Genomic DNA, 54,267 nt, shown 5'->3' on the forward strand with positions numbered 1-54,267 from the left:
AGCGTCGTCTTGCCGTGGTCAACGTGACCAATCGTGCCGATGTTGCAGTGCGGCTTCGTGCGTTCGAACTTTTCCTTGGCCATGGCCAAAACTCCTGACCGCCGAAGGCGGGTTGTTCGTCAAAAGATGAATGGAGCGGGTAGACGGGATCGAACCGACATCCTCAGCTTGGAAGGCTGCTGCACTACCATTGTGCTATACCCGCGCGGACGGCGCGGAACCGCGAAACGGGGCCGCGTCGGCCCGATCCTGGACGCCTGATCCTGACCGTCGTCGAAACCGGTGGTGGGGGAAGCAGGACTCGAACCTGCGAAGCTTACGCAGCGGATTTACAGTCCGCCCCCTTTGCCGCTCGGGACATTCCCCCGCACGGGTTTCGAACCGGTCAGGAGCCGCCGCGCCCGCCTGTAAAGGCGAACCCGAACAAAGGCCTTCGTGTTCCGGCTACGCCTGGGATAGAGGGAGCGCCAGACCCGAAAGCCCCAGGGGCCCCAAATCGGAGCGCGTCTTATAGTGTCGTCGAACCGCGAACGCAACGACCGGAAAACCGGGAAAAAGCCGCCTCGAAAAGGGGGCTTCGAGGGGCCGCGTGAGGGCGGCTGGAGCCCGTCCGGCGGACGTTCCAGAGCGCCCGAGCCTCGCCCGGCCGGACCGCGCGCCAAGGCCGATCCGGACAACTTCGTCTGGGGGCGCCACCCGGTGCTGGCGGCGCTGGCGAATCCCGCGCGGGCCGGGAAGGGGCGGCTGTTCGCGACGCCGGACCGGGCCGCCGAGCTGGAGCGCGACGGCGCGGCCGCCGGGCGTGACGTGGAGATCGTCGAAGGCCGCGAGCTGGAGCGGATGCTGCCGCCGGGCGCCGCGCACCAGGGGCTGGCGTTCAAGGTGGCGCCGCTGGAGGGGGTGTCGCTCGAGGAGCTGGCGGAGCCGGCGGAGGGGCTGCTGGTCATGCTGGACCAGCTGACGGACCCGCAGAACGTCGGCGCGATCTTCCGCTCGGCCCTGGCGTTCGGAGCCCGGGGGATCATTGTGCAGGACCGGCATTCGCCGGCTCTGGCGGGCGCCCTGGCCAAGGCGTCGGCCGGCGCCATCGAGCGGCTGCCGTGCGCGCGGGTGGTGAACCTGAGCCGGGCGCTGGAGCGGCTGGCCGACGCGGGCTGGCGCGCCGTCGGGTTGGACGGAAGTTCCGATGCGACGCTGGAACAGGCGCTGGACGGCGCGCCCACCGTGCTGGTCATGGGGTCCGAAGGCGAGGGCATCCGCCGGCTGGTGGCCGAGCATTGCGACGCGCTCGCCCGCATTCCCATGCCGGGCGGGTTCGAGAGCCTGAACGTGTCCAACGCGGCGGCGATCGCGCTCTACGAGGCGGCGCGCAAGCGGGGGTGAAGCCATCGCCTCGCCCCTGACCCGGGGGTCGGACTGGATCAGGCCGCGTCGATCGCCAGCTTCACGTCGAGGGTTTCGGCCAGGGCCTTGGCCCGGCGGCGCGTCTGCTCGCCGAGCAGCATGTCGACATAGTCCTGGGTGGCCGAGAGCCTGAGCGTGACGTCGTCCAGCGCCACCACGGCGTTGGCCAGCAGCTGGGACGAGCGACCGGACAGGTCGCAGGCCAGCCGCATGGCCTGGCCGAGCGCGCGGGCGCGACGACGGGCCTGGTCGTCGAGCAGCCGGTTCACGAGCTCCGGCTCCGGCGTCGTTTCGGAGCCCCCGTAGCGGGCGTTCAGCGCGGTGGCGAGGAAGGCGCGCTCGACGTGCGTCTGGCCCGGCACGGGGCAGCGCAGCACCTGGTCGAAGACGAGCTCCACCCGATGGTCCGGGTGCAGCCGCGCGCCGAGGTCGGCCAGCTGGCAGGCGGCGGTCGTCAGCACCGCGTCGCGTTCGGGGCCGAAGACCTCCGGCAGATGCGCCGTGACCGGCCTCAGCCAGGCGTCGAGCGCGGCGGGCAGGAACGGGGAGACGCCCTGGCGCGCCCCCAGGGCGGCGCAGCCGGCGATGAGGGGGTCCTCTTCGCTCTCGCCCAGATGTTCGAACAGCAGGCCCTCGCGCAGCCCCCAGGCGGAGAAGCTGACGCCTTGCAGCTCCAGGCGGTCGATCAGGCCCTCGAGCACGAGGGCGGCGTAGGGGAGGGTCTCGGCGCGCTTGCGCGACACGCCCGGCAGCTTGTCCAGCGAGGCGCGCGACTGGCGGGCGACCAGCCGGGCGACGTCCAGCGCGTCGGACGCCGTCATGGCGTACTGGTGCACGACCTTCAGCGGGTAGGAGGTCAGCGCCATGTGCACCTGGGCCAGACTGCGCCAGGCGCCGCCGACGGCGTGCAGCGTCGGGGTGCGATAGGCCTTGGCCACCGGCTTGATGCGCTCATGCACCAGGGCCCGGATGCGATCGATGTCGAAGCCGCCGGGATCGATCAGCGAGAACGGGCCGAGCGGCAGGGTCACGCCCTCGCCGATCCGGTCCGCGCCGGCCCCGGCCGCGCCGACGCGAACGAGCTCCAGGGAGGCGCCGCCCATGTCGGCCACGACGCCCTGGGCCGACGGCGCCCCGGCGACCGTGCCGAGCGCGGCGTAGCGGGCCTCCTCCTGGCCGGACAGCACCCGGACCCGCAAGGCGGTTTCAGCGGCGACGCGATCGCAGAAGGCCTGGCCGTCCTCGGCCTCGCGCACGGCGGCGGTGGCGGCGACCAGGGCGGCCTCCGGGCGCACGCCCTCCAGCACGGCGGAGAAGCGGCGCAGCGCCGTCAGCGCCAGCTCCACCCCCTCGGGCGACAGCCGGCCGGTCTCGCGCACGCCCCGGCCGAGGCCGGCGAGCACCTTCTCGTTGAACACGGTCCAGACCGCGCGGCCCTCCACGCGGTAGAGCACCAGGCGGACCGAGTTGGAGCCGATGTCGACGACGGCGATCTCGCGCGGCGGCTCTGCGGGGGCGCCCCCGATCACGCGCCGCGCCGTTCGTAACGCAGGCGGCCGGGCAGGGTCTTCACCTTGCGGCCGCGCCCCGAGAGGCTGGGATTGGTCATGAAATAGCGATGAGCGGAGAAGGGCTTCTCCGGATCCGGCGGGGTGCGCACATAGGCCCCGTCGGGCGTCAGCTCCCAGCTCTGCATGTCGTCCTTGAGGTTGGCGACCATGATCTGGTCCAGCACCTGGTCGTGCACGGTCGCGTTCGTGATCGGCGTCATGACCTCGACGCGGCGCTGGAGGTTCCGCGTCATCCAGTCGGCCGAGGAGATGAACACCTTGGCCTGGTCGTGGGGCAGGTCCTTGCCGTTGGCGAAACAGACGATGCGGCTGTGCTCCAGGAAGCGGCCGATGATCGACTTGACCCGGATGTTCTCCGACAGGCCCTTCACGCCGGGACGCAGGCAGCAGATGCCGCGTACGATCAGCTCGATCCGCACCCCGGCCTGACTGGCGCGATAAAGAGCGTCGATGATCTCCGGATCGACCAGGGCGTTGACCTTGGTCCAGATGGCGGCGGGCTGGCCGCGGCCGGCGGCCTTCATCTCGGCGTCGATCAGCTCGAGCAGGGACCGCTTCATGGTGAGCGGGCTGACGAGCAGCGCCTCCATGTCGTCGGGGGTGGCGTAGCCGGTGATGTAGTTGAACACCCGCGTGGCGTCGCGGCCGAGCGCCGGGTCCGACGAGAACAGGCTGAGGTCGGTGTAGATCTTGGCCGTGATCGGATGATAGTTGCCCGTGCCGAAGTGGCAGTAGGTCCGCAACGCTTCGCCCTCGCGCCGGACCACGACGCTGATCTTGGCGTGGGTCTTGTACTCCACGAAGCCGAAGACGACGTGGACGCCCGCCCGCTCCATGGCGCGGGCCCAGCGCAGGTTGGCCTCCTCGTCGAACCGGGCCTTGAGCTCGACCAGCGCGGTGACGTTCTTCCCGTTCTCCGCCGCCTCGATCAGGGCGGCGACGATGGGGCTGTCCTTGGACGTCCTATACAGTGTCTGCTTGATGGCGATGACGTTGGGATCGCGGGCGGCCTGGCGCAGGAACTGGACCACCACGTCGAAGCTCTCGAACGGATGGTGGATCAGGATGTCCTTCTCGCGCACCGCGGCGAAGACGTCGCCGCCCTGGTCGCGCACGCGTTCAGGATAGCGGGGCTCGTAGCCCGGAAACTTCAGCTCGGGCCGGCCGTAGGCGATGAGCTCGCCGAGCTGCGCCAGCCCCAGCATGCCGTCGACCAGAACCACGTCCTCGGGCGCGGCCTTCAGCTCCCCCACGATGAACTGGCGCAGGTCCTCGGGCATCGAGGCCTCGATCTTGACGCGCACGACGGAGCCCAGGCGGCGCTGCTTCAGCGCCTCCTCGAACTCCATGACCAGGTCCTCGGCCTCCTCCTCGATCTCGATGTCGGAGTCGCGGATGAGGCGCAGCACGCCCGTCTCCAGCACCTCGCAGCCGGGGAACAGGTGGTCGATGAACAGACGGAGCAGTTGCTCCAGCGGGATGAAGCGGCGGCGGGGCTTGGACGCGCGCGGGCCGGCGGGCAGCTCCCAGAAGCGGCGGACCTGCGTCGGCACCGGCACCAGGGCGTAGAAGGTGCGGCCGTCCCGCCCCCGCTTCATCTTGAGCGCCAGGGTGAAGCCCAGGTTCGGCAGGAAGGGAAAGGGGTGGGCCGGGTCGATCGCCAGCGGCGTCAGGACGGCGAACAGCTGGCTGAGGAACTCGGGCTCCAGCCGGTCGCGTTCGGCCTTGGTGAGCCTGGCGGCGTCGACCACCTCGATCCCGGCCCGGGTCATCTCGCGCCGCAGGGCGCGCCAGCGCTTCTGCTGCTCGGCCATCAGCTCGCCGGCGGCGCGGTTGACCCGGACCAGAGTCTCCTCGGGGGTTAGGCCGTCGGCGGACACGACCCGGACCCGCTCGCGCACCTGGCCCTTCAGGCCGGCCACGCGGGTCATGTAGAACTCATCCAGGTTGTTGGCCGAGATCGACAGGAACCGCACCCGCTCCATCAGCGGGTGAGACGGGTTGGCGGCTTCCTCGAGCACCCGGGCGTTGAACAGCAGCCAGCTCAGCTCCCGGTTGAAGAACCGGTCGGGCGAGGTCATCAGCGCCTCGTCCAGGTGCAGCTTGGGCGCCCGTGAGGCGGGCACGGCGGCTCCTGATCGGGCGTCGGCGATGGCGGCGTCGGTCATGGGCCGGTTTTGGGGCCCGTTCGCGACAGTCGCAAGCTCTAGAGTTGGTCCGCGAGCACCTGCCGGGCCAGGGCGCGGGTGATGGGGCGGTGCGCGGCGTCCAGCCGCTCGACCGCCCGCTCGATCTCGGCGGCGGACCGGTCCAGGCGCCGGACCAGATAGGCGATGACGTCCTCGGGCGGCGCGATCAGCCGCTCGGCGAAGCGGGCCCGCAGCAGGGCGGCCATGACCTCGTCATCCGGAGCCTCCAGCCGCACGACGCGAACGGCGTCCAGCCGGGAGCGAAGGTCGGGCAGGGCGGCGTCCCAGGCGCGCGGTTCCTCGCGGCAGGTCAGGAGCAGGGCGCCCGAGCCGGACTGGGCCAGATTGATCAGGTGAAACAGGGTCTCGTCGTCGGCGTCGCAGGCCCGGTCGATCAGGACGGGACGGCCCTCCAGCTCCAGCGGGTCGATCAGGGCGGCCTCGGCGCCGTGGGCCGACACGGCCCCGACTCGCTCGGCCCAGATCGCCGCCAACCGGCTTTTCCCTGAACCGGCCGGCCCGACGAGCGCCAGCACGCGTTCATCCCCCGACGGCCAGGCGGCGAGGGTTTCCACGGCCGTCCGATTCGAGGCCCCGACCACGAAAGGCCCGTCGACCGCCGCTTCGAGGGGCAGGGGGAGCTTGAGCTGGGACATGTCGCCGTCCGCGGGCATGGCGGGGTTGTATCAGGCCCGGAGGCGGGGGCGAATCGCAGTTCCCGACGACCGGTGGACAAGCCGCGCGCGCCTGTGGATGAGCCCGCCTTGACTTTCCGGGGCGTTGATGCGCCCTACGCCGCTTCCCGGCCACCCCTCAAGTCCCGCGACCATGACCCTGCACGCCTATCGCTCCCACACCTGCGGCGCCCTTCGACTGTCGGACGCGGGGTCGAACGTGCGGCTGTCGGGCTGGGTGCACAGGAAGCGCGACCACGGCGGGCTGCTGTTCGTCGATCTGCGCGACCACTACGGCCTGACGCAACTGGTGCTACACCCGGGCACGCCGGGCTTCGAGACGGTCGAGCGTCTGCGGGCCGAGAGCGTCATCCGCATCGACGGCGAGGTCGTCCAGCGTGAGCCCGGGACCGTCAACGCCAACCTGCCGACGGGCGAGGTCGAGGTGCGGGTCAGCGCGGTGGAGGTGCTGTCGGAAGCCGCCGAACTGCCGCTGCCGGTCTTCGGCGAGCCCGAGTATCCGGAGGAGATCCGGCTGAAGAACCGGTTCCTGGATCTGCGCCGCGAGACGCTGCACCGGAACATCGTGCTGCGCTCCAAGGTGATCAGCTCGATCCGCCGCCGGATGGTCGATCAGGGCTTCCTGGAGTACCAGACGCCGATCCTGACGGCGTCGTCGCCGGAGGGCGCGCGCGACTTCCTGGTGCCGTCGCGCCTGCATCCGGGCAAGTTCTACGCGCTGCCGCAGGCGCCGCAGCAGTTCAAGCAGCTGCTGATGGTGTCCGGCTTCGACCGCTATTTCCAGATCGCGCCCTGCTTCCGCGACGAGGACCTGCGCGCCGACCGGTCGCTGGAGTTCTATCAGCTCGACGTCGAGATGAGCTTCGTCACGCAAGAGGATGTTTTCGCGGCGATCGAGCCGGTGATGCACGGGGTGTTCGAAGAGTTCGCGGACGGCAAGCCCGTGTCGCCGATCGACGGGACGCACACCTTCACCAACGACGCCGGCCAGACCTTCGAGCACCGCGGCTTCGAGCGCCTGACCTATCAGCAGGCGATGGCCTGGTACGGCACCGACAAGCCGGACACGCGCAACCCCATCAAGATGCAGGATGTGTCGGAGCACTTCCGCGACGGCGGGTTCGGGCTGTTCAACAAGATCCTGGCGGCGGACCCCAAGAACGCCGTCTGGGCCATCCCGGCGCCGACGGGCGGATCGCGGGCCTTCTGCGACCGCATGAACAGCTGGGCCCAGGGCGAGGGCCAGCCGGGGCTGGGCTACATCTTCTGGTCGGACGACCAGGGCGCCTGGGGCGGACCGATCGCCAAGAACCTGGGCCAGGAGCCGACCGAGGCCCTGATGTCGTCGCTGGGTCTGGGCCAGGGCGACGCCGCCTTCTTCGCCGCCGGCCTGCCGGCGACCTTCGCCAAGTTCGCGGGCCTGGCCCGCACCCGCGTGGGGACCGAGCTGAAGCTGATCGACGAGGACCAGTTCAAGTTCTGCTGGATCGTCGACTTCCCGATGTTCGAATGGTCCGAGGAGGAGAAGAAGGTCGACTTCTCGCACAACCCCTTCTCGATGCCGCAGGGCGGGCTGGAGGCGCTGGAGACGCAGGATCCGCTGACCATCCGCGCCTATCAGTACGACATCGTGTGCAACGGCTATGAGCTGTGCTCGGGCGCGATCCGGAACCACAAGGCCGAGATCATGCTGAAGGCCTTCGAGATCGCGGGATATGACGCCTCGGTGGTCGAGGCGCAGTTCGGCGGCATGCTGAACGCCTTCCGCTACGGCGCGCCGCCGCACGGGGGCCTGGCGCCCGGCATCGACCGCATCGTCATGCTGCTGGCGGGCGAGACGGCGATCCGCGAGGTCATCGCCTTCCCGCTGAACCAGCAGGGCGAGGACCTGCTGATGAACGCGCCGACCGACGTCAGCGAGCGCCAGCTGAAGGACGTGCACATCCGCCTGGCGCCCCCGATCAAGGTCTGATCGGCGCCGGCCGAAGGGGCGTCAGTCCAGGGACGTGAAGTAGCGCGGGCTGATCGGCGGCGTCGGCGGACGCGGGGCGATCACGCGAACCCGCGCACCCCGGCACTCGTGAACCTGAAGGCGGCCCGGAAGGCGGGTGCGGCTGTCGCCGCAGGCCTCGGCGACCTGATCCTGGGACAGGCCGCGCGCGCGGCTGAGATCGGCGCCGCGGATGTCGGCGCGCGTCAGGCTGGCCTCGGTGAAGTCAGCGCCGGCGAAGCGCCCCGAGCCGAACCGCGCGCCGTTCAGCTCCGCCTCGCGGAAGGAGGCGCGGCTGAAGTCGCCGCCGCTGAGGTTGGCGTTGGTCAGGCTGGCTTCGACGAAGCTGGCGCCGGACGCATTGACCCGATCCAGATCGACGCCGAACAGGGCCGCATCCGACAGGCGGGCGTTGCGCAGGTCCGCGCCGGTGAAGTCCGCCCCCACCAGGCCGGCGTCGGACAGATTGACGTTGGTCAGGCGCGCCCCGGCGAAGCGCACGCCCTGGGCGTCCGCGTCCGACAGGTTGGCGTCGGAGAAGTTGGCGTTCGAGAAGTCGGCGCCGACGACGGACACGCCCCGCAGGTCCGCCCGGCTGAAATCACTGCCGGAGAAGTTGGAGCCCACGAGCTCGGCCCCCCGCAGATTGGCCCCGACCAGGCTGGCGTTGGTGAAGCTGGCCCCGAGGAACGAGGCGCCGGACAGGTTCCGGCCTGACAACTCGCAGCCGTCGCAGCTGCCGCCGAAGGAGACCATGCGCACGACGTCGCGGTCCTGGGTCAGCGGCCACTGGCCCGCCTCGGCCTGCCCGGCGAACGCCGTGAGGGCGGCGGCCGAGGCGAGGAGGGCGACGAGATGGAAACGATGGGTCTTCACGACGGGACTGATGCGCCCAACGGCTTGGGAAGCCTACTTAAATCGCCGTAAGCTTCGCGACCTTCAGCAGGTGGGAATGTGCAGGCCGGCGGGCAGGCGAGTGGCGGCGTCGCCGCAGGCCTGGTTCAGGCGGGATTGGCTGAGCCCCCGCGCCGTGGCCATTTCCGCACCGGAGAAGTTGGCCCCCGCCAGCGACGCGCCCGAGAAATTCGCGCCCTCAAGGTAGGCCCCGACGAAGCTGGCGTTCGTCAGGTTCGCGCCGGCGAAACTGGCCCCGCCGAATACGCCGCCGTAGGCGTTCACGTCCCGGAGGTCGGCGCGGGACAGATTGGCCCGGTTCAGGACCACGAGCGCCAGTTCCGACTGGCGCAGGCGGGCGCCGGACAGGTTCAGACCGGCGCGCTCCAGGCCGGTGAAGTCGCCCTGGAACAGGTTGCAGCCCGGGCAGGAGGCGCCGCCCCGCACCCGCGCGATCTGGGACGCGTTCTGGGCGCCGGCGGGGAGGGCGACGGCGAGCAGGGCGACGGCGAGGACGAGGCGCTTCATGACGAACTCCGGAGTTTCACGCCGGCAAGCAAGATTCACGCCGGACCGAGGCTTCGCCTCAGCCCTGCATCGACGGGGCCGCGCCGCACGCGTCGCAGACCCAGCCGCCGCCCTTGTTCTGGAGCGCGAAGTCGCCGCAGGCGGGGCAGGCCTCGGGCTCGATGTTCGCCGGGCGCGGCGCCGATTCGTCCCGGCGCCCGAACGGCAGCACGACCAGATTGTCCGGCGCGGCGCCCCGGGCGAACCCCTTGGAGATGTAGCGGGCGGCCGGCACCGCCTCAGGCTCGCCGTCCTCGCCGACGCGCGGGGTCAGGCCGTCGGGATTGAGCGCGTCCGGATCGGCGTTGGCCAGCTCGGTGCGGCCCAGATAGGACACCCCCAGCTCGCGGAAGATGTAGTCGAGGATCGAGGTGGCCGATCGGATCGAGTCGTTGCCGGTGACGCGGCCGGACGGCTCGAAGCGGGTGAACACGAAGGCGTCCACGAACTCGTCCAGCGGCACGCCGTATTGCAGCCCGATCGAGATGGCGATGGCGAAGTTGTTCATCAGGCTGCGGAAGGCGGCGCCCTCCTTGTGCATGTCGATGAAGATCTCGCCGAGTTCGCCGTCCTCGTACTCGCCGGTGTGGATATAGACCTTGTGGCCGCCGACGGCCGCCTTCTGGATGTAGCCCTTGCGGCGGTCGGGCAGCTTGCGCCGGGCCCGCTCGCGCTCGACGACCCGTTCCACAACCCGCTCGGCGACGCGCTCGGCGACGCGCTCTGGCGGCGGGGCGGGGGCTGCGGCCTCCCGCGCCGGGGCGGGGGCGGCCTCGGGCAGATCGAGTTCGGTCGAGGCGTCCGGCGGGCCCACCCTCAGGCTGACCGCGCGGCGACCGTCGGCGGCCGCGCGCGCCACGGCGCGGGCCGCGGCGTGCGGGTCGGCCGACCAGTCGAGCCGGATCGGGGTCAGGTCCGGAATGTCGCTGAAGGGCTCGCAGGCCGAGGCCAGGAAGGCCAGGGCCTCGGCGGTCGGCGGGGCGAGAAGCGGCCGCGCGCCGGCCGGGGCCTCGGGCCAGTCGGCCAGATCTCGCGCGCCCAGCGCATAGAGGGCGGCGCTTTTGAGCGCCTCGTCGGCCAGGCCGAGCCGTGCGGTCAGCGGTTCCGGCGACCCCGGGTCCAGACCCAGGACATCGCGCACGAACCCGGCGTCCAGACCCCGGAAGGCGTCCTCCAGCGTCTCGGCGTGGGTCAGGCCGGCCTCGACCTCGAACAACTCCAGGTCCGTGAAGCCGAGCGCCCTCAGCGCCTCGTGGTCCAGTCCCGGAGCCTCGGCCAGGGTCCGGCGGCCGAACAGGCGGCGTTCGGCGGCGCCGAGGTCCGCCCCATGCGCCGCCAGACCGGACGCCATCGCCGGGGCGAGCACGTCGACGACCTCGCCGTCGCCGGTCTCGGCCACGGAGCGGGCCCAGCCCCCGTCCAGGCCCAGCCGCAGCACGGTCTCGGCGGAGGTGGCGGACAGGCCGAGCGCCAGATGGCGACGTCCGGCCTGACGGATCGTCTCGGTCGCGCCGGCCAGAAGCTCAGCGGCGCGGGCTCCCAGCGGATGATCCAGGGCCAGCGCTTCGGCGCGGCGGACCGACAGCTCCTCCAGCGCCTCCGCCGCGTCGGCCTCCCAGCCGGGGCAGGGGCCGAGCCGCTGGGCCAGGGCGGCGGACGTCTGGGTGGAGACGGCCGATACGAGGGCGGAGCGGCCGGCGATCTCGATCACGGCGGTCGGGCTCTCGACCGAAAGCCCGCGCGCCAGCAGCGCCTCGGGCGCTCCGGTGAGGGCGAGCAGCATCGGGCGCGCCGCGCGTCGCGCCGATTCGCCCTGCGCCGTGGCGGAGAACCCGGCGGACAGCTCGATCTCCAGGGCGAGGGTCCACAGCCGGGCGAGGTCCTCCAGCGCCGTCGCATCGTCTCCGAACAGCTGGTCCAGCGCGGGCAGGCTGAGCGCAGCCGAGGCGGCGTCGCCGGCCATGGCCAGGCGCTCGGCGTCGCGGAGGGAGAAGGCCAGGGCCACGCCCCCGTCACGCCCCGCCTCGGCGACCGCCTGGGCCTCGGGACCGCCGGCGGCGACCCGGTCGCGCTCCGCGAAGGCGGCGAGGGGCGGCGGCGCAGGCAGCTCGAGCGGCGCGACGGGGCCTTGCGCGCCCGCGATCGCCGACAGGATCACGGCGTCGGAGGCGCCGGCCTGACGCGCGGCCCAGGCGGCTCGGGCCAGCGCGGGATTGCGCCGGGGGTCCGAACAGGCGGCGGGCGGCCCCTCGCAGCGGCGGACCGCGTCGGTGACCCGCGTCAGGGCCTCGTCCAGCGCCTTCAGCGCGTCGTTCGCCAGGGCGCGGCTACGCAAGGCGGCGGCGCGGGCGGCGAGCGCCTGCAGACCCGCCGGGTCGCGCAGATCCAGCGGCGGGGTCAGACCCGCGGGCGGCAGCCGGTCGTCGGTCAGGGGATGGGCGCGCACCCCGTGAGGCCGCGACGGACCGGGGGCGGCGAGACCCAGCCAGACCGAGGCGGCCAGCTCCTCGGCGAAGGCCACCGTGTCCTTGGCGCCCCCGAACAGTCCGATGGCGCGGCCCCAGGCGGCCAGACGCGCCGCCCACGCGTCGATGGCGCCCAGCGGGTCGCCCTCGGGTTCGTTCGCCGCGCCGCCGATGCGGGGCAGATCCAGCGGCCGGCTTTCGGCCCAGTCGAGCCAGGCCTCGACGCGGGCGGTGCTCCAGCCGGCGGGCGCGAGCACCTGAATGACCTCGGCCCCGCGCTCGATCTCGCGCGGCGAGCGGCGCAGGGTGCGGGCCAGGGTGGCGAAACGGGACGGGACGCGCATCAGTCGATCTCCCCGGGAGCGGCGATCCACCCCGACCTTACGGCCGCAGGTCCGTCGCGGGCAATAAATCTAGCGGTTCACGTCTGACTTACCCCCAAGATATGGATGTTCGATGGAGAGCCTGCGCGCTGGACGGGACGTGCGGCGGTTTCTATGATCGCGCGACGCGCCGACCTCCCCGTCGCCGCCCGTAATCGAGACGAGCTTCGAACCGTGCTGGACAAGATTTTCACCTGGTGGAGCGGCGCGACCATCGGGACGCTTTTCACCGTCGGCCGCCGCGGGCGGCTGGTCGGGACGGACGAGTTCGGCAACCGCTACTACGAGAGCCGGGACAACGTCAGCTATGACGGGCGCAAGCGGCGCTGGGTGATCTACAACGGCTACGCCGAGGCGTCGAAGGTGTCGCCGGACTGGTTCGGCTGGCTGCATTACACCTTCGACCTGCCGCCGACCGAGCAGGCCCTGCCCGCCAAGTCCTGGGAGAAGCCCTATCTGCCGAACCTGTCGGGCACGCCGATGGCCTGGCGTCCGCCGGGGTCGCTGGCCGCCGGCGGCCGTCGTCCAGCGGCGACGGGCGACTACGAGGCCTGGAGACCCGAATGACGTCGCGCGGTCGCTGGCTGCTCGGCGTGACGGCGGCGGCGCTGACGGCCGCAGGCGCCGTGGTGGCGCAGGCCGTGCAGGAGCCCGCGCCGGAGCCGCAGGCCGCCCCCGCCGATCCCGTGGGCGAGGCGTTGCAGAATCTGCCCGTCCCGCCGCCCGAGCCCGCGCCGGCGCCGAGCCAGCCGATCGTCGTCGCCGCCGCCCCGCAGGATGAGGCGGAGGCCGTCGAGGAGGAAGAGGCGGACGAAGAGGTCGAGGCCGAGGCGCCTCAGCCCGAGGAGCCCGAGGAGCCCCAGCCGAGACAGCGCCGTCCCATCGCCATCGTGCAGGCCGTGGACAAGGTCACGGCCGAGACCATGCGGTTCGAGGTCGAAGTCGGCGGACGGCCTGTGCGCTTCAACGGGGCCCTGATCTTCACCGCCCGCGCCTGCGAGGTGGCGGCGCCGGACGAAAGGGACGAGGAGGCGGCGGCCTATCTGGAGGTCAGCCTGCAGCCGCGCGGGGCGCTGCAGCCCCAGACGCGCCAGCTGTTCCGGGGCTGGATGTTCGCCTCGAGCCCCGGCCTGACCACCATCGATCACCCCGTCTATGACGCCTGGGTGGTGGGGTGCCGGGCGTGAGCGGGCGACCGGCCAAGAAGTCGGAGACCCTGGAGGTCCGGCTGCCGCACGAGCTCAAGGTCCGCTTCATGGCGCGTTGCCGCGACCGGGGCCTGACGGCCAGCGAGGTGGTGCGGGACTTCATCGAGAGGGCCGGCGCAGGAGGCCGTCGCGTCGCCTTCGGCTGGCGCACCCTTCTGGCGGCCCTGGCCGGCGCGCTGGCGTTGGGGGCGATCGCGGCGCCCTCGATCGCGGAGGTGGCGGCCCCGGGGCGCGGCGCCTTCGACCGCCTGGATCGCGACCGCGACGGCGTCCTGACCTTCGAGGAGTTTCGCGCGCGCTGAGACGCCGCGGGCGCCCGTCACACGATCGGCGTCAGGAAACGTCCCCATCTGAGATCGAGCCAGGTCCACGGCCTGAACAGTCCCGCGCCGGGCCGCCAGGACGCGAGGACGAATTCGGCGCGACCGATCAGGGTCTCGCTGGGCAGCAGGCCGATTCCGGTGTCCGAGGGCCAGCGGCCGTCCAGCGAGTTGTCGCGGTTGTCGCCCAGCACCAGATACCGGCCGGCCGGCACGCGAAACACCGGCGTGTCGTCGCCGGAGCGGCCGGGGCCTCGATCCAAGGTCGGATAGGCGCGCCCGCCCGGCAGGACCTCGTTGAACTGTCGCGCCCCGTCCTCCCTGCCGGAGGGGGCCGCCGCCGGCCGCCGCTCCAGCGGCCGGCCGTTCAGATAGACGAGGCCGTCGCGGAGGCGCACCTCGTCGCCGGGCAGGCCGACGACGCGCTTGATCAGGACCTGGCTCTGGTCGCGCGGCAGGCGGAAGACGACCACGTCGCCGCGTCGGGGCGCGCGCTCGCCCAGCCGTCCTGGCCCGTCCGCCCGGCCCAGCGGCAGGGAGGCGCCGCTCCAGCCATAGGCGGACTTGGAGACGACGATGTAGTCGCCGACCAGAAGGCCGGGCTCCATCGACGACGAGGGGATGGTGAAGGGCTGGAACAGCAGGATGCGGACTGCGAGCGCGACGAGCAGGCCCGGGACGACGGTGAGGACGAAGCCGGGCGCCTCGCGGGCGGCGGCGTGCGGGGGCGGCGTGGAGGATGTCTGGGTCATTCCCGCAGCCTGGCCGGGGGCGGCGAACCCGGCGAGCGCAAGCCTGTCCGGACAGGCGGAAATCGTGTCCGGACAGATCCTCAGATGGACAGGCGGGCCAGGGCCTCGGCGCCTGAGGTCGGCGCGGTGAGGGATGTCCGGTCCGGCGTCAGGCGGCGCGCCTGGTGCAGTCGATCCAGATAGTCTGCCTGGCTGATCTCGATCGCGCCGAGGCGGGCGAGGTGGTCCGTCATGAACTGGGCGTCGAGCAGGGCCCAGCCGCCGCGCCGCAGACGCGCGACCAGATGGACCAGCGCCACCTTCGACGCGTCGGTGGCGCGGCTGAACATGCTCTCGCCGAAGAAGGCGCCGCCCAGAGTGACCCCATACAGGCCGCCGACCAGCGCGCCGTCGCGCCAACACTCGATGGAATGAGCATGGCCCAGGCGGTGAAGCTCCAGATACAGGGCGCGGATCGGGGCGTTGATCCAGGTGTCCTCCCGGTCGGGCCCGCGCCCGGGCGCGGCGCAGGCGTGCAGCACCTCGACGAAGGCGGTGTCGGCGCGCACCTCGAAGGCGTCGCGCCTCACCGTCCGCCGAAGCCGGGAGGACACGCGCAGGCCGTCGAGCGGAAAGATCGCCCGCCGCTCCGGCTCGACCAGGAACACGCGCGGATCATCGCGCGCCTCCCCCATCGGGAAGACGCCGGACGCATAGGCGGCGAGGAGGTCGGCGGCGGAGAAGGCGGTCAAGGGCGGGGCGGCGGATGCTGAAACGGCGCGAAGACGGCCGCTGACGAACCTATGGCTTGAAGCTCATGAAAGGCTTAGGGCTCTGGCATGGCCCACACAATCTTCATCGACGGCGAGGCGGGGACGACGGGTCTGGAGATCCGCGAGCGCCTGGAGGCCCGCGACGACCTGGAGCTGATCCTGCTGGGCGAGCGCCGCCGCGATCTCGAGGCGCGGCGCGAGGCGCTGAACGAGGCCGATCTGGTGGTGCTGTGCCTGCCGGACGACGCGGCGAGGGAGGCGGTGTCGCTGGTCCAGCGGCCCGAGGTGAAGGTGGTCGACGCCTCGACCGCGCACCGGACGGCCTCGGGCTGGACCTATGGATTCCCCGAACTGGCGCCGCACCAGCGCGGCGAGATCATCAGTTCGCGCCGGGTGTCGAACCCGGGATGTTATCCGACGGGCTTCCTGGCTCTGGTCGCGCCGCTGGTGCGAGCGGGGATCTTGCCCAGGTCGCATCCGGTCTCGGTCAACGCCGTCAGCGGCTATTCCGGCGGCGGCAAGGCGATGATCGCCGAGTTCGAGCAGGGGGAGGGCGCGCCCCCCTACCGCGCCTACGGCCTGTCGCTGAAGCACAAGCATGTGCCGGAGATGACGCGGCACGCGGGGCTGGAGCATGACGTCCTGTTCGCGCCGGCGGTCGGCGCCTATCGCCAGGGGATGCTGGTGGAGGTTCCGCTGCATCTGTCGGCCCTGCCGGGGTCGCCCTCGATCGAGGTCATCCACGGGGCGCTGAGCGAAGCCTATGACGGCGCGCGCTTCGTCGAGGTCGTGGACCTGGAGGTCGGCGAGGCCATGACGGGGCTGGACCCTGAGGGGCTGAACGGCACGAACAGGCTGCGGCTGCACGTGTTCGGCGATCGCGGCGGCGGGCAGGCGCGGCTGGTGGCGCTGCTCGACAATCTGGGCAAGGGCGCCTCGGGCGCGGCGGTGCAGAACCTCAACCTGATGCTGGGTTTATCGGAAGACGCCGGCCTGGTCTGAGGCTCAAAGGAAGCGCGCGCGCAGATCCACGCTGGAGCGCACGCCCACGGCGGGCAGGCAGTCGGATAGCCAGGCGTCCGCCGCCTCGCGCCCGCGCGCCTTCAGCTCCAGCAGGAAGTTCCATTCGGTGTCGAACTTGGAGCTCAGGGTCAGCTTGCCGAGATAGGGGTCGGATTCGATCACGTGCATCAGAACGCGCCGGTAGCGCCCCCGCGCGGACTCGTTCAGCAGGCCCTCGTCCAGCAGCTTCTGCACGAAGGCGATGGCGCGCAGCTCGGCCGTCAGCGGGGCGTTGAAGGCGATCTCGTTCAGGCGATCGACGATCTCGCCGGCCTTCCTGGGCGTATGGTCGCGTTGAAAGGGATTGAGCGGCAGGAGCAGCACGTCGTTCGGAAGCTCGGGCGTGAACAGCGGCCACAGGGGCGGATTGGCGAGGTAGCCGCCGTCCCAGTAGTCCTCGCCGTCGACCTCGACCGCCTGGAACAGGTGGGGCAGGCAGGCGGAGGCCAGCAGCACCCGGTCGGTGATCTCGGCGTTGGTGAAGATGCGCGACTTCGCCCGCCGCACCGCCGTCGCGGCGACGAACAGCCGGATGGGGGAGCCGCGCACGGCCTCGAAGTCGATCGCGGCGTTCAGAACGCGGTCAAGCGGATTGAGGTTGAACGGGTTGAACTCGTACGGGCTGAGCGACAGGGCCAGGGTCTCTCCGGCGCGCCACAGCGGGTTGTCCTTGAGCCAGCCCCCGCCGAAGGCCGCCGTCCAGATGTTGGAATCGCCGAAGACGTTGCGGCCCCCGGACTGGTTGACCTCGCGCCACAGCTTGTCCAGCGCCGCGCGGCCGCCCTCGGCGCCGCCCGTCTCCAGGCCGGAGAGCAGCGCCGCCCCGTTCATGGCCCCGGCCGAGCTGGCGGTGACGGCGCGGATGTCCAGCGCGTCCGCCTCGAGCAGGCGGTCCAGCACGCCCCACTGGAAGGCGCCGTGCGCCCCGCCGCCCTGCAGCGCCAGGCAGACGGGCGGGCGGTCGGGCGGAGAGGGGCGCTTGAACGGGTTCTTCATGGCCAACTCCCCTCGATCCTTCTCCCCTTGGGGGAGAAGGTGGCATGCGGAGCATGACGGATGAGGGGGACGCCAGCCCCACGCTCATCGTCGGACGTCGAGCGAGCTGAACGAGCCCCCTCATCCGAGCCGCGCTGCGGCCCACCTTCTCCCCCGAGGGGAGAAGGTCTCAACAATGTCCGCCCGCTACTGCGCGGTCCAGCCGCCGTCGATGGAGAAGCTGGCGCCGTTGGCCGAGGCGCCCAGGTCGGACGCGAGGTAAAGGAACAGACCCGCCAACTGTTCCGTGGTGACGAACTGCTTGGTCGGCTGGGCGGCCAGGATCACGTCCTCGACCACCCGCTCCTTGCTGATGCCGCGGGCCTTGGCCTGGTCGGCGATCTGCTGCTTGACCAGGGGGGTCTCGACATAGCCGGGGCAGATGGCGTTGCAGGTGACGCCGTCGCGCGCGACCTCCAGCGCCACGGTCTTGGTGAAGCCGATCACCCCGTGCTTGGCGGCGACGTAGGCCGACTTGAAGGGGCTGGCGACTAGGCCGTGAGCCGAGGCGACGTTGATGATCCGGCCCCTGCCTTGCGCCTTCATGATCGGGATCGCCGCGCGGGTGGCGTAGAAGGTCGAGGACAGGTTGATGGCCAGGATCTGCTCCCACTTGTCGGTGGGGAAGGTCTCGACCGCCTCGACATGCTGGACGCCGGCGTTGTTGACCAGGATGTCCAGGCGACCCAGCTGGTGCTTGGCGAAGGCGACCATGTCGGCCACCTCGTCGCCCTTCATCATGTTGGCCGCATGATAGCGGACGCGGACGCCGCAGGAGGCTTCGAGCCCGGCGCGGGTGCGCTCGATCTCGGCTGGATCGCCCAGGCCGTTCAGCACCACGTCCGCGCCATGGCTGGCGGCGGCCCTGGCCAGCGCCAGGCCGATGCCCGAGGTGGAGCCGGAGATGACGCAGACCTGGCCGCGCAGGTCGCCGGGCTGGCGGGAGGCCTCGACGGGGGAAGACGCGGCGTCGCCGCGCTTGGACCAGGGGAACATGCAGGTATCCGAAGTTCGATCGTGGGCGGACAGGCTAGCGCCGGATCATGACGGTGGCCACCGGCGGCCTCAAGGATTTCCCGACCTGATGAATATCCAGTCGCTCTCGGTGGAGGCGTCGGGGTCGAAGCGATAGCCGTCGCGGTCGAACCGCTTCAGGTCCTCGGCCCTTTCGACACGCGCGTCGATGGCGAAGCGGGCCATGGTTCCCCGCGCCTTCTTGGCGAAGAAGGAGATGATGCGGCTCTCGCCGTCCTTCGCCTCCCGGAACTGGGGCGTCACCACCGGGAGCTTGAGCGCCTTGGCGTCGACGGCGCCGAAATACTCCTGGCTGGCCAGGTTCACCAGCGTCGGGTCGGCGTGGCCCTCGGCGTCGGCGTTCAGCAGCTTCGAGATCCGGTCGCCCCAGAAGTCATAGAGCGACGCGCCGCGCCGGGTCTTCAGCCGCGTGCCCATCTCCAGTCGATAGGGCTGGATGAGGTCGAGGGGCCGCAGCACGCCGTAGAGGCCCGACAGGATGCGGACGCGGTCTTGCGCGAAGGCCAGCGCCTCGGCGTCCAGCGTGCGCGCCTCCAGACCCTGATAGACGTCGCCGGCGAAGGCGAGGGCGGCGGGCAGCCCCTCGTCGGACGCGGGATCGAAGGCCTGGAACCGCTCGCGGTTCAGCCTGGCCAGATCATCGGAGATGCCCATCAGGCGGCGCAGGTCGGCCTTGGTCTGGCGTTTCGCGGTCTTGGCCAGGCTGGCGATGTCGTCGGCCATGCGCGGGCGCGTCGGCGCGACGGACAGGGCGGGCTCGGAGAAATCGAGGCGCTTGGCCGGGGACAGGACGATCAGCATGGCGCGGGAGATAGCCGCTAAGCCGGCCGATGCAAACGCGGCGTCCTGACCTTCTCCAGTTTTCGGTGAGAGCGTGATTCACGCCCCAAGCGGAATCGCGGAGCGATTCCACTTGAGCCGACCAGGCTCTAGAAAAGCACCGCCGGGTTCATGATGCGCCTGGGGTCGATGGCGTCGCGGACGGCGCGCATCGTGGCGATCTCCAGCGGGGTCTTGTAGCGCCGCGCCTCGTCGGTCTTGAGGCGGCCAAGTCCGTGCTCGGCCGAGATCGAGCCGTCGTAGCGGGCGACCACGTCGTGGACGACGCGAGAGCCCTCCATCCAGCGCCCGAGGAAGGCCTGGAGGTCGCCGCCGGGGGGGCACAGAATGTCATAGTGCATGTTGCCGTCGCCGACGTGGCCGAAGGCGGAGACGCGCGCGCCGGGCTCGAACCGCTGCACGGCCGCCGTCGCCTCATCCAGGAAGTCGGCGATGCGGCTGACGGGGACGGAGACGTCGTGCTTCCAGCCGCCGCCCTCGGGCTTTTGCGCGGCGGACTGCTCCTCGCGCACCTTCCAGAAATCCGCCCGCTGGGCCTGGTTCTGGGCGATAGCGGCGTCGGTGATCAGGCCCGCCTCGAAGGCGTGCTCGAGCAAGCGCTCAAGGGCCGCCTCGGCCCCGCCGGGCTCCCCAGAGACCAGCTCGATCAACACGTACCAGGGCGGGGTCGAGTCCAGCGGCTCGCGGGTGTCGGGGATGTTGTTCAGCACGAACGTCATGCCCAGCCGCTTCATCAGCTCGAACGCCTCGACCCCCCCGCCGGTCTCGGCCTTGGCGCGGGCCAGGAGCTGGATCGCGGCGTGGGGCGTCTCCAGCCCCACCATGGCCGTGGCGCGCGAGCGCATGACGGGAAACAGCTTCAGGCTGGCGGCGGTGACGATTCCCAGCGTGCCCTCGGCCCCGATGAGCAGCTGCTTCAGGTCGTAGCCGGTGTTGTCCTTCCTGAGCCGCTTCAGCCCGTGGAAGATCTCGCCGTTCGGCATCACCGCCTCGAGCCCCAGCACGAGGTCGCGCATCATGCCGTATCGCAGGACCGCGGTGCCGCCCGCGTTGGTGGAGATGACGCCGCCGATGGTGGCGGTGCCCTCGGCGGCGAGGCTGAGGGGGAACAGCCGGTCGGCGCCCGCCGCCGCCTGCTGCGCCTCCAGCAGGGTGACCCCGGCCTCCACCGTCATGGCGTCGTCCAGCGGCGTGACGTCCCGGACCGCCCGCAGCCGGCGGGTGGTGATCAGCACCTCGCCCTGGGGTATCTGTCCGCCGACCAGGCCAGTGTTGCCGCCCTGGGGCGTGAGCGGAATGCCCGCCTCGGCGCACAGCCCGACCATGCGCGCCGTTTCCTCCGTCGAGCGTGGCGTCAGCAGCAGGGGCGTCTCGCCGGTCCAGCGATTGCGCCATTCCTTCAGCCAGGGCGCGATCTCGAACGGATCACGCGTCCAGCTCTCCGGCGGGAGGGCGGCGGTCAGGGCGTCGACGGCGGCGGGGGAGGGCGCGGTCACCACAGGATCGGAACTCCATAGCCTTTCAGGGCTCGGTCTGCGGTCACCAGGGTTAGGTCGTCAATCAGAGCCTGCGCGACAATCATCCGGTCCCAAGGATCCCGATGCCGTAGAGGCAGGCGCGCGGCTCGGTCGGCGTGATGTTCGTCGACCGCAAGCCAGGACAGAACCAGCGGGTCGGCTAGCTGGATCACATCATCGGGCAGAACGCCTAGGCCCTGGCTGACGCCACGCTTGTATATGATCTCATAAATTGAAACGGCGCTGACCAGCCGCTCGTTCTCTACGTCGCGGATCGCTGCGCGCGCTCGCTCGGACAGCCGATCCGGCCGCGTCGCAGCCCAGACCACAACGTGCGTGTCGAGAAGCAGCCTCAACGGGCGTCGGGATCAATGGGGGTGTCCATCAGAGCCTCGAGCTCAGGGTCGGGATCGAAAAAGACGCCATCGGGCACGTCGATGTTCAGGTGTTCCCAGACGCCCAGTCTGACCTGTCGCTTGTGACGCGGCTCCGCCGCCACCAGCTTCACCGCCGGCTTGCCCTTGCGTGCGATCACGACCTCCTCCCCGGCTTCTGCGCGGGCGACGAGTTCGGAAAGGTGAGCTTTGGCTTCCGCGATGTTCATGGTGGTCGTCATGACGGCAGGATAGCATCGGCGGGCACTTGGACCAACTGACCTGACCATGCTCGAAAGCCAGCCCATTCCCGCCGTCGGCGTCGTCTGTCTGCGGGGCGACGACGTTCTGCTGATCCGTCGGGGGCGGCCGCCGCGCCAGGGGGAGTGGAGCCTGCCAGGCGGACGGATCGAGCCGGGCGAGGGGGTGCGCGAGGCGGCGCTGCGCGAACTGCGTGAGGAGACCGGCGTCGAGGCCGAACTGATCGGCCTGATCGATGTTGTGGACGGCGTCTTTCCCGATGCCGGGCGGCACTACGTCCTGATCGACTACGCCGCGCGCTGGATCAACGGCGAGCCCGTGGCGGGCGACGACGCCGTCGAGGCGGCCTTCCATCCGGTATCAACGGTTGACGATCTGGTCGCCTGGTCCGAAACCGTCCGCGTCATCCGGCTGGCTGCGAAGATGACGGCGAGTTCATGATTGCGCGTCCGGTTTCGCTGGCGAGCGCAGCCGTGGGGTCGTAGGTTTCCCGTATAGGGAGACACGCATGGACTTCTTCAACATCTTCGCGATCGCGCTGGTCGTCCTGGCCTTCATCCTGCTGTTCAGCGTGGTGAAGATCGTGCCGCAGGGCCGCGAGTTCACGGTCGAGCGCTTCGGCAAGTACACCAAGACCCTGACCCCGGGCATCCACCTCCTGACCCCCTTCGTGGAGCGCGTCGGGCGGCGCATGAACATGATGGAGCAGGTGCTGGACGTGCCGACCCAGGAGGTCATCACCAAGGACAACGCCATGGTGAAGGTCGACGGCATCGTCTTCATCCAGGTGATGGACGCCGCGCGGGCCGCCTATCGGGTCGACGACCTGCCTTACGCCATTTCGCAGCTCTGCATGACGAACCTCAGGACCGTGGTCGGCTCGATGGAGCTGGACGAGGTGCTGAGCCAGCGGGACTCGATCAACACGCGGCTGCTGCACGTGATCGACGCGGCGACCGAGCCGTGGGGGGTGAAGGTCAACCGCATCGAGATCAAGGACCTGACGCCGCCCGCCGACATCACGAACGCGATGGCCCGCCAGATGAAGGCCGAGCGCGAGCGCCGCGCGGTCATCACCGAGGCGGACGGCGAGAAGCAGGCCGCCATCGCCCGCGCCGAGGGCGCCAAACAGGCCGCCATCCTGGAGGCCGAGGGCCGCAGGGAAGCCGCCTTCCGCGACGCCGAGGCCCGCGAGCGCGAGGCCGAGGCCGAGGCCAAGGCGACGGCCATGGTGTCTGAGGCGATCGCGCGCGGCGACGTCAACGCGATCAACTACTTCGTCGCTCAGAAGTATGTGGAGGCCTTCGCCGAGCTGGCGCGCAGCCCGCAGCAGAAGACCGTCATCGTGCCCGCTGAAATGGGGGCCTTGGTCGGGACCATCGCCGGAGTCGGCGAGCTGGTCGGCCTGGCGCGCGACCAGCAGGGCGCGGCCCGGCCCGCCCCCAGCCAGCCCCAGGCGCCGCGCGCCACGACCTCGGCCCCGCCGCCGCCGGTCGCCCCGCGCCGTCCGCGCGGCTCGGTCCCGCCCACGGAGTGATGCGCCATGCAGACCATCGCTGACATCTACGCCGCCCAGCCCTACTGGATCTGGCTGGCGGTGGGCGTGATCCTGCTGGCCATCGAGGCGGCGTTCACGACCGAATGGCTGCTGTGGCCGGCGGTCGCGGCGGGGGTCGTCGCGGTGCTGACGGCCGTGGGGCTGGACTTCGGGCCGGGGTTCGAACTGGCGGTCTTTTCGCTGATCACGGTGGTGCTGACGCTCGTCGCGCGCCGCTTCGTGCAGCGGGTGAACCCGGCGGCGGCCCCTGACGTCAACGACCGCGAGTCGCGGCTGGTGGGCCAGCAGGCCCGCGTGGTCCAGCCCTTCGAGAACGGCCGGGGCCGTGTCTTCGTCTCAGGCGCCGAATGGCAGGCCGAGATGGCGGCGGGCGACGCGCCCGTCGGAGACTATGTGACCGTCACCGCGGCCGAGGGCTCGGTGCTGAAGGTGGCGACCGGAGCAGGGGCCTGATCCGGCGACGCCGCGTGAAGGGATCAAGCGCGCAGGCGCGTCGAAACGGATCGGTCGACTCCGGCCGTATCGTGGCTCGGTCCGCCGGGGCCTCCGAGCTTGGTCGCGATCAGCCAGAGCGCGTGGGGGTTGGTCGTGGCGTAGCGCCATAACAGGTGGCGAGGATTGGTCGCCAGGCGGTGCAACCATTCCAGGCCGGAGCGCTGCATCCAGCGCGGGGCTCGCGGATAATCCCCGGTGACATAGTTGAAGAGTCCGCCGCAGGTCACGAGCCAACCGCATTTCAGGCGGTCCCGGTGACGAAGACAGAAGGCCTGCTCCTTCGGCTTGCCGAGGCCCACCCAGACCACGTCCGGCGCGGCCGCGTTGATCTCCTCGACCACGGCGGCTTCCTCGTCCTCGCTGAAGTAGCCGTGCCGGTCGCCGACGATGTCCAGGCCCGGCGCCATGAGAGCCGAGCGCTCGGCGCACGCTCGCGCCACCCCGGGCCGGCCGCCGAGGAGATACATCCTCACCCTTCCGACCGCCGCCGGAAGCAGGCAGTCCAGATACACATCCGTCGTGGCCGAACGATCCGGAATGCCGCCCCCGCCCGTCAGGCGCGATGCGGCGACGATGACGCCGCCGTCGGCGTGGACGATGTCGGCCGCGTCCAGCGCCGCGCGGAACGCCCCGTCCTGGGCCGCCATGGAGATGGCGTGGCCGTTGACGTCGAACACCAGCCTGGGCGGCGCGTCCGCCCTCCTCAGGGCCGGCGCCTCGTTCAGCATGAGCTCGATCAGCTCGGCCCGAGAGATCAGAGCCGCCCGAACGCCGCCGACACGGACGTGGGGGACCGACGCGCCGCGTGCGGTTGCCCTGTCTTGGTGCGGTGACGGTTGGCCCCCCGCCGCGGAGCTCATCTCCGCCGCGGCGCTCCCGGACGCTGCGCTCATGTCATCCCCCGACGCGGAGCCCTCCGCCCGCGACGCGTTCAGCGTAACACCGGTAAATGACGGGGGCGAGACCTATGTTGCAGTGCACTCGCGCGCCGTCGGGCGCGTGGCGGCGGGTCCGCACAGAGCCTGATCGGCTTAGGGGGGTCGCTTCGCGATTCCGCTTGAGGCGCCGCTGGGCAGGTCACGCCACGGCGAGCCGGTCCGCAGCATATAGAAGATGCCGTTGATCACCCGCCGGCCGTCCACCCGAGCCCCCCGGGGGGCTGGTCGGGCAGCAGGGGCTTGATCAGGCGCCGCTCCACCTCGCTCAGATCGCATCGCGCCATGCCAAGGCTCCTTCCGGAATCCTTGAATCAGCGAGAGCCGGTCGCCGCAAGCTTTACGGGTTCAAAGCCTAGGCGCGCCGTGGCCGCATCACGATTGCCATGTTGCAACGCAGCACGTATGTCTGGCGCGGGAAGGGGGGCTTTCCATGCGCGTCGCCACGATCGGGACCGTCTGTGTGGGGCGGGCGCCCGGAGCCGGTTTCGCGGACGTCGGCCATGTCGTGACGTGCACGGACAAGGACGCGATCCACCTCGACCTGATTACCGGGCATGACATCGCCGACGCCGTAACCGTGTCGATGATCGCCGGCCTGCGCGCCGTCCGCCATCGGCGGCGGCTTCGTCCGAGGCCGTATCGGCGATCCATCCGTCGGGGGGAGCACTGTGGCTAACGCCAAACAAACACAGCCACGTGTCGTGGTCGTGACCGGATTCTACAACCGCGAGCGCTTGGTGGACCGCACTATCGAGTCTCTGGTCAACCAGTCCTACGAAAACTTTTCCATCATCGCGTTCAACGACGCATCGACGGACGGCACAGGCGATCGCCTCGAATATTATGCAGCATTGCACCCCGAACTTCTGAAGGTCGTGCATCACCCCGAACGGCTCGGCTTCACGCGGGGGATGATAGACGCAATCGCCTCTTCGGATAGCGATTTCATAGCCGTACACGGCTCTGGCGACGTCGCGTTACCGGATAGGATCTCTGCACAGGCGCGCGCCCTCTCGGATCGCCCGCAAATCTCTGTGGTCGGATCACACTATATAAATGTAGTCGAGGAGACGGGTCTAGAAAGAATCAGAATGCCGGACGCCGGAACTGTAACTTTCGAGAGCCTTCTCAAGAGTAATATATTCACCCATGGCGAGGTGATGATGCGGCGTTCGTCTTACGTCGCGGCCGGCGGATACAGACCTCATTTTGTGAACTGTCAAGACTTAGATCTGTGGCTCCGAATGATAAAGGTTGGACCTTTCTTCACCGTGCCAGCACCATTGTACAAGCGATACATAATTTTCGACGGGGTGAGTTACGATCCCAAGAAGGCCAAAATCCAGTGGAGGTACGCGATAGCCGCCGCCCGAATAGCGACAGCGGATAAGCTGGCTGCCGAGAACATGCTCTCGGTGTTGGCGCGTGATGGGGGAATATTTGAGTTGGTTCCTGACGACGACCCCGAGTTCCAGGCCTATGCGTTCAAGGCGTCATTGAGGCTGATTGCATGGGGGCGGACAGATCTCGTCAACGAGACGGCGGCTGTCTTGAACAGCGATCCACGCCGCTATCTGATCGCTGCCGCGTGCGGCCTGGCCGAGGCGAGGGCGACGCGCCTTTTGCTGGCGGCGGTACAAAGGGCCGTCGGCGTTGCGCGGACCGAGGCCCCGGCTCGTGGCGGCTAACCGGCCCTTTGTCTAAGCGCGCCAGGACTCGCCTGCGCGGCAGCGAGAATGAATATGGTGGTGATCAAGAGTTCCACCGTGTTCGGCTGCATGATGACGCGGCCGGAAAATCCGATCACGCAGATGGCGATCATTGCGACGAGCGTCCAAGCCACCTCCGGGCGCGTTCTCTCACGGAAAGACTTGATCGCTCTGACTGCGGCGGTGATCACGCCCATGGCGAAAGTGAGGAGGCCCAAAAGCCCGACGCCGAGCATAACATCGATATAGGAATTATGAGAATGCGAGGGAAGCCATCGCCAGCCAATTCCATACATATACCGGGGCATTCCTTCCGGTGACAGGTAGGCGGCCTGATAGCCGTGCCCCAGTATCGGTGATGTCGCCCAGAACTTTATCGCCGCCGGCCAAATGAGACCCCTGCCGGTAAGTGTCGTGTCTCGACCAAGCGCGTTCAATATACTGTCTGCGCTCGTCCAAACATAATACGTCGATATCGCGATCAACATCGCGTACAGAACCGAAGTCTGCCTCACGAAGACAGATCTAGAGGTGCACATTAATATAAGTATTGTGATAGATATTGTAATAGATATCGCAATCAGCGAGGTCCTGGAGGAGCTGCCCAGCAACATTATCACACAAAGTGCGGAGCCAATAAGCCAAGGCCACGGCCGTCGCGATGTAGCCGCAAGGTAAGCGGTTGTAATGAGTCCTAAAATTGTCGAGTATGCGGCCGGATTTTTGTGTGAGTATATACCGCGCCAGTTGCCCATGTTGTCGCCAATATTTTGCTTTCCGTAGAGTGGGAGAAAGTTGGCGAGAGCGATAGAGGCGATCGTCATCGCTACGAAGGCGATCCCAAATATAGAAATAAGATTACGCGACGGAAAGCGCGCCCACAGATACACGCCTGTTAATATGGTGCCAGCTAATGACACTGATCGGACAAATGAATCGCTAGGAGATATCGACCAGAACGTCGACAAAAATGCGATGAATACAAACAGTATCATCGGCCAAGCGGCGACCAGAACTTCTTTTGATATGATATTCATCCTAATCAGTCTGTATAGAGCGTAGGAATATATGATCCCGCTCGTTAGGCTATACGAAAACCCGCTCTCCGAGATGCCGCCCCGGTCTGTCGGGTCAACGCCGCCAAATATCCAGACCAGTCCACGGGCCATGAACACGATGATGATGACCGCGATTGCGGATTCGATCGGTGAGATCGAATGTGCGCGTCGGGTCGCGTGGGACGGTGTCACTTCGTCAACCTCTTAAGGGAGGGGTTCCTGCGCCTGTATCAGAGGCGGATGTCTTGATGTCGCCAGCATCCGCGGCGACGCGGGTGGTCCGAAAGCGCAACGTCGCGAACAGATAGACACCGGCGGCCATGCTGAATGAACATACCGAGGCCCAAGCCGCCCCGAGCGCTCCCGAACTCGGAACAAGGATATAGGCCAAGCTCGTGTTCATCAGAAGCGCGCCTCCTATCACCGCTGCGCTAAGCGTCGGCTTGCCCGACCCCGCCACCACGCTGTTCATGATCTTGACGAAGGCGGCCGGGGCCAGGCCGAGCGCGAGGACGCGGACGACCGGCACCGCCTCGGTATAGGCTTCCCCCAGCACCAGCGGCACCACGAGCGGTGCGGCCAAGGCGGCCGTAGCGCCAATGACAAGGAACATGCCCGACAACAGCAGGGCGGTCTTCAGCGTCGCTGCCATGTTGTTTTTGAGTGAGCCGGAGCGCGTGGCTTCGGAAAACAGCACAAGGCCGACGGCGGTGGCCAGTTCGAGCACGATCTCGACCCCGCGTTGGGCGGCGAAGAGGTGGCCGGCCGCTTCAGGCCCATCAACAGCGCTGAGCCAGAACACTCCGACCCTGCCTTGCAGCGTGATCAGGAACATGGAGGCGGCGAAGATCAAGCCATGACGAACCATTTCCAGGCCCTCGGCCAGAGGCAGCCGTAGCGGAGATGCGCCACGCAGAGCCAGCCAGGCTGTGAAGGGGATCAAGAGCAAAAAGCCGAGCGCGAAGCTCCACATGGCCGTCGCGACCGTCAGAAGCCCGGCTAGCCACAGGACAGCGATGAACGCCGACTGCAGCATACGCGGTCCCGCTTCGGCCACGGAGAAGTTGCGGATCTCGCCACGTCCCAGAAACACCCCCTGGACCAAGACGGTGAACAGGACGCCCGCCGCGGCCAAGGCCAGTGCAGTCTGCGGTCCGAAGGCGCCGGCGCCAGCCGTCAGATCGCCGAGAGCCTTCCCGTTGAACCAGAGGACAGCGCCTGCGCAAACCACCGCCGCCGGCGGCCAGAAGGCCAGCATCACACCCATGGCGTCGCCGTCGCTCATCCGCTTCTGACCGATCCGATGGGCGGCAGACTGACGCAAGCCGAGGTTGCCGACCTGACCGCTGAGGAAGACGGCTGACGTCAGCACCCCGTACGCGCCGAAGCCCGCCGGCGACAGCACCCGCGCCAGCAGCACGAAGGCGACCACCTGCGAGGCGTGTGTCAGCACTCGCGAGCCGAGGATGGTGAACGCTTTGAGCGCGAGAGTTTTCATGTCACGCCGTTTGCGGCGCGGCGTGGGCGGCCGCCGCCTCGTGCGCCGGGCGGACCCGGCCGTCGGGGGCGATGTGGCGCACCTCGGCATCCATCCAGAAGCCAGTCTGGTCATGAACCGTGGTGCGGATCAGGTGGATAAGCGACAGAATGTCGTCCGATCGGGCGTCGCCGAGATTGACGATGAAGTTGGCGTGAAGGGGGGAGCTCTGGGCCCCGCCGATCCGGCGGCCCTTCAGCCCGGCACGCTCAATCGCGGCCCCCGGCGGACCGATCACCTCATACATTCGCGGGTCGCTGAGGAAGACCGACCCGCAGTTGGGCTGGGCCTTGGGGAACTTCCGCCGACGCTCGCCCATGATGCTGATCATCTCGCGGCGCAGCGCGCCGCGCTCGGCCGCCTCGAAACGGAAGTCGGTCTCCAGCACGATCAGCCCGTCGTCCTGGAGGGTCGAGCCGCGATAGCGGAAGGCGCACTCCGCCCGGCTACGCGTGAACGGGGCCCCCCTCATGTCACAGCCGCGCACGTTGACCGTGCTGGAGCCCACGCCTTGACGGCGACTGCCGCCGTTCATCATCACCAGCCCCCCTAGCGTCCCAGGAATGCCGATGGCGTGCTCCAGGCCCTTCAGGCCGCGCTGGCCCAACAGGCGGACGAAGCGCGGGACCCAGATGCCGGCCTCGGCGGTGACCTCGAGGCCGTTGAAGCGGAGCGCCGACAGGGACGGGCCGATCCGAACCAGCACCCCATCGAAACCCTGATCGTCAAACAGGACGTTGGAGCCGTCCCCGATCACCAACCGGGGCAGGTCGGTGTCGGCGAGATACGAGAGGGTTGCGCGAACGCCTTCGGCGCTGCTCGGTTCGACCACCAGCCAGGCGCGCCCGCCCGTTCGCCAGCGGCCGTACTGGCGCAGATCGGCGTCCGCTGTGACGGCGCCGCCGGACAGGCGCATCAGGTCGCGGGCAAGGGCCGGGCGCCCCTCGGTCATTGCCTGACCGACGCCCCTAGGGTGGCGAGTTTGGCGTGGAGGGCGTCGTAGCCGCGTTCGATCTGCCAAGCGTCGTGGATGGTCGTCTCGCCGTCGGCGCACATCCCCAGCAGAGTCAGGGCCATGCCCGCGCGCAGGTCCAGCGCCGTGACGTCCGTCCCACTGACCGGCGCGCCGCCGTCGATGACCAGCACGCCATCCTCCACCGAGGTACGAACACCCATCCGGGCGAACTCGTCAGCATAGCCGTAGCGGCCGACGAACCGTAGGTCGATCAACTTTGAGCGGCCTTGCGCAAGGCAGGCATAGGCGCCGAACAGGGGCTGCATGTCCGAGTTGATGCCGGGGTAAGGGCCGGTGCTGATTTCAACCGGGAAGCATTCGCCTCCGCGCACGATCAGGGAGTCGTCGGTGCCTCGGTAAAACTTAGCTCCGCTTTCGCGCAGGAAGATCAGCGGCACCTCCAAGTGGTCGAACGGGAAATCTCGGATCTCGACATCCCCTGCCGTCATGACCGCGCCGATCATCCAGGTGATGGCTTCCATGTTGTCCGGCACGACTCGGTGCCGCGCACCGCCAAGTGCGTCGACGCCATGGACCTCTATGCTCTCCTGGCCGCGGACGGTGATGCGGGCGCCCATGCTGCGGAGCATGGCGATCAGATCGAGGATTTCCGGACGGACATGCGGGTTCCAGATGCGCGTCACGCCGTGCGCCAGCGTCCCGCACAGGATCGCGTTCTCGGTCGCGCCGGTCGAGCGTAGCGGAAGATGGATGTCCGTGCCCACGAGCCCGTTGGGGGCGTGGGCCCTGAGCATGCCGTCCTCGATGGTCACCTCGGCGCCGAGGGCGCGCAGCAGCATCTCGTGGATGTCGATCTTGCGGTCGCCCAGCTGGCATCCACCAGGCGCCGGCACCGCGCCCGAGCCCGTGCGGGCGACGAGGGCTCCCAGGATCAGCAGGGTGTTGCGGATGGAGCGGCCCTCCCAGACCAGCTCCGACGGCGGGGCGGTCCGCTGGCGGATGGTCAACGTCGAACCGGAAGTGACGCATTCCTTCCCCAGCGCCTCCAGCATCCCGACGTGGACGATGGCGTCGAGAAGGCCAGCGGGATAGTTGTTGAGCGTGATCTCGTCGCCCGTCAGTAGGGACGCCGCCAGCAGGCGCAGCACACTGTTCTTGGCTCCGCTGACGGTGACGCGACCTTCCAGCCGGCTCCTTGCGACCGTGAGCGTGCTGGTGGATCTGGCGGTAGCTGAGGCGAGTGCGGACATGTCAGATCGATCTTGCCGTTAGCCGGGGATGGGGAGCTTTGGACGCCATACGTTGAGCGAGGCAGGCGCGGGCCGTCATGACCGCCACCCCCGCCACCACTCCACGAACCGCCCCAGGCCGTCGGACAGCGGCACTTTCGGCGCATAGCCGGTCAGGGCGTGGAGCTTGGAGACGTCGGCGTAGGTGGCGGTGACGTCGCCGGGCTGCATGGGGCGCATCACCTTGACGGCCTCGCGGCCGAGGTGGCGCTCCAGGGTGGCGATCATCTCCATCAGGCCGACCGGCGCGCTGTCGCCGATGTTGTAGACCTCGTGGCCGCCCGGGGCCGGCGGGTGGTCCAGCACCCCGACCACCCCGTCGACGATGTCGTCGATGAAGGTGAAGTCGCGGGCCATCCTGCCCTCGCCGTACACCTCGATCGGCTCGCCGCGCATGATCTTTTCGGTGAAGCTGAAATAGGCCATGTCCGGCCGACCCCAGGGGCCATAGACGGTGAAGAAGCGCAGGCCCGACTGGGGGAAGCCGTAGAGGGCGGCGTAGCTCTGGCTCAGCAGCTCGCAGGCGCGCTTGGTGGCGGCGTAGAGCGACACCGGGCTGACCGTGGGGTCGTCCTCGCGGAAGCCGCCGGCCCCGCCCGTGACCGCCAGCGGCCGGTCGCCATAGACCGAGCTGGAAGAGGCGTAGACCAGATGCTCGACCTCGGAGTGGCGGCAGGCCTCCAGCACCGACAGGTGACCGGCCAGGTTGGAGCGCTCGTAGGCGAAGGGATTCTCCAGCGAGTAGCGGACCCCCGCCTGCGCGGCTAGGTGCACCACCCGGCGCGCGCCGCTGTCGGCGGTCAACGTGCGCAAGGCGGCGTGGTCGGCGATGTCCATCCGCACCATGCGGAAACCGGGCCGGCCCTCCAGTCGTCCGGCGCGGGCCTCTTTCAAGGCCGGGTCGTAGTAGGCGTTGAATTCATCGACGCCGATAACCGTCTCGCCCCGCGCGAGCAGCCGCTCCGCCACGTGCAGGCCGACGAACCCCGCCGCCCCCGTGAGGATCACCGGCCCGGTGTTGCGCCCACCCACACTCGCCCCCGCTCATACCCCTGATACGCGGCATAGCGCGCGGCGGGCGCCAGCGACAATCAAAATTTGTGCGGCGCCGCAATCGGACCCGGGCCGAGAGGCCCCTGTCGGCTTGTGCGAGCGCGCGTCTAGATCGGCGTCCGGCGCGCGTCGAACCAAGCCCTCAGCCGCGACAGGGTGGGCAGCAGCCCCTCGAGCTCGGCCGGGGTGAAGGCCTCGCCCAATTGGGCCAGGGTCGGGGCCAGGGACATGATGGCCGCCTCGCGCGCGCCGCGTCCGGCCTCGGTCAGGTGCACGCGCTTGGAACGGCCGTCCCGCGCGTCCGGGCGAAGCTCGACCAGGCCGCGCGCCTCCAGCCTCTGGAGGGTGTGGGTCATCGTCGCCTTGGACACCTGAAAAGCGCGGGCCAGCTCCGCCGGCGTCTTCCCGTCCCCCAGCCGCACGCCGTTGTTCAGCACCGTGAATCCCGCCAGCGACAGCCCGTCCGGCAACAGGCGTTCGAACAGGTTGCCGGACAGCTGGGCCACGATGCCGATCTCGTTCAGCACCTTGAAGCCGGAAGGGTCGCCGGGCGGATGGGTCACGACACCAGATGCTCCTCGAGGCCGCGACGGGGGGCCGGCGGCACGACCTTGCCGTATCCGGCGCGGGCCAGCATCTGCAAGCGTTCGCCGGGCCGGACCCCGACCAGGGCGTCGACGCGCCGCTTGAACTCGGCGACCTCGGCGTACTCCTGCAGGCCCTGACTGACCGGGTGGACGGCCACGCCCCCCGCGTCCGCCGCTAGGTTCATCCGCGCCCAGGCGCGACCGGCGTTCAGCTGGGTCGCGCGATCGTTGCCCTCGCTGATCAGCCACACGAAGGCGGGGCTGCTGTCGGCCAGCCCGCGATACATGGACTTGCCCTGTTCGTGCGCCATCGTGCCGGGTTTGCGGATCTGGTCGCGGGACATCAGCCCCACCGCCGCCATCGCCTCGACCATGGGACCGCCGATGTCGATCCCGTCGCGATGGCGCGCGATCTCCTCGCGGCCGATCCGCATCAGTTCGATCGATTCCTCGAAGGCGGCCGGGGTCACGATCTCCGTCACATAGGCGCCGCTGACGAGGTCGCGCAGGGCCGACAGACGCCCGTCGGCGACGACGCCTGAGCGGAAGCCGGGCGCGGCGCCCTCGGCCAGCATCCTGCGCGCGGCGGCGGTATCGAGCGGGCGGGCGGGATCATAGGCCGCCTTGTTCGAGCGCCGGGTGAGGATGCGGGCGGCCAGGGGATCGGTCGCCCCGCCCTTGCCGAAGGTGAAGCGCGCCACCGGTCGATCGTCCAGACGCGGCACGCCGCCGCCGTCCGGAAACGGCTCGACCGTCACCGAGCGCCCGCGCAGAGTCGCGGCGAGGCAGGTCAGCTCCACAAAGGCGCCGCAACCGATGACGATCTGGCGGTCGAAGGGGTCGGTCACGGGCAACAGCCGTTCGCGATCGACATGGAGAACCGCCTGGTCCGCGCCCTGGAGCTCGATCAGCCACGGCTGCCGGTTGTGGGGATTGGGGGCCAGGATGCCGTGGGCGAGGGCGAACAGCCGGTCGTCGTCCTGACCGGCGCCCGGCTGGTTCCAGGCGGCGACCGGATCCGGCAGGCCCGCCGACGGCGCACAGGCGGCTTGGGCCAGCAGCGGCGCGGCGAGCACGCCGCCGCCCATGATGCGAATGAAATCCCGACGCGCGACCATTTCGACCTCCAATAGTTCGATATCGAACAAGATAGTCGTTAGACATCGAACGAGTCAAGACTCTCAGCGAAGGTCAGGGATGCCGCGGTTGGCCAGGGCGTCAGCGCGTTCGTTCAGTCGGTGCCCCGCGTGGCCCTTGACCCAGCGCCAGCGGACGTCGTGGCGCGCGCGGGCCGCGTCCAGCCGCTTCCACAGGTCGTCGTTCTTGACCGGCTTCTTGTCGGCCGTCTTCCACCCGCGCGCCTTCCAGCCGCCGATCCATTCGGTGATCCCCTGCATCACATATTTGCTGTCGGTGTGCAGCTCGACCCTGCACGGACGGGTCAGCGCCTCCAGCGCCTGGATCGCCGCCATCAGCTCCATGCGGTTGTTGGTGGTCAGGGGTTCCCCACCCCACAACTCCTTCTCGTGGCCGCCCGCCGTCTGGAGGATCGCGCCCCAGCCGCCGGGGCCGGGATTGCCCTTGCAGGCGCCGTCGGTGTGGATGATGACGTGGGTCAGGCCGGAACTCATGGGGCGTGACTACAGCGTCCCTTGGCGCGCCGCCATCGGCTGGCCTATATGCGGGGCGAGAGACATCGCGGGCGAAGGTCGTCCGTCTGAGGAGAGTTCGCCATGGGCGCCATGAGCATCTGGCACTGGGCCATCGTCGTCGTCGTCGTGCTGTTGCTCTTCGGCGGGAGGGGCAAGCTGTCCGGGCTGATGGGCGACGCCGCCAAGGGCATCCGCGCCTTCCGCGACGGCCTGAAGGGCGAGGACGACAAGGGCCCGGCGGACGGCGTCAGCTCGCTGCCGCGCACCGACGCGGAAAAGGAAGACCTGAAGCGCTGATCCGGCGCGCGACTCCAGCGGAAAAGACCCTGAACCCATGGGCGGCCTGGGCCCCGGCATCGGCGGCTTTGAAATCCTCGTCATCGGCCTCGTCGCCCTGATCGTCGTCGGGCCGAAGGACCTGCCCCTGCTCATGCGTCGGGTGGGGCAGTTCATGGCGCGCGCCCGGGCCATGGCCAGCGAGTTCCGCGCCAGCTTCGACGAGATGGCGCGCCAGTCGGAACTCGACGACCTGCGCAAGGAGGTCGAGGCGCTCCGGCGCGGGCAGGGGATGGTCCCTCTGGGGGCCGAGGCCGAAGCGGCCTTTCGCGACATCAGAAGCGACCTTCAGCGGCCGCTGGACGCGCCGCAGCCGCTGCTGACCACGCCTGAGGGCGACGTCCCGCCCCAGCCCCAGCCCCCCGCCGTCGCCGTGGCCGATCCCGAACCGGCCGCGGCGCCGGCGAAGCCCGCGCGTCGCGCCGGCGCCCGCCAGGCCAAGCCCAGGACGCCGGCCAAGGCCGGCGCCAAGCCGCGCAGGAGCCCGGCGAAGTCATGAGCCGTACCGACCGGGACGAGGCCGAGATCGAGGCGTCGCGCGCGCCGCTCATGGATCACCTGATCGAGCTGCGTGGGCGGCTGATCGTCTGCGTCGTCGCCTTCGTCATCGGCTTCATCGGCTGCTTCGCCTTCTCGGAGCCGATCTACATTTTCCTGGTGAAGCCGTTCGCGGCGGCGGCGGCCTTCCACCAGGCGGCGGGCGGCGGGCATTCTGCCGTATCCCCGCTGGATCTGATCCTGGCCACGGCGGGCCTGCGGGCCATCCCCGCCGTCGACGGCCAGACGGTGAACCTGATCTACACGGCGCCGCTCGAGATCCTCTTCACCAAGATGAAGCTGGCGGGCTTCGGGGCCGTCTTCGTGGCGTTTCCGGTGCTGGCCTGGCAGCTCTATCGCTTCGTCGCCCCCGGTCTGTATCGCAACGAGCGCGGGGCCTTCCTGCCGTTCCTGATCACCTCGCCCTTGCTCTTCCTGCTGGGCGCGGCGCTGGTCTATTTCGTCATGCTGCCGTTCGTGATGTGGTTCTCGCTGAGTCAGCAGATCGTCGGCGGCGGCGTGTCGGCCGAGCTCCTGCCGCGCGTCTCGGACTATCTGAACCTGGTGACCGCGCTGCTGCTCGCGTTCGGACTCTGCTTCCAGTTGCCGGTCGTCATGACCCTGCTGGGGCTGGCGGGAATCATCTCGTCGCGGGTCATGGCCGAGGGCCGCCGCTACGCCATCGTCGCCGTGGTGGTGGTCGCCGCCGTCGTCACCCCGCCGGACCCGATCAGCCAGCTGATGCTCGCCATCCCCCTGGTGCTGCTCTACGAAATCTCGATCTGGTGCGTCCGGCTGATCGAGATGCGGCGCAGGCGGGAGGATGAGGCGGAGGGGCTGGCCGGGGTCTGATTCGGCCCGACATCGCGTTGTCGCACGGGTCTTCGGCCCGCCAACGTCCGCCCGCTGAGATTCCCGCGCCCGAAACGAGAAAGCCCCGGGCGGCGGACCGTCCGGGGCTCTTCCTATCCGCCGATCTGACCGATCAGCAGCTGTAGTACATGTCGAACTCGACCGGGTGCGGGTGCAGCTGCAGCCGCGCCACCTCTTCCATCTTCAGCTCGATGTAGCTGTCGATGAAGTCGTCATCCATGACGCCGCCCTTCTTGAGGAAGGCCCGGTCCTTGTCGAGGTTCTCGAGCGCCTCACGCAGCGAACCGCAGACCTCGGGGATGTTGCCGCGTTCTTCCGGCGGCAGGTCGTAGAGGTTCTTGTCGGCCGCCGCGCCCGGATCGATGCGGTTCTCGATGCCGTCCAGGCCCGCCATCAGCAGGGCCACGAAGGTCAGATAGGGGTTGCCCATCGGGTCGGGGAAGCGCGCCTCGATGCGCTTGGCCTTCGGGCTGTGCACCCACGGGATCCGGATCGAGGCCGAGCGGTTGCGCGACGAATAGGCCAGCTTCACCGGCGCCTCATAGCCCGGCACCAGGCGCTTGTAGCTGTTGGTGGTCGAGTTGGAGAAGGCGTTGATCGCCTTGGCGTGCTTGATGATCCCGCCGATGTACCACAGGCAGGTGTCCGACAGGCCGGCGTACTTGTCGCCCGCGAACAGGGGCTTGCCGTCCTTCCAGATCGACTGGTGCACGTGCATGCCCGAGCCGTTGTCGGCGAACATCGGCTTGGCCATGAAGGTCGCCGACTTGCCGTAGGCGGCCGCCACGTTGTGGATGACGTACTTATAGAGCTGCAGCCGGTCGGCCATGGTCAGCAGGTCGGAGAACTTCAGGCCCAGCTCGTGCTGCGCCGGCGCCACCTCGTGGTGGTGCTTTTCCGGGTCCAGCCCCAGGTCCTTCATGACCGCCAGCATCTCGCCGCGCAGGTCCTGGCCGGAGTCGACCGGGTTGACCGGGAAATAGCCGCCCTTGGGCCCCGGGCGGTGGCCCATGTTGCCCTCGGTGTATTCCGCACCGGTGTTGGCCGGCAGCTCGGTCGAGTCGTAGGCGTAGAAGGTGTTGTGCGGCTGGGTGGACCAGCGCACGTCGTCGAAGACGAAGAACTCGGCTTCCGGGCCGAAGTAGACCGCGTCGCCCACGCCGGAGGCCTGGACATAGGCCAGCGCCTTCTTGGCCATCGAGCGGCTGTCGCGGTTGTAGGGCTCGCCGGTGTCGGGGTTCAGGACGTCGCAGAACAGGAACAGCGTCGTCTGCTGGTAGAAGGGATCCACGTAGGCGGTCTTCAGATCCGGCTTCAGCAGCATGTCGGACTCGTTGATCGCCTTCCAGCCGGCGATCGAGGAGCCGTCGAACATCGTGCCCTCGTTCAGGAAATCCTCGTCCACCAAGTCGATGTCGAAGGTGACGTGCTGCAGCTTGCCGCGCGTGTCGGTGAAGCGGAGATCGACGTACTTGACGTCCTTATCCTTGATCTCTTTGAGGATCTTGTCGGCGGCGCTCATTCTCGAGGTCCTGTTCTTGGGGGAGGCTTAAGGAGAAAAGCCGCCCGCGGACCGGACGGCTTCGGGGAGGAGAGGGTCAGACCGCCTGGGCGCCGGTCTCGCCGGTGCGGATGCGGATGACGTCGGCGACGTCGGAGACGAAGATCTTGCCGTCGCCGATCTTGCCGGTGCGGGCGGCCGTCTGGATCGCCTCGACCACCGCCGGCGCCAGGTCGTCGGGAACCACGACCTCCAGTTTGATCTTCGGCAGGAAGTCGATGACGTATTCGGCGCCCCGATAGAGCTCGGAGTGACCCTTCTGGCGGCCGTAACCCTTGGCTTCGAGCACCGTCATGCCCTGCACGCCGATGTCCTGAAGCGCCTCCTTCACCTCGTCGAGCTTGAAAGGCTTGATGACGGCTTCGATCTTCTTCATGGCGGCCCCGATGCCCTGCGCCAGCGGCGTTTGGTTCGGGTAGCAAAGGGACATTGCATTGCAGCATAACGCAAGAGCCTTTTGCAAAATCGCCATGTTCGTGGACGGACGGAGATCGGCATGACCGAGACGAACGGGCCGGCGTTGTGGGCCTCGGCCCTGCCGCGCCCCACGGCGGAGACGCACAAGCACAGCCGGGGCCGGTTGGGCGTCGTGTCCGGACCGCCGCTCAGGACCGGCGCGGCGCGGCTGGCGGCGCGGGCCGGGCTGAGGATCGGGGCGGGGTTGGTGAAAGTCTTCTGCCCGCCGGACGCCGCCATGGTGCTGGCCCCCGCGCTGGAGGCCGTCATGCTGGACGTCTTCAACGATCCGCTGGACCTGGAGCGCCTGAGCGAGCCGATGGACGCCGTGGTCATAGGGCCCGCCGCGGGGGTCGACGAGGCCACGGTGCTGAACATCGCCGCGCTGGAGCGCACCGGCGCGGCGCTGGTGCTCGACGCGGACGCCCTCACGGTGTTCCAGGGGCGGGTGGACCAGCTGGCGCTGGGGCTCGACCGGGATGATGTGGCCACCCCGCACGCCGGGGAGTTCGAAAGGTTGTTCCCAGGCTTGCTGGCGCAGAAGGGGCGGGAGGACGCCGCGCGCCAGGCCGCCGACGTCCTAGGCTGTATCGTCGTGCTGAAGGGCGATCGGACGGTGATCGCCGCGCCGGACGGCCGGGTGCGCATCAATGACGGGGCCGCGCCATGGCTGGCGACCGCCGGCAGCGGCGACGTCCTGGCCGGCATGATCGGCGGCCTGCTGGCCCAGTCGATGGACAGCTTTGAGGCGGCGTCCGCCGCCGTGTGGCTGCATGCCGAGGCCGCCCGGCGCTTCGGGCCCGGGCTCATCGCCGAGGACCTGCCAGACCGGTTGCCCCCGCTGATCGCGCAACGGCTGGACGCCGCGCCCGGCGACGCCTAGAGCGGACGCCACGCGGATGTGGCGGAACTGGTAGACGCACTGGATTTAGGTTCCAGCGCCGCGAGGCGTGGAGGTTCGAGTCCTCTCATCCGCACCATTATTTTGGCGCTACCGCTCGCGACGCGGTCGCTCGCTGCTTCAGCGCGTGGTGGGGCGCTACGGCTCGGCTCGCGGAGCCTCGCTGCTGAGCTCGGGATTCTGGCGCTACCGCTCGCGACGCGGTCGCTCGCTGCTTCAGCGCGTGGTGGGGCGCTACGGCTCGGCTCGCGGAGCCTCGCTGCTGAGCTCGGGATTCTGGCGCTACCGCTCGCGACGCGGTCGCTCGCTGTCTGAGCGCGTACAAAGAAAAAGGCCCGGGATCGCTCCCGGGCCTTTGGTTCGAGGCTATGGATGCGCCTCAGTCTTCCTTGACGTTGTCCACGTGTCCGCCCAGCGCCTGACCGGGCGTCGCCAGGGCGCTGTCGTCGGTGATGTCGATGCCCTTCGCCAGCTTCGAATGCCAGAAGCCGTAGGCGGCGTAGAGCACGGCGCCGATGGCGGCGTAGCCGCCGAGCAGCATCAGCGGCAGGGGATTGTCCTCGGCCGCGTGCTGGAACATCGGCACGAGGTTGTTGTAGGCGAGGAACAGGCACGCCGCGATGCCGGCCACCGCCGTCGGGATGCCGCCAGGCACGCGGAACGGGCGCGGCATCTCCGGGTGGCGCACACGCAGCACGATGACGCTGAGGCAGACGATCGAGAAGGCTGTCGCCGTGCCCAGCGACACCAGGTCGCCCAGGATCGAGATGGGCAGGAAGGCCGCCGCGACGGCGATCAGGATGCCCAGGACGATGGTGCCGATCCAGGGGGTGCGGAAGCGCGGGTGAACGACGGCGAAGGCCTTGGGCAGCAGCCCGTCGCGCGCCATCGTGTAGAAGACGCGGGTCTGGCCGTAGCACAGGACGAGCATCACGGAGGACAGGCCGGTGATGGCGCCGATCTTGATCAGGAAGCTGATCAGGTTCAGCGGGCTGCCGTCCGGCGTGATGATGCCGGTGTCGGCCCATTCCAGCCCCATCCGGTCGATCGCGACGGCGATCGGCGCCGGCGACGCCAGCTCCAGGTAGGGCACCACGCCGGTCATGACGGCCGCGACGGCCATGTAGATCAGGGTGCAGACGAAGAGCGCGCCCAGGATGCCGATGGGCACGTCCTTGGACGGGTTCTTCGCCTCGGCCGCGGCGGTGGAGACCGCCTCGAAGCCGACGTAGGCGAAGAAGATGATGGCCGCGCCGCGGAAGATGCCCTCGACGCCGAACTGGCCTGGCCCCTGGTTCTCCGGGATGAAGGGCGTCCAGTTGGCCGGGTTCACATAGGTGATCCCCACGGCGATGAAGGTCAGCAGGACGACGATCTTGATGACGACGATCGCGTTGTTGATGTTCGCCGACTCCGAGACGCCCAGCACCAGCAGGCCGCAAACCGCGGCGATTCCGATGGCGGCGACCAGGTTGAAGGTGCCTGTGGCCGGGAAGCTGGTCGCGCCCGCCTCCTGCACGAGCTGCACCAGCGGCGTGGCCCACTGGGGACCTTCGCCGCCCGCGTACTGGATCGTCGGGAAGATCTGCTGACTTATCCCGAAGTCCGACAGGATCGAGACGACATAGCCCGACCAGCCGACGGCGACCGTCGAGGCCGCCACGCCGTATTCGAGAACCAGCAGCCAGCCCATGATCCAGGCGAAAACCTCACCCAGCGTGCCGTACGCATAGGTGTAGGCTGAACCGGACACGGGCATGGTCGAGGCCAGCTCGGCGTAGCACAGGCCGGCCAGGGCGCAGGCGATGCCCGCGACCACGAAGGACAGCATGATCGCGGGGCCGGCGTTGGCCGACGCCACCTGGCCGGTCAGGACGAAGATGCCGGCGCCGATGATGGCGCCGATGCCCAGGCTCATGAGGTTGATGGGGCCCAGCGTCCGCTTCAGCTCGCTCTTGGCGGCCTCTTTCTGGATCTGCGCGATGGATTTTCTGAGGAACAGTCGGTTCCCCTTGGGCCTAAGGCCTTCTGCGGACATAGAGTCTCGCCCCTGTAGTACGCGACCGACCCCTCCCGGGCGGCCTCCAAGCGCGCGGACGCTAGACGCGCGCCGGGCGCCGCGCAATCGGATTGCAGAGCGATAAAATCCACACGACGAAACTGTGACCGTATGTGTGGCCGGCAAGGCGCCCCGACCCGGCGGCGTCTTGCCGGCGAGGGGTGGCCTGGACCGCCGGAAGTCCTTTAGGATCGCGCCAAGAGAACTAGGATGCGGCCGCGATCCGACGGCTCGTGCGACCGCCGAGGGGAAACGATATGGCCGGGCCGACATCGACAGCAGGACGTGCGCAATGGTCGTCGAAGGCGGCCTTCATCTTGGCGGCGACGGGATCCGCCGTCGGCCTGGGCAACCTGTGGCGATTCCCGACCGAGGCGGGAAACAACGGCGGCGGCGCCTTTGTGATGCTGTACGTGCTGTGCGTCGTGCTGATCGCCCTGCCGCTGCTGCTGGCTGAAAGCCTGATCGGTCGCCACGGACAGAAATCGACGATCGGCAGCGCCGTGCAGTTGGCGCGCCAGTCGCGGGCCAGCCCGGCGTGGAGCCTGATGGCGGTCATCGGCCTGATCGCCAACACCGCGATCCTGACATTCTACTGCGTGGTCGCCGGCTGGGTTGTTTACTTCATCGGCGTCAGCGGTGCCGACCTCGTCGGCGCCGCGTCGGCGGGCGAGCCGCTGAGGGGGGCCTTCGCGGAGCGCTCGACCGATCAGATCCGAGAGATCATGCCCACCCTGTTCGCCGATCCGGCCCTACTGGTCGGGCTCCAACTCGCCTTCGTCGCCACCACGGTGTGGATCGTAGCGCGCGGGGTCAAAGGCGGCATCGAAAAGGCCGCTACCTGGCTGATGCCGGCGTTCTTCCTTCTGCTGATCGGGATCACCGTCTATGCGGCGCTGACGGGCGACTTCGCGGCGGCGGCGACCTTCCTGTTCACCCCGGACTTCGAACGCGCGCTGAATCCGGCGGTGCTCAGCTCGGCGCTGGGTCAGGCGTTCTTCTCTCTCAGCCTCGGCGGCGGCGCCATGATCGCCTACGGAGCCTATGCCTCGCGGGACACGAACCTCGGCCAGACATCCGGCGTCATCGCCTTCGCCGACACCGGCGTGGCGATCATCGCGGGCCTGGCGATCTTCCCGATCGTGTTCAGCGTCGGCCTATCCCCGGACGCGGGCCCCACCCTGATGTTCCAGACCCTGCCGGCCGCGTTCCACGTCATGCCGGGCGGGGCGCTGGTCGGGCTGGCCTTCTTCGTGCTTGCCTTCTTCGCGGCCCTGACCTCGTCGGTGTCCCTGCTGGAGATCTCGGTCGGCTGGATCACCGAGAAGTTCGGGGCCTCACGCGTGATGGCGTCGGTCGGTGTGGGTGTTCTGGTGTTTCTCGTCGGGCTGTTGTCGGCGCTGTCGTTCAACCTCTTGGCGGACCAGAGGCCGATCCCCTTCGTGCCCGGGTTCGAGAACGCCAATTGGTTCGACGCCATCGACGGTGTGACCGGGCGTCTGCTGCTGCCGCTGTCAGGACTGATCACAGCCGTCTTCATCGGCTGGGTGGCGGACCGGAAGCTCGTCGACGCGGAGACCGGCCTGTCGGGAGCCGGGCTGGCGGCCTGGCGGTTCCTGATCGCCTGGCTGTGTCCCCTGGCGGTGACGGCGATCCTGGTGCTGGGCCTGTTCCCGCAGATTCTGGGCTGAGCCGCGGGGCTTCCGGTTCGCGGGCCGCCCGCTAGACCGAAATCGGTTCAGTTGGACGCAGGTCCAACTGGGCTCAGATTTCGGTCCAGCCTTGAATGAGAGCCTGATCCACGACCCAAGTGGAATCGCGAAGCGATTCCACTTAAGTCGATCAGGCTCTAGAGACCCGTCGGTGAGCCCCGATCTGCCCATCCATTCGGTCCTGCCGGAGCTTCTTGCCGCGCTGGATGCGTCGACCCGAGCGGTGCTGGCGGCGCCGCCCGGTGCGGGCAAGACGACCGTCGTCCCACTCGCGTTGCTGGACCGCCCCTGGCTGAGGGACGCCAAGGTCCTGGTGCTCGAGCCCCGCCGGCTGGCCGCGCGGGCGGCGGCCGAGCGTATGGCGGCGACCCTGGGCGAGCGTCCCGGCGAGCGCGTCGGCTACCGCACCCGGCTGCAGAGCCGGATCGGCCCCGCGACCCGTATCGAGGTGATCACCGAGGGGGTCTTCACCCGAATGATCCTGGACGACCCGGGGCTGGAGGGCGTCGGCGCGGTGCTGTTCGACGAGTTTCACGAACGGAGCCTGGATGCCGACCTGGGCCTGGCGCTCGCCCTGGATAGCCAGGCGGCGTTGCGGGACGATCTGCGCATCCTCGTGATGTCGGCGACGCTGGATGTCGCGGGCGTGGCGAAGCTGCTGGAGGGCCCGCCGGTCGTCGAGGCCGAGGGCCGGATGTTTCCGGTGCGGACCCGCTACCTGGGACGCGACCCGGCCGAGCGATTCGAAGCGGCGGTGGCGCGGGCGATCCAGACGGCCCTGGCGGAGGAGACCGGCTCGATTCTCGCCTTCCTGCCGGGGCAGGCCGAGATTCATCGCACGGCGCGACTGCTGTCGGAGCGGATTCGCGATCCGGCGGTGGAGATCGCGCCGCTGTTCGGCGCGCTCGACAAGGCCGAACAGGATCGGGCCATCGAGCCGGCGCCGCCGGGACGCCGCAAGGTGGTGCTGGCGACCTCGGTGGCCGAGACCAGCCTGACGATCCAGGGCGTGCGGGTGGTGATCGACGGCGGCCTGTCGCGCGTGCCGCGCTTCGAGCCGTCCAGCGGCCTGACGCGACTGGCCACGGTGCGAGTCAGCCGGTCCTCGGCGGAGCAGAGACGAGGTCGGGCCGGGCGCACCGAGCCAGGGGTCTGCTACCGCCTCTGGGACGAGGAACAGACGCGGGGCCTGATCCCGCACCAGCCGCCGGAGATCGCCGAAGCGGACCTGACCGGACTGGCGCTGGACCTCGCGCGATGGGGGGCGGCGACGGCGGACGGGCTGGCGCTGCTGGACCCGCCGCCGAGGGGGGCCTTCTCCGAGGCGCGCGCGGTGCTGGGCCGGCTGGGGGCGCTGGACGGGGAGGGACGACTGACCGGCCACGGTCGGAGACTGGCGGCCATCCCGCTGGGGCCGCGCCTAGCGCATCTGGTCGCGACCGCGTCCGACGCCGGGGACGCCCTGGGCGGCGCGCGGCTGGCGGCGATCCTGAGCGAGCCGGGGCTCGGGGGGACCTCGACCGACGTCGCCGAGCGGCTGACCCAGTTCGTCAGGGACGGCGCCCCCCGCGCCCGCGACGCGCTGAAGCTGGCCGACCGCTGGGCCAGGGCGGCCGGGGGCGGGACGGGCGGCAAGGCCGATCCGGGCGCGCTGATCGCGGCGGCCTTCCCCGAGCGGATCGCGCGGGCGCGGGGCAAGCCGGGCGAGGTGCTGCTGGCGTCGGGGCGCGGCGCATTCCTGGATCCCACAGACCGGCTGGCGCGGGAGCCCTGGCTGGCGGTGGCCGAGCTGTCGGGCGGGGACGCGGGCGACCGCATCCGGCTGGCCGCGCCGCTCGATCCGGCCGTGATCGCCGATCGGGCGGAGGTCGAGGACCGACTGACGCGCACGCCCGGCGGGCGGCTGGAGCTTCGCCGGGTGCGAAAGATCGGGGCGCTGGTCCTGGAGGAGAAGGCGCTGGGCGCGCCGGATCGGGCGCGGATCACACAGGCGCTCTGCGACGAGGTGGTCCGGCGCGGTCTCAAGGACGTGCGGTTCGGCGAACGGGCGGGGACGCTGCGGGCCCGGCTGGGCTTCCTGCACGGACTGGACGCCAGTTGGCCCGACGTGTCGGACAGGGCGCTGTTCGAGGCTCGCGAGACCTGGCTCTGGCCGCTGCTGGAGACGGTGCACGGGCTGGAGGCGATCTCTGACGCCGCCCTGGAACAGGGTCTCAAGGCGCTGATTCCCTGGGACAAGATGCGCGATCTGGATCGACTGGCGCCGGCGCGGCTGGAGACGCCCTTGGGCTCGGCGGCCATCGACTACGCCGCCGAGGGCGGGCCCCGCGTGGACATTCGGGTGCAGGAGCTGTTCGGCGTCACCACCCATCCGACGGTCGCCGGGGTTCCGCTGACGCTGGCGCTGCTGTCGCCGGCGCGCCGGCCGATCCAGCTGACCAAGGACCTGCCGGGCTTCTGGAAAGGGTCGTGGAAGGAGGTTCGCGCCGAGATGCGCGGGCGCTATCCGAAGCACCCCTGGCCCGAGGACCCGGCCTCGGCGGCGGCCACGACCCGGGCCAAGCCGCGCGGGAGCTAAAGACCCTCGGTCGCGGCGTAGACCATGATGCCCGTGGCGACGGCGAGGTTCAGGCTGTCGGCCCGGCCGCGCATGGGGATCTTCACATTGACGTCGCAGGCGGCCGCCAGGCGGTCGGTCAGGCCCGCCTGTTCATTGCCCATCAGGATCAGCGCCGGACGGGTCCGGGCCGCGGCGCGGTGATCCACCGTCGCATCCAGCCGCGTGCCGATGACCGAGCCGGCCCATCTCGCCCGCCAGGTCAGGAACTCTTCGACGCTGGCCTTCGTAATCGACACCGCGAAGACCGAGCCCATGGTGGCGCGCACCGCCTCCACCGAAAAAGGGTCCACGCAGTCGCCGATCAGGATGACGCCGCCACAACCGGCCGCGTCGGCGGTGCGGATGATGGTGCCCAGATTGCCCGGGTCGCGGACCTGCTCCAGCGCGACCCAGCACGGCGCCGACCTGGGCTCGAGCGCCTCAAGCGGGGTGAAGGCCTGATCGAAGACGCCCAGCACCGTCTGCGGATTGTCGCGCCGGCTGATCTTTTCCAGGATCGCGTGGGTGACGATCACGACCTCGCCGCCCGCCTCGCGGGTCGCGTTCCTGGCGCGTTCCAGGATCGGATGCGGCCGGGCGTCCTGGCCCACCAGCAGCAGTCGGGGCGCGCGGTCCTGGTCCAGGGCCTCGCCGATGAACTTCAGCCCTTCCGCCAGGAACCGGCCGGTCGCCTCGCGCTCCTTTCGCATGTGCAGGGCGCGCACCGCCTTGACGGTGTCGTTGGTCAGGGAGGTGATGGCGCGGTCGGTCATCCGGCGCTCCAGCGGGCGAAGAAGCTCAGACCGATGGCGCGGGGATCGCGGCCGTCCTCCTGCAGCGCCAGTTCGCCCCAGTCGATGCGGCCGGGGCGGGCGCCGATCTTCTCGGCCATCAGATGGGCCAGCGAAAGGCCCGAGATGCGCGCCGCGTAGGCGTTGAGCAGCAGGAAATCGGCGTCGTCCGCTAGCAAGGCGGCGCAATCGGCGAGCAGGCCCGGCAGGTCCTCGAACAGCCGCCAGACCTCTCCGGTCGGCCCGCGCCCGTACTTGGGAGGATCGAGAACGACTCCGTGGTAGCGGCTGCCCCGGCGCACCTCGCGCGCCACGTACTTGCGGGCGTCCTCGACGATCCAGCGGACGGGACGGTCCGACAGTTTCGACAGCTCGGCGTTCTCCCGCGCCCAGGCCACGGACTTCTTGGAGGCGTCGACGTGGGTGACCTCGGCCCCGGCGGCGGCGAGCGCCAGGCTGGCGACGCCGGTATAGCCGAACAGGTTCAGCACCTTGAGGCCCGGCCTTCGCGCGGCGCGTTCGGTCATCCAAGCCCAGTTGGCGGCCTGCTCCGGAAAGAAGGCGAGGTGTCGGAACGGCGTGAAGCGGCCGGTGAAGCGGACCTGCCCCCAGCTGAGCGGAAACGCCTCGACCGGCTTGCCCGAGAAGCGCCAGCGGCCGGCCTCGTCCTCGTCGGTCGGGTCGAAGACGGCGTCGGCTCGGTCGAAGGCGGCGGGGTCGCGCGGCGACCAGAAGCACTGGGGCTCCGGGCGTACGACGGTGAAGCGGCCGTAGCGCTCAAGTTTTCTGCCGGCGCCGCTGTCGAGCAGGGCGTAGTCGGGCCACGGGGACGTGACGAGCGTTTCCGGCGCGGGGGACAGCAGGGGCATCGGCAGGCCTTTGGCCGCTCCCGGCGGCGGCGTCCAGAGCGAGCGGCTTTCCATGCACCTGAATGTCCGACAGGCCATGGTGGGTCTTGTCCCAGGCGAAGGGGTCGCGAACCAGGCGCACGACCGCGTGACCCAGCGCCAGCGACTGGAGCATCCAGTAGACCGGCCCCAGCAGCACGGTCGACCAGGGGTAGGGCAGGCCGGCGCGGGCGGAGCCGATGGCGCACAGGAGCCAGGCGCTGGCGCATCCGATCAGGAGCGTGACCACCGCCGGGACGGGGGCGAGGGGCGGCAGGCCCGTCCCGCCCCAGAGCAGCAGGAGGCTGAGCACCCATCCGGCGGAGACCGCATGAATGGCGGCGGCGAGGAGGCTTTGCCCGAGCGTGAGCTGCAAGGCGAGGAAGCCGCGCCAGCCGAGACGCCAGGGCCGGCGCATGTGGACGCCCCAGGTCTGGAGATGCCCCTTCAGCCACCGCGTTCGCTGCGGAAGCCACTGGGCGAATTCGGCCGGCGGGGGCTCGTAGGTGGGCCGGTTGAGCATGCCCAGCCGATAGCCGTGTCTCCAGAGACGAAAGCCGAGGTCCGCGTCCTCGGTCACGTTCCAGGCGTCCCAGCCGCCCACCGCGCGCAGCACCTCGGTGCGGAAGTGATTGCTGGTGCCTCCCAGCGGAAAGGGCCAGCCGAGCCGGGCGAGCGCGGGCAAAAGGACATGGAACAGCGCGGCGTACTCCGCCGCGAACTGGGCGTGCACGAAGCTGTCGCCCCGGCCGCGGCGGGCGGTGCGGATGCGCAGGGGCGCCTGCAGACAGGCCAGCCGACGATCCTCGGCCGCGAAGCGGGACGCAGCCTCCTTGAGCTGGAGCGGATCAGGATCGTCCTCGGCGTCGAACACCGTGATGAATTCGCCGGTCGCCTCCTGGAGCGCGACGTTGAGGGCGCGGGGCTTGGTCCTGGGCGACCCCGGCGGGGCCGCCAGCACCCTGAGCCAGGCCGGGCGCCGCGCCACGATCGCCGCCGTCACGGTCTCCGGATCGTCGGGCTCGACGACGATCAGGCCCTGGAGCCGATGTCGGGGGTAGTCGATGTCATCCAGTCGGGCGATCAGCGAGGCGACGACCTCCGCCTCGCCCCGCAGCGGGACCACCACCGTGTAGCGAGGCCAGCGCTTCAGAGGCGGTCCTTCGGGCGACGGCTTCGTGGACAGGCCGGCGGCCGCGGCGCGGAGAACGCCGGTGCAGCTGAAGAAGGTCCATCCGGCCCAGATCACCGCCGCCCAGACCAGCGCTGGATCGAGCACGAGGCCGGCGACCAGGCTCGCCAGCGCGACCGCGGCCACGACCCCTTGATCGGCTGTGAGGCCGCGGAAGCGCGCACTGTCGAGGCCCGTCGCGTCCGCAGACCGACCGGCTCCAGCCTTTTCCGCCATCAGCCCTCCCGAGCGCATAAAGGCGAGCCGTCCGGCCACGTGCAAGGTTGGCGCTGGGACATCGAGGGCGTATGCACCGACGGAGCGGACAGCGGAGTGCTTCGATTGGGCGTGGCGGTGCGTCGAAAGGCGAGGGGCGAAGGCCACGAGCGGCGGGCGGAGATTCTCGCCGCCGCGGAGCGAATCTTCGTGGAGCACGGCTATGAGGGCGCGACGATCCGCAAGATCGCCGACGAGGTGGGCCTGTCTTCCACGGCGCTCTACATGCACTTCCGCGAGAAGGACGAGATTCTCGTCGAGATCTGCCGCTCGGCCTTCAGCCGCCTGATCGAGGCGAACGCGGCGATCCGCAGCGAGGGGCCGGAGCCCGAGTCCCGGCTGATGGGCATGCTGCGGGCCTATCTGGATTTCGCCTTCGAGAACCCCGACGCCTACCGGCTGGTCTATCTGACGCGACCGGCCGAGGCGCGCGGCGGCGCGGAGGCGACGGCGTCGGAGCTCGGCACCGAGCTTTATCGCGCCTTCGAGGCGGAGGTGGGTCGCGTCGCCGCCAGCCGTCGGCTCGAGGACGATCCCAAGGTGATCGCCCAGGTGCTGTGGGCGTCGGTGCATGGTCTGGCGTCGCTGATGATCACCAAGCCCTATTTCGAATGGGCGGATCGTGACCGGCTCATCGCCAGCCTGCTGTCGACCTTGAACCGGGGTCTGATCCGGCCGTGATCCGCCTCGCGCTGGCGGTGGCGTGCAGCCTTTGGGCGACCGAAGCGTCGGCGGAACGCATCCTGTCGCTGGACAGCTGCGCCGATCAGTATGTTCTGGCGCTGGCGCCCGATGCGGAGCTCATGCTGACGCCCCGCGCCGATGACGACGATTCCCATCACCGTCGGGCGGCGAGCGGCCATCGGCAGGCGCGGGGCTCGCTGGAGCGCGCCCTGATGTTTCGGCCTGACGTGGTGGTGCGCACCTGGGGCGGCGATCCCCGGCTCATCGCGGCGCTTCGGGCCGACGGCGCCCGGATCGTCGACATCCCCGACGTGAGCGATCTTCAGGAGGCGCGGACCACCCTGATCGAGGTCGGTCGGGCGCTGGACCGCGAGGACGCCGCCGCGCGCGAGGCTGCGCGGTTCGACCTGCGGACCGCCCAGATCGCCCGCGACCAGCCACGGCCCGATGCGCTCTATCTGACGGCCGGAGGCTACACGGCGGGGCGCGGCACCTTCGTTGACGCGCTCCTGAAGGCCGCTGGCCTCTCGAACGCCGAGAAGGAGCCCGGTTTCAGGCCTGTCGGTCTGGAACGCCTCGTGCTGACGCCGCCGGCGATGCTGGTGCTGGGCTTCTTCGATCGCGCGCGCGCCGACTGGCGCGGGGTCGGTCGCCATCCGATCGTGGCGCGACTGGCGAAAGATCGGCCCGTCGCCCGGCCGCCGGCCTCGACCCTGACCTGCCCGGCGTGGTTCGCGGCCGACGCCCTGCCTGGGCTGAGCGGCGCGCGATGAAGCCCGCGATCTGGATCGGCGGCCTGCTGGCCGTCGCGAGCGTCGTGTCGATCGTGGTCGGCGAGGTCGATCTGACGGCGGCGCAGTGGCGCGAGGCCCTAGGCGCGCCGGGCTCTTCGCCCTGGCTCGTCGTATGGGAGGTGCGGGCGCCGAGGACCGTCTGCGCGGCGCTGGTCGGCGGAGCGCTGGGCCTGGCGGGCGCGGTGATGCAGGGCCTGCTGCGAAACCCCCTGGCGGATCCGGGCGTGCTGGGCGTGTCGGCCGTATCGGCGACCGCCGCGGCCTTCGCCATCGTGCTGGGTCTGGCCTTGATCCCCGGCGTCGTGGAGGGGGCGGCCCTGGTCGGCGCCCTGGGTGCGGGCGCGGCGTTGATCGCGGCGGCGTCGCGGCTCAGGTCGCCCGAAGCGCTGATCCTTTTCGGCGTGGCCCTGTCCAGCTTCGCCGGGGCCCTCACGGCCTTGATCTTCAACCTGTCGCCCACGCCGATCGCGACGCAGGAGGTCATGAACTGGCTGCTGGGAGGCGTTCAGAACCGCAGCTGGTGGGACGTGGTCTGGGTCGGCGCGCCGCTGGCGGGGGCGGCCCTGCTCGCGGCCAGGGCGGCGCCCGGGCTTCGCATGCTGACGCTGGGCGAAGAGACGGCGCAGACCTCGGGGCTGCCGATGCGCCGGCTGCGGCTGGCGGCCCTGGCGGCGACCGCGCTGGCGGCCGGCGGGGCGACGGCGGCGGCGGGCGTGATCGGCTTCGTCGGCCTCGCGGCGCCGCATCTGGTCCGCACCCTGGTCCGAGGCGATCCGGGCCGGGTCCTTCTTCCCTCCGCCCTGGCGGGCGCGCTGATCCTGACGCTCGCCGATATCCTGGCGAGGCGCGTGCCGACGGAGCAGGAGCTGAGGCTGGGCGTGATCACCGCCCTCATCGGCGCGCCGCTGTTCGCCCTGATCGCCTGGCGCGCTGCGCGGGAGTGGCGGCTGTGACCCTGCTCGCTCTGGACAAGGTCTTCGCCGAACTCGCGGGGCGCCGGGTGCTGGACGGCGTTGATCTGGACATCGCGACCGGAGAGTTCGTCTGCGTCTGCGGCCCCAACGGCGCGGGCAAGACCAGCCTGCTGCGGGCGGCGCTCGGCCTTCTTCCAGCCGAGGGTCGCATCACCGTCGCCGATCGTGATCTCCGCGAGATGAGCCCGCGACAGCTGGCCGAACGACTGGCCTATCTGCCCCAGGAGCGGCGCCTCGCCTGGAATGTCCCGGCGGTCGAGCTGGCGGCGCTCGGCGCGCCCTTCCTGTCCGGCGAGGCCGGGTTGGCGCGGGGACGGGCGGCGCTGGACCTGGTGGAGGCCGGACATCTCGCGGACCGCGGGGTCGCGGAGATGTCGGGCGGCGAGCGGGCGCGGGTCGTCATCGCGCGGGCGCTCGCGACCGATGCGGATCTGCTGCTGGCCGACGAGCCCGTGGCGGGGCTGGATCCGGACGTGCAGCACCTGGTCATGCGTCGGCTGCGCGAGCGGGCGGGAGGTGGGCGGGCGGTCGTCGCGACCCTTCACGACCTGTCTCTGGCGGCGCGCCACGCCGACCGGATCGTCGTGCTGGCGAACGGCCGCAAGGTCGCGGACGGCGCGCCGCCACAGGCCCTGTCGGCGGACGTCCTCAGGGCCGTCTTCGGCCTGTCGGGGGTGTGGTTCGAGGGCGTTTCAGGCCCGGTGCTCGCCGTCGAACCCGCTCAGGGCGTGTAGGGCCGGGGGCCCGCCGCCGCGCCCATGGCGATGTCGGCCGAGGGCGTCAGCGGCGCCGAGCCGCCGTTCAGGCGGGCCTTGTAGATGGCGTGGTTCTCCATCACCCGCATCATGTAGTTGCGCGTCTCGGTGAAGGGCGCGCACTCGATGAAGTCGATGGGGTCGACCTCGCCGCGCGGGTCGCCGCAGCGGGCGATCCACTGGGGCGGGCGGGCCGGGCCGGCGTTGTAGCCGACCGCCGTCAGCAGCATGGAGCCGCCGAACTGGCTCATCAGCTCGCCCAGGTGATAGCTGCCCAGCGTCATGTTGTAGTCGGCGTCGAACAGGCGATCGGCCGAATAGGGCATGCCCAGGCGCCGGGCGACGCCCGAGGCGGTGGACGGCAGGAACTGCATCATGCCGCGCGCGCCGGCCGACGACACGACGCGCGGGTCGAAGCTGGACTCCTGGCGCGTGATGGCGAGCGTGAAGGGCAGGGTGGCCGAGCCCGGACGCTGCTCCGGGATGCGGATGGGATACTGCCGCTCGGGCAGGATGAAGCCCGCCTGACTCGCGGCGCGGCCGACCATCATGGAGGCGAACCAGTCGCCGTAACCGCGTGTCATGTCGATCAGCTGGGCGAAGTCAGCGGCCTCGGTCAGCTGGTTGTCCAGCTCGTAGGCGAACACGCGATACAGCGACATCTCGCCGGTCTCGCCCAGGATGCGGGTGGCGCGAACGAGCTCGTTGGCCTCGAAGCGGGCCTGATCCGCGCCGGTGACCTGAACTTCCGGAGGCAGGGTCAGGGTCGTGACGCCGGCCTTCTCGGCGGCCAGCTGGCCGTAGAAGCTCTGAATGTGCCGGGCGCCCTGGGCGTACCAGGCCTGGGCGCCCGAGGCGTCGCCCTGGGCCTCGGCGGCGCGGCCCAGCCAGTAGAGGGCGCGACCCTGGGTGATGGGGGTCTGGGAGGACTGGCGCAGGGTCTCGAAGTGCTGCGCCGCGCGCACAGGATCGTTGAGCTTGGTCAGGGCGACCCAGCCGGCGAAGAACTCCGCGTCCACCTTGCGTTCGCCGCCGGGGAAGCCGTGACCGGCCATGGCGTCATAGGCGGCCCGCCAGTTCCGTAGCGCCAGGGCGTCGATGAAGTAGTTGCGCCGCTCGGTCCACAGGGTGTCCTGGCCCTCGTCGTGGCTGGGGGCCGAGGGCAGGGCGGCGAGCAGGGCGAAGCCTTCGCTCTCGCGGTCGGCGGCGCGCAGCAGCCGCACCCGCTCCAGCGCCACGGCCGGGTCGGCCGCCTGGGCGGGGGTCAGGTTGGCGACGAAGGCGTCGGGCTGATAGGCCCCACGAAGACCGATCACGGCGTTGGCGACCGCCTGACGCTCGGGCGACACCAGATCGACCATGGCGCGGGTGGCCGGGCCGTGCGGGCCGAGCAGCAGCATGTTCAGCCGCGCCTCGTGATCGGCCTGGGTCAGCCAGGGGCCCCAGCGGGTCAGGATGCGGGTCTGCTGCGCCTCCTCGAAGGAGCGGTTGCGCCACCAGTCCCGGACCAGCGCCTGGGCCTCGGCCGTCCGACCGGTCTGTTCCAGGGCGCCCGCCAGAGCGATCGCGCCCTGCGCCGTCTCGGGCTGGGCCCCGCCGAAGAAGGCGAGGACGGTCTGGGCGTCCGGATAGGCCATCTCCAATGCGGCCTCGGCCGCCGCGTTGCGGGACTCGGATCTCGGCCAGGACGCCATGTCGCGGCGGGCGGCGACCAGCTCGCCGAGCGTCAGTTGCGGACCCGACGTGTCGATCAGCGCCCACAGGACAAGCTTGCGCGCGGTCGGATCGCCGATCTGGGCGATCACGGACTGGGTCCGGGCGACGTCGCGGGCGCGGGCGGCCTCCAGGCCCTGGCGGAACAGGGCGGCGTCGGCGTCGGACAGGACGCGGGTCTGATAACCCGACTGGGCCGCATAGGGCGTCTGGGCCGCGTTGGGCGCGAAGTCGGGGGCCGGGGCCAGGAGCGCGATGGCCGCCGCGAGCGTCGTGATCGTCATGCCTTGTGCGAACCCCATTCAACCCTGTTGCAGGCGGCCCCTGCGGCGCCTAACTTTCGCGCCCTCATCGGGGCGGCCGTCGCCCCTTGCGCCAGGTCCGTTCATCTCAATGCCGGCTCGACTGTTCAAGGGCGTCATCACCGCCCTGATCACACCCTTTCGTGACGGAAACGTGGACTTCGCCGCCTTCGAGGGTCTGGTGGAGCGCCAGATCGCGGCCGGCGTGCATGGGCTGGTCCCGGTGGGGACCACCGGCGAGAGCGCGACCCTGACGCTGGAGGAGCGTCAGCGGGTGGTCGAGGCGTGCGTGCGGGTCGCCGCCGGGCGCGTGCGGGTGATCGCCGGCTGCGGTTCGCCCTCGACGGCCCAGGCGCTCGAGATGACCCGCCACGCGAAGACGGTGGGCGCCGACGGCGCTCTGGTCGTCACCCCCTACTACAACCGGCCGTCGCAGTCGGGGCTCGAGGCGCACTTCCGCGCCATCGCCGACGCGGTGGAGCTTCCGCTGGTGCTCTACAACGTGCCCGGCCGAACCGGCGTGGATCTGGCCAACGAGACGGTCGCCGCCCTGGCCGCCCACCCCAATGTCGTGGGAATCAAGGACGCGACCGGCGACCTCGGCCGCGTCAGCTGGATGCGGGCGCGGGTCGAGGGCGACTTCGACCTGATCTCGGGCGACGACCCCAGTTTCCCCGGCTATGTCGCCCAGGGCGGCCACGGAGTGATCTCGGTGACGTC

General features: G+C 69.9%; 53 protein-coding genes, 3 tRNA genes and 1 pseudogene (1 of these 57 only partly in view). 23 read left to right on the top strand and 34 right to left on the bottom strand.

The window, feature by feature from the left end:
• The 3 genes from ACFFGE_RS00945 to ACFFGE_RS00955 form a co-directional block, all read right to left on the bottom strand.
• The coding region (locus ACFFGE_RS00945; protein ID WP_376835154.1) for a GTP-binding protein at positions 1 to 83 on the bottom strand (83 nt) is incomplete at its 3' end.
• 48 nt (positions 84 to 131) lie between these two features.
• Positions 132 to 205, bottom strand: a tRNA-Gly gene (locus tag ACFFGE_RS00950).
• Positions 206 to 283: 78 nt separating this feature from the next.
• A tRNA-Tyr gene (locus ACFFGE_RS00955) sits at positions 284 to 367 on the bottom strand.
• A gap of 146 nt (positions 368 to 513) precedes the next feature.
• Here ACFFGE_RS00955 and rlmB point away from each other — a divergent pair.
• Positions 514 to 1,383 (top strand): 23S rRNA (guanosine(2251)-2'-O)-methyltransferase RlmB, encoded by an 870-nt coding sequence (gene rlmB / locus ACFFGE_RS00960; RefSeq protein WP_376833405.1) that lies wholly within the window; start codon positions 514 to 516, stop codon positions 1,381 to 1,383.
• Between the two features lie 38 nt (positions 1,384 to 1,421).
• Here the strand turns inward: rlmB and ACFFGE_RS00965 are convergent, their stop codons facing one another.
• Genes ACFFGE_RS00965 through ACFFGE_RS00975 form a run of 3 tightly spaced genes read right to left on the bottom strand, consistent with a single transcriptional unit; the run spans position 1,422 to position 5,820 of the window.
• Positions 1,422 to 2,933 (bottom strand): Ppx/GppA phosphatase family protein, encoded by a 1,512-nt coding sequence (locus ACFFGE_RS00965; RefSeq protein WP_376833407.1) that lies wholly within the window; start codon positions 2,931 to 2,933, stop codon positions 1,422 to 1,424.
• The gene (locus ACFFGE_RS00970; protein ID WP_376833409.1) at positions 2,930 to 5,143 is read right to left on the bottom strand and encodes an RNA degradosome polyphosphate kinase; all 2,214 of its coding nucleotides are present in this window, start codon (positions 5,141 to 5,143) and stop codon (positions 2,930 to 2,932) included. The genes ACFFGE_RS00965 and ACFFGE_RS00970 overlap by 4 nt, the downstream gene beginning before the upstream one ends.
• Positions 5,144 to 5,181: 38 nt before the next feature.
• Positions 5,182 to 5,820 (bottom strand): P-loop NTPase family protein, encoded by a 639-nt coding sequence (locus ACFFGE_RS00975; protein WP_376833411.1) that lies wholly within the window; start codon positions 5,818 to 5,820, stop codon positions 5,182 to 5,184.
• A gap of 172 nt (positions 5,821 to 5,992) precedes the next feature.
• Here ACFFGE_RS00975 and aspS point away from each other — a divergent pair, with 172 nt between their 5' ends.
• Positions 5,993 to 7,831 (top strand): aspartate--tRNA ligase, encoded by a 1,839-nt coding sequence (gene aspS, locus ACFFGE_RS00980; RefSeq protein WP_376833413.1) that lies wholly within the window; start codon positions 5,993 to 5,995, stop codon positions 7,829 to 7,831.
• A gap of 21 nt (positions 7,832 to 7,852) precedes the next feature.
• Here aspS and ACFFGE_RS00985 read toward each other — a convergent pair whose 3' ends face one another.
• The 3 genes from ACFFGE_RS00985 to ACFFGE_RS00995 all read right to left on the bottom strand — a co-directional run bounded on the left by ACFFGE_RS00985 (position 7,853) and on the right by ACFFGE_RS00995 (position 12,119).
• Positions 7,853 to 8,725, bottom strand: coding sequence for a pentapeptide repeat-containing protein (locus ACFFGE_RS00985; RefSeq protein ID WP_376833415.1), 873 nt, complete (start codon positions 8,723 to 8,725; stop codon positions 7,853 to 7,855).
• Positions 8,726 to 8,788: 63 nt separating this feature from the next.
• Entirely contained in the window at positions 8,789 to 9,271 is a 483-nt protein-coding gene (locus ACFFGE_RS00990; RefSeq protein ID WP_376833417.1) for a pentapeptide repeat-containing protein, read from the bottom strand.
• Between the two features lie 58 nt (positions 9,272 to 9,329).
• The gene (locus ACFFGE_RS00995) at positions 9,330 to 12,119 is read right to left on the bottom strand and encodes a TSCPD domain-containing protein (protein ID WP_376833419.1); all 2,790 of its coding nucleotides are present in this window, start codon (positions 12,117 to 12,119) and stop codon (positions 9,330 to 9,332) included.
• Between the two features lie 213 nt (positions 12,120 to 12,332).
• On the opposite strand from ACFFGE_RS00995, the gene ACFFGE_RS01000 reads away from it, so the two are divergent.
• From ACFFGE_RS01000 to ACFFGE_RS01010, 3 genes are read left to right on the top strand one after another with little or no spacing between them, the layout of a single operon-like run.
• Positions 12,333 to 12,725: an NADH:ubiquinone oxidoreductase subunit NDUFA12 gene (locus tag ACFFGE_RS01000; protein WP_376833421.1), complete on the top strand. Its 393-nt coding sequence runs from the start codon at positions 12,333 to 12,335 to the stop codon at positions 12,723 to 12,725.
• A complete protein-coding gene (locus ACFFGE_RS01005) occupies positions 12,722 to 13,345 on the top strand; it encodes a DUF2155 domain-containing protein (RefSeq protein ID WP_376833422.1) in 624 nt (207 codons plus the stop codon). Before ACFFGE_RS01000 ends, ACFFGE_RS01005 begins: the two co-directional genes overlap by 4 nt.
• Positions 13,342 to 13,668, top strand: a complete 327-nt coding sequence (locus ACFFGE_RS01010; RefSeq protein WP_376833424.1) for a hypothetical protein — start codon at positions 13,342 to 13,344, stop codon at positions 13,666 to 13,668. Before ACFFGE_RS01005 ends, ACFFGE_RS01010 begins: the two co-directional genes overlap by 4 nt.
• Positions 13,669 to 13,685: 17 nt before the next feature.
• Here the strand turns inward: ACFFGE_RS01010 and lepB are convergent, their stop codons facing one another.
• A complete protein-coding gene (gene lepB, locus ACFFGE_RS01015; RefSeq protein WP_376833426.1) occupies positions 13,686 to 14,438 on the bottom strand; it encodes a signal peptidase I in 753 nt (250 codons plus the stop codon).
• Between the two features lie 80 nt (positions 14,439 to 14,518).
• Positions 14,519 to 15,169, bottom strand: coding sequence for a leucyl/phenylalanyl-tRNA--protein transferase (gene aat, locus ACFFGE_RS01020; RefSeq protein ID WP_376833428.1), 651 nt, complete (start codon positions 15,167 to 15,169; stop codon positions 14,519 to 14,521).
• A gap of 87 nt (positions 15,170 to 15,256) precedes the next feature.
• On the opposite strand from aat, the gene argC reads away from it, so the two are divergent.
• Positions 15,257 to 16,192, top strand: coding sequence for an N-acetyl-gamma-glutamyl-phosphate reductase (gene argC / locus ACFFGE_RS01025; RefSeq protein WP_376833430.1), 936 nt, complete (start codon positions 15,257 to 15,259; stop codon positions 16,190 to 16,192).
• Between the two features lie 3 nt (positions 16,193 to 16,195).
• On the opposite strand, the gene ACFFGE_RS01030 is transcribed toward argC, so the two are convergent.
• The 6 genes from ACFFGE_RS01030 to ACFFGE_RS01055 all read right to left on the bottom strand — a co-directional run bounded on the left by ACFFGE_RS01030 (position 16,196) and on the right by ACFFGE_RS01055 (position 21,295).
• Complete coding sequence (locus ACFFGE_RS01030; protein ID WP_376833432.1) at positions 16,196 to 17,248, bottom strand: patatin-like phospholipase family protein; 1,053 nt, start codon at positions 17,246 to 17,248, stop codon at positions 16,196 to 16,198.
• Positions 17,249 to 17,434: 186 nt separating this feature from the next.
• Positions 17,435 to 18,283, bottom strand: a complete 849-nt coding sequence (locus ACFFGE_RS01035; protein ID WP_376833434.1) for a 3-hydroxybutyrate dehydrogenase — start codon at positions 18,281 to 18,283, stop codon at positions 17,435 to 17,437.
• A gap of 69 nt (positions 18,284 to 18,352) precedes the next feature.
• The gene (gene yaaA / locus ACFFGE_RS01040; RefSeq protein ID WP_376833436.1) at positions 18,353 to 19,123 is read right to left on the bottom strand and encodes a peroxide stress protein YaaA; all 771 of its coding nucleotides are present in this window, start codon (positions 19,121 to 19,123) and stop codon (positions 18,353 to 18,355) included.
• A gap of 128 nt (positions 19,124 to 19,251) precedes the next feature.
• Positions 19,252 to 20,658 carry an FAD-binding oxidoreductase gene (locus ACFFGE_RS01045; protein ID WP_376833438.1) on the bottom strand — a complete coding sequence of 469 codons (1,407 nt, stop codon included), beginning with the start codon at positions 20,656 to 20,658 and terminating at the stop codon, positions 19,252 to 19,254.
• Positions 20,655 to 21,035: a type II toxin-antitoxin system VapC family toxin gene (locus ACFFGE_RS01050; protein WP_376833440.1), complete on the bottom strand. Its 381-nt coding sequence runs from the start codon at positions 21,033 to 21,035 to the stop codon at positions 20,655 to 20,657. Before ACFFGE_RS01050 ends, ACFFGE_RS01045 begins: the two co-directional genes overlap by 4 nt.
• Complete coding sequence (locus tag ACFFGE_RS01055; RefSeq protein ID WP_376833443.1) at positions 21,032 to 21,295, bottom strand: type II toxin-antitoxin system Phd/YefM family antitoxin; 264 nt, start codon at positions 21,293 to 21,295, stop codon at positions 21,032 to 21,034. The genes ACFFGE_RS01050 and ACFFGE_RS01055 overlap by 4 nt, the downstream gene beginning before the upstream one ends.
• A 46-nt stretch (positions 21,296 to 21,341) precedes the next feature.
• Here ACFFGE_RS01055 and ACFFGE_RS01060 point away from each other — a divergent pair, with 46 nt between their 5' ends.
• The 3 genes from ACFFGE_RS01060 to ACFFGE_RS01070 all read left to right on the top strand — a co-directional run bounded on the left by ACFFGE_RS01060 (position 21,342) and on the right by ACFFGE_RS01070 (position 23,325).
• The gene (locus tag ACFFGE_RS01060; RefSeq protein WP_376833445.1) at positions 21,342 to 21,755 is read left to right on the top strand and encodes an NUDIX hydrolase; all 414 of its coding nucleotides are present in this window, start codon (positions 21,342 to 21,344) and stop codon (positions 21,753 to 21,755) included.
• A 67-nt stretch (positions 21,756 to 21,822) separates the two neighbouring features.
• Positions 21,823 to 22,851, top strand: coding sequence for an SPFH domain-containing protein (locus ACFFGE_RS01065; RefSeq protein WP_376833447.1), 1,029 nt, complete (start codon positions 21,823 to 21,825; stop codon positions 22,849 to 22,851).
• A gap of 6 nt (positions 22,852 to 22,857) precedes the next feature.
• Positions 22,858 to 23,325 carry an NfeD family protein gene (locus ACFFGE_RS01070; RefSeq protein ID WP_376833449.1) on the top strand — a complete coding sequence of 156 codons (468 nt, stop codon included), beginning with the start codon at positions 22,858 to 22,860 and terminating at the stop codon, positions 23,323 to 23,325.
• Positions 23,326 to 23,348: 23 nt separating this feature from the next.
• On the opposite strand, the gene ACFFGE_RS01075 is transcribed toward ACFFGE_RS01070, so the two are convergent.
• Both ACFFGE_RS01075 and ACFFGE_RS01080 read right to left on the bottom strand, forming a co-directional pair.
• Positions 23,349 to 24,260: a WecB/TagA/CpsF family glycosyltransferase gene (locus ACFFGE_RS01075; protein ID WP_512700091.1), complete on the bottom strand. Its 912-nt coding sequence runs from the start codon at positions 24,258 to 24,260 to the stop codon at positions 23,349 to 23,351.
• 177 nt (positions 24,261 to 24,437) lie between these two features.
• Positions 24,438 to 24,589 (bottom strand): annotated as a pseudogene (locus tag ACFFGE_RS01080) (transposase); the annotation flags it as partial.
• A 146-nt stretch (positions 24,590 to 24,735) separates the two neighbouring features.
• On the opposite strand from ACFFGE_RS01080, the gene ACFFGE_RS01085 reads away from it, so the two are divergent.
• Both ACFFGE_RS01085 and ACFFGE_RS01090 read left to right on the top strand, forming a co-directional pair.
• Positions 24,736 to 24,981, top strand: coding sequence for a hypothetical protein (locus ACFFGE_RS01085; protein WP_376833454.1), 246 nt, complete (start codon positions 24,736 to 24,738; stop codon positions 24,979 to 24,981).
• A 25-nt stretch (positions 24,982 to 25,006) separates the two neighbouring features.
• Positions 25,007 to 25,993 carry a glycosyltransferase family 2 protein gene (locus ACFFGE_RS01090; protein WP_376833456.1) on the top strand — a complete coding sequence of 329 codons (987 nt, stop codon included), beginning with the start codon at positions 25,007 to 25,009 and terminating at the stop codon, positions 25,991 to 25,993.
• Here the strand turns inward: ACFFGE_RS01090 and ACFFGE_RS01095 are convergent.
• The 8 genes from ACFFGE_RS01095 to rnhA all read right to left on the bottom strand — a co-directional run bounded on the left by ACFFGE_RS01095 (position 25,990) and on the right by rnhA (position 34,145).
• Positions 25,990 to 27,264, bottom strand: a complete 1,275-nt coding sequence (locus ACFFGE_RS01095; protein WP_376833459.1) for an O-antigen ligase family protein — start codon at positions 27,262 to 27,264, stop codon at positions 25,990 to 25,992. The two genes, ACFFGE_RS01090 and ACFFGE_RS01095, sit on opposite strands and share 4 nt — an antisense overlap.
• Positions 27,265 to 27,268: 4 nt before the next feature.
• A complete protein-coding gene (locus ACFFGE_RS01100; protein WP_376833461.1) occupies positions 27,269 to 28,570 on the bottom strand; it encodes a lipopolysaccharide biosynthesis protein in 1,302 nt (433 codons plus the stop codon).
• A 1-nt stretch (position 28,571) separates the two neighbouring features.
• The gene (gene murB / locus ACFFGE_RS01105; RefSeq protein WP_376833463.1) at positions 28,572 to 29,561 is read right to left on the bottom strand and encodes a UDP-N-acetylmuramate dehydrogenase; all 990 of its coding nucleotides are present in this window, start codon (positions 29,559 to 29,561) and stop codon (positions 28,572 to 28,574) included.
• Positions 29,558 to 30,835, bottom strand: coding sequence for a UDP-N-acetylglucosamine 1-carboxyvinyltransferase (locus ACFFGE_RS01110; RefSeq protein ID WP_376833465.1), 1,278 nt, complete (start codon positions 30,833 to 30,835; stop codon positions 29,558 to 29,560). Before ACFFGE_RS01110 ends, murB begins: the two co-directional genes overlap by 4 nt.
• A 75-nt stretch (positions 30,836 to 30,910) precedes the next feature.
• The gene (locus tag ACFFGE_RS01115) at positions 30,911 to 31,906 is read right to left on the bottom strand and encodes an NAD-dependent epimerase/dehydratase family protein (RefSeq protein ID WP_376833467.1); all 996 of its coding nucleotides are present in this window, start codon (positions 31,904 to 31,906) and stop codon (positions 30,911 to 30,913) included.
• Between the two features lie 128 nt (positions 31,907 to 32,034).
• Positions 32,035 to 32,490, bottom strand: coding sequence for a MarR family winged helix-turn-helix transcriptional regulator (locus tag ACFFGE_RS01120; protein WP_376833469.1), 456 nt, complete (start codon positions 32,488 to 32,490; stop codon positions 32,035 to 32,037).
• Positions 32,487 to 33,632: an Acg family FMN-binding oxidoreductase gene (locus ACFFGE_RS01125; protein WP_376833471.1), complete on the bottom strand. Its 1,146-nt coding sequence runs from the start codon at positions 33,630 to 33,632 to the stop codon at positions 32,487 to 32,489. The genes ACFFGE_RS01120 and ACFFGE_RS01125 overlap by 4 nt, the downstream gene beginning before the upstream one ends.
• A gap of 63 nt (positions 33,633 to 33,695) precedes the next feature.
• Positions 33,696 to 34,145, bottom strand: coding sequence for a ribonuclease HI (rnhA, locus tag ACFFGE_RS01130; protein WP_376833473.1), 450 nt, complete (start codon positions 34,143 to 34,145; stop codon positions 33,696 to 33,698).
• Positions 34,146 to 34,247: 102 nt separating this feature from the next.
• Here rnhA and ACFFGE_RS01135 point away from each other — a divergent pair, with 102 nt between their 5' ends.
• From ACFFGE_RS01135 to tatC, 3 genes are read left to right on the top strand one after another with little or no spacing between them, the layout of a single operon-like run.
• Positions 34,248 to 34,463: a twin-arginine translocase TatA/TatE family subunit gene (locus ACFFGE_RS01135; RefSeq protein WP_376833475.1), complete on the top strand. Its 216-nt coding sequence runs from the start codon at positions 34,248 to 34,250 to the stop codon at positions 34,461 to 34,463.
• 46 nt (positions 34,464 to 34,509) lie between these two features.
• On the top strand, positions 34,510 to 35,001 hold the full coding sequence (gene tatB, locus ACFFGE_RS01140) for a Sec-independent protein translocase protein TatB (protein WP_376835156.1): 492 nt from the start codon (positions 34,510 to 34,512) through the stop codon (positions 34,999 to 35,001).
• Positions 34,998 to 35,891 carry a twin-arginine translocase subunit TatC gene (gene tatC, locus ACFFGE_RS01145; RefSeq protein WP_376833477.1) on the top strand — a complete coding sequence of 298 codons (894 nt, stop codon included), beginning with the start codon at positions 34,998 to 35,000 and terminating at the stop codon, positions 35,889 to 35,891. Before tatB ends, tatC begins: the two co-directional genes overlap by 4 nt.
• 133 nt (positions 35,892 to 36,024) lie before the next feature.
• Here the strand turns inward: tatC and glnA are convergent, their stop codons facing one another.
• Together glnA and ACFFGE_RS01155 are read right to left on the bottom strand one after the other, a co-directional pair.
• Positions 36,025 to 37,434: a type I glutamate--ammonia ligase gene (gene glnA / locus ACFFGE_RS01150; protein WP_376833479.1), complete on the bottom strand. Its 1,410-nt coding sequence runs from the start codon at positions 37,432 to 37,434 to the stop codon at positions 36,025 to 36,027.
• A gap of 76 nt (positions 37,435 to 37,510) precedes the next feature.
• Positions 37,511 to 37,849 (bottom strand): P-II family nitrogen regulator, encoded by a 339-nt coding sequence (locus tag ACFFGE_RS01155; protein WP_376835158.1) that lies wholly within the window; start codon positions 37,847 to 37,849, stop codon positions 37,511 to 37,513.
• A gap of 120 nt (positions 37,850 to 37,969) precedes the next feature.
• Between ACFFGE_RS01155 and ACFFGE_RS01160 the strand changes: the two genes are divergently transcribed.
• Together ACFFGE_RS01160 and ACFFGE_RS01165 are read left to right on the top strand one after the other, a co-directional pair.
• Entirely contained in the window at positions 37,970 to 38,812 is an 843-nt protein-coding gene (locus tag ACFFGE_RS01160; RefSeq protein ID WP_376833482.1) for an NAD(P)H-hydrate dehydratase, read from the top strand.
• A gap of 12 nt (positions 38,813 to 38,824) precedes the next feature.
• Positions 38,825 to 38,909: transfer RNA gene (locus ACFFGE_RS01165), tRNA-Leu, on the top strand.
• A gap of 300 nt (positions 38,910 to 39,209) precedes the next feature.
• Here ACFFGE_RS01165 and ACFFGE_RS01170 read toward each other — a convergent pair.
• Positions 39,210 to 40,868, bottom strand: coding sequence for an amino acid permease (locus ACFFGE_RS01170; RefSeq protein WP_376833484.1), 1,659 nt, complete (start codon positions 40,866 to 40,868; stop codon positions 39,210 to 39,212).
• A 278-nt stretch (positions 40,869 to 41,146) separates the two neighbouring features.
• On the opposite strand from ACFFGE_RS01170, the gene ACFFGE_RS01175 reads away from it, so the two are divergent.
• Together ACFFGE_RS01175 and hrpB are read left to right on the top strand one after the other, a co-directional pair.
• Entirely contained in the window at positions 41,147 to 42,580 is a 1,434-nt protein-coding gene (locus tag ACFFGE_RS01175; protein ID WP_376833486.1) for a sodium-dependent transporter, read from the top strand.
• A 172-nt stretch (positions 42,581 to 42,752) separates the two neighbouring features.
• Positions 42,753 to 45,179 carry an ATP-dependent helicase HrpB gene (hrpB, locus tag ACFFGE_RS01180; RefSeq protein ID WP_376833488.1) on the top strand — a complete coding sequence of 809 codons (2,427 nt, stop codon included), beginning with the start codon at positions 42,753 to 42,755 and terminating at the stop codon, positions 45,177 to 45,179.
• Here hrpB and ACFFGE_RS01185 read toward each other — a convergent pair.
• Genes ACFFGE_RS01185 through ACFFGE_RS01195 form a run of 3 tightly spaced genes read right to left on the bottom strand, consistent with a single transcriptional unit; the run spans position 45,176 to position 48,196 of the window.
• Positions 45,176 to 45,973, bottom strand: a complete 798-nt coding sequence (locus tag ACFFGE_RS01185; RefSeq protein ID WP_376833490.1) for a TrmH family RNA methyltransferase — start codon at positions 45,971 to 45,973, stop codon at positions 45,176 to 45,178. The two genes, hrpB and ACFFGE_RS01185, sit on opposite strands and share 4 nt — an antisense overlap.
• On the bottom strand, positions 45,970 to 46,860 hold the full coding sequence (locus tag ACFFGE_RS01190; RefSeq protein ID WP_376833492.1) for a class I SAM-dependent methyltransferase: 891 nt from the start codon (positions 46,858 to 46,860) through the stop codon (positions 45,970 to 45,972). The genes ACFFGE_RS01185 and ACFFGE_RS01190 overlap by 4 nt, the downstream gene beginning before the upstream one ends.
• On the bottom strand, positions 46,769 to 48,196 hold the full coding sequence (locus ACFFGE_RS01195) for a glycosyltransferase family 2 protein (protein WP_376833494.1): 1,428 nt from the start codon (positions 48,194 to 48,196) through the stop codon (positions 46,769 to 46,771). The genes ACFFGE_RS01190 and ACFFGE_RS01195 overlap by 92 nt, the downstream gene beginning before the upstream one ends.
• Positions 48,197 to 48,325: 129 nt before the next feature.
• Between ACFFGE_RS01195 and ACFFGE_RS01200 the strand changes: the two genes are divergently transcribed.
• The 4 genes from ACFFGE_RS01200 to ACFFGE_RS01215 are packed head-to-tail and all read left to right on the top strand — an operon-like array spanning position 48,326 to position 51,511.
• Entirely contained in the window at positions 48,326 to 49,006 is a 681-nt protein-coding gene (locus ACFFGE_RS01200; protein WP_376833496.1) for a TetR/AcrR family transcriptional regulator, read from the top strand.
• Positions 49,003 to 49,782 (top strand): ABC transporter substrate-binding protein, encoded by a 780-nt coding sequence (locus ACFFGE_RS01205; protein ID WP_376833498.1) that lies wholly within the window; start codon positions 49,003 to 49,005, stop codon positions 49,780 to 49,782. Before ACFFGE_RS01200 ends, ACFFGE_RS01205 begins: the two co-directional genes overlap by 4 nt.
• The gene (locus tag ACFFGE_RS01210; protein WP_376833500.1) at positions 49,779 to 50,756 is read left to right on the top strand and encodes a FecCD family ABC transporter permease; all 978 of its coding nucleotides are present in this window, start codon (positions 49,779 to 49,781) and stop codon (positions 50,754 to 50,756) included. The genes ACFFGE_RS01205 and ACFFGE_RS01210 overlap by 4 nt, the downstream gene beginning before the upstream one ends.
• Positions 50,753 to 51,511: an ABC transporter ATP-binding protein gene (locus tag ACFFGE_RS01215; RefSeq protein WP_376833502.1), complete on the top strand. Its 759-nt coding sequence runs from the start codon at positions 50,753 to 50,755 to the stop codon at positions 51,509 to 51,511. Before ACFFGE_RS01210 ends, ACFFGE_RS01215 begins: the two co-directional genes overlap by 4 nt.
• On the opposite strand, the gene ACFFGE_RS01220 is transcribed toward ACFFGE_RS01215, so the two are convergent.
• Positions 51,499 to 53,529 carry a lytic transglycosylase domain-containing protein gene (locus ACFFGE_RS01220; protein ID WP_376833504.1) on the bottom strand — a complete coding sequence of 677 codons (2,031 nt, stop codon included), beginning with the start codon at positions 53,527 to 53,529 and terminating at the stop codon, positions 51,499 to 51,501. The genes ACFFGE_RS01215 and ACFFGE_RS01220 overlap by 13 nt on opposite strands.
• A 109-nt stretch (positions 53,530 to 53,638) precedes the next feature.
• Between ACFFGE_RS01220 and dapA the strand changes: the two genes are divergently transcribed.
• Positions 53,639 to 54,267, top strand: the 5' portion of a protein-coding gene (gene dapA, locus ACFFGE_RS01225) for a 4-hydroxy-tetrahydrodipicolinate synthase (protein WP_376833506.1). 256 nt of this gene lie beyond the right edge of the window; 629 of the gene's 885 nt are visible here — the first part of the coding sequence; its start codon is at positions 53,639 to 53,641; the stop codon falls past the right edge of the window.

Source organism: Brevundimonas balnearis, from assembly GCF_042434805.1.
Lineage (GTDB): Bacteria > Pseudomonadota > Alphaproteobacteria > Caulobacterales > Caulobacteraceae > Brevundimonas > Brevundimonas balnearis.

Excerpts from the sequence above, each read along its gene's own strand:
- ACFFGE_RS01075 (WP_512700091.1), bottom strand. The coding sequence starts at position 24,260 with ATGAGCGCAGCGTCCGGGAGCGCCGCGGCGGAGATGAGCTCCGCGGCG.
- ACFFGE_RS01160 (WP_376833482.1), top strand. The coding sequence starts at position 37,970 with ATGACCGAGACGAACGGGCCGGCGTTGTGGGCCTCGGCCCTGCCGCGC.
- ACFFGE_RS01110 (WP_376833465.1), bottom strand. The coding sequence starts at position 30,835 with ATGTCCGCACTCGCCTCAGCTACCGCCAGATCCACCAGCACGCTCACG.
- ACFFGE_RS01100 (WP_376833461.1), bottom strand. The coding sequence starts at position 28,570 with ATGAAAACTCTCGCGCTCAAAGCGTTCACCATCCTCGGCTCGCGAGTG.
- ACFFGE_RS01070 (WP_376833449.1), top strand. The coding sequence starts at position 22,858 with ATGCAGACCATCGCTGACATCTACGCCGCCCAGCCCTACTGGATCTGG.
- ACFFGE_RS00990 (WP_376833417.1), bottom strand. The coding sequence starts at position 9,271 with ATGAAGCGCCTCGTCCTCGCCGTCGCCCTGCTCGCCGTCGCCCTCCCC.
- ACFFGE_RS01220 (WP_376833504.1), bottom strand. The coding sequence starts at position 53,529 with ATGACGATCACGACGCTCGCGGCGGCCATCGCGCTCCTGGCCCCGGCC.
- ACFFGE_RS01065 (WP_376833447.1), top strand. The coding sequence starts at position 21,823 with ATGGACTTCTTCAACATCTTCGCGATCGCGCTGGTCGTCCTGGCCTTC.
- ACFFGE_RS01125 (WP_376833471.1), bottom strand. The coding sequence starts at position 33,632 with ATGGTCGCGCGTCGGGATTTCATTCGCATCATGGGCGGCGGCGTGCTC.
- ACFFGE_RS01035 (WP_376833434.1), bottom strand. The coding sequence starts at position 18,283 with ATGTTCCCCTGGTCCAAGCGCGGCGACGCCGCGTCTTCCCCCGTCGAG.
- ACFFGE_RS01135 (WP_376833475.1), top strand. The coding sequence starts at position 34,248 with ATGGGCGCCATGAGCATCTGGCACTGGGCCATCGTCGTCGTCGTCGTG.
- tatC (WP_376833477.1), top strand. The coding sequence starts at position 34,998 with ATGAGCCGTACCGACCGGGACGAGGCCGAGATCGAGGCGTCGCGCGCG.
- ACFFGE_RS01060 (WP_376833445.1), top strand. The coding sequence starts at position 21,342 with ATGCTCGAAAGCCAGCCCATTCCCGCCGTCGGCGTCGTCTGTCTGCGG.
- ACFFGE_RS01175 (WP_376833486.1), top strand. The coding sequence starts at position 41,147 with ATGGCCGGGCCGACATCGACAGCAGGACGTGCGCAATGGTCGTCGAAG.
- lepB (WP_376833426.1), bottom strand. The coding sequence starts at position 14,438 with ATGACCCAGACATCCTCCACGCCGCCCCCGCACGCCGCCGCCCGCGAG.
- ACFFGE_RS01185 (WP_376833490.1), bottom strand. The coding sequence starts at position 45,973 with ATGACCGACCGCGCCATCACCTCCCTGACCAACGACACCGTCAAGGCG.
- rnhA (WP_376833473.1), bottom strand. The coding sequence starts at position 34,145 with ATGAGTTCCGGCCTGACCCACGTCATCATCCACACCGACGGCGCCTGC.
- yaaA (WP_376833436.1), bottom strand. The coding sequence starts at position 19,123 with ATGCTGATCGTCCTGTCCCCGGCCAAGCGCCTCGATTTCTCCGAGCCC.
- ACFFGE_RS00975 (WP_376833411.1), bottom strand. The coding sequence starts at position 5,820 with ATGTCCCAGCTCAAGCTCCCCCTGCCCCTCGAAGCGGCGGTCGACGGG.
- glnA (WP_376833479.1), bottom strand. The coding sequence starts at position 37,434 with ATGAGCGCCGCCGACAAGATCCTCAAAGAGATCAAGGATAAGGACGTC.
- ACFFGE_RS01030 (WP_376833432.1), bottom strand. The coding sequence starts at position 17,248 with ATGAAGAACCCGTTCAAGCGCCCCTCTCCGCCCGACCGCCCGCCCGTC.
- murB (WP_376833463.1), bottom strand. The coding sequence starts at position 29,561 with ATGACCGAGGGGCGCCCGGCCCTTGCCCGCGACCTGATGCGCCTGTCC.
- ACFFGE_RS01155 (WP_376835158.1), bottom strand. The coding sequence starts at position 37,849 with ATGAAGAAGATCGAAGCCGTCATCAAGCCTTTCAAGCTCGACGAGGTG.
- ACFFGE_RS01190 (WP_376833492.1), bottom strand. The coding sequence starts at position 46,860 with ATGCCCCTGCTGTCCCCCGCGCCGGAAACGCTCGTCACGTCCCCGTGG.
- ACFFGE_RS01085 (WP_376833454.1), top strand. The coding sequence starts at position 24,736 with ATGCGCGTCGCCACGATCGGGACCGTCTGTGTGGGGCGGGCGCCCGGA.
- ACFFGE_RS01005 (WP_376833422.1), top strand. The coding sequence starts at position 12,722 with ATGACGTCGCGCGGTCGCTGGCTGCTCGGCGTGACGGCGGCGGCGCTG.
- aspS (WP_376833413.1), top strand. The coding sequence starts at position 5,993 with ATGACCCTGCACGCCTATCGCTCCCACACCTGCGGCGCCCTTCGACTG.
- argC (WP_376833430.1), top strand. The coding sequence starts at position 15,257 with ATGGCCCACACAATCTTCATCGACGGCGAGGCGGGGACGACGGGTCTG.
- ACFFGE_RS01170 (WP_376833484.1), bottom strand. The coding sequence starts at position 40,868 with ATGTCCGCAGAAGGCCTTAGGCCCAAGGGGAACCGACTGTTCCTCAGA.
- ACFFGE_RS01210 (WP_376833500.1), top strand. The coding sequence starts at position 49,779 with ATGAAGCCCGCGATCTGGATCGGCGGCCTGCTGGCCGTCGCGAGCGTC.
- ACFFGE_RS01055 (WP_376833443.1), bottom strand. The coding sequence starts at position 21,295 with ATGACGACCACCATGAACATCGCGGAAGCCAAAGCTCACCTTTCCGAA.
- ACFFGE_RS00995 (WP_376833419.1), bottom strand. The coding sequence starts at position 12,119 with ATGCGCGTCCCGTCCCGTTTCGCCACCCTGGCCCGCACCCTGCGCCGC.
- ACFFGE_RS00970 (WP_376833409.1), bottom strand. The coding sequence starts at position 5,143 with ATGACCGACGCCGCCATCGCCGACGCCCGATCAGGAGCCGCCGTGCCC.